The organism is Levilactobacillus yonginensis (genome assembly GCF_964065165.1).
In the GTDB taxonomy this organism is placed as follows: domain Bacteria; phylum Bacillota; class Bacilli; order Lactobacillales; family Lactobacillaceae; genus Levilactobacillus; species Levilactobacillus yonginensis_A.
Genome location: NZ_OZ061549.1, coordinates 1,671,664 through 1,729,334 on the forward strand (window position 1 = coordinate 1,671,664; position 57,671 = coordinate 1,729,334).

General features: G+C 47.2%; 51 protein-coding genes, 1 tRNA gene, 1 pseudogene and 1 other annotated feature (2 of these 54 only partly in view). Of the genes and pseudogenes, 14 read left to right on the top strand and 39 right to left on the bottom strand.

Annotated features, from left to right (window positions below):
* Positions 1-451: the end of a YhgE/Pip family protein gene (locus AB3Y94_RS07985; RefSeq protein WP_367295760.1), read on the top strand. Its footprint begins 2,306 nt before the window's first position; the window shows 451 of its 2,757 coding nt (coding positions 2,307-2,757); its start codon lies beyond the left edge, outside the window; it ends in the stop codon at positions 449-451.
* A 513-nt stretch (positions 452-964) separates the two neighbouring features.
* Here the strand turns inward: AB3Y94_RS07985 and pepI are convergent.
* The 7 genes from pepI to AB3Y94_RS08020 form a co-directional block, all read right to left on the bottom strand.
* Complete coding sequence (gene pepI / locus AB3Y94_RS07990; protein WP_367295761.1) at positions 965-1,849, bottom strand: proline iminopeptidase; 885 nt, start codon at positions 1,847-1,849, stop codon at positions 965-967.
* Positions 1,850-2,048: 199 nt separating this feature from the next.
* Positions 2,049-2,750, bottom strand: a complete 702-nt coding sequence (locus tag AB3Y94_RS07995; RefSeq protein WP_367295762.1) for a DUF1835 domain-containing protein — start codon at positions 2,748-2,750, stop codon at positions 2,049-2,051.
* Positions 2,747-4,717: a GTP-binding protein gene (locus tag AB3Y94_RS08000; RefSeq protein ID WP_367295763.1), complete on the bottom strand. Its 1,971-nt coding sequence runs from the start codon at positions 4,715-4,717 to the stop codon at positions 2,747-2,749. Before AB3Y94_RS08000 ends, AB3Y94_RS07995 begins: the two co-directional genes overlap by 4 nt.
* Positions 4,718-4,887: 170 nt before the next feature.
* On the bottom strand, positions 4,888-6,030 hold the full coding sequence (locus tag AB3Y94_RS08005) for an MFS transporter (RefSeq protein WP_367295764.1): 1,143 nt from the start codon (positions 6,028-6,030) through the stop codon (positions 4,888-4,890).
* Between the two features lie 234 nt (positions 6,031-6,264).
* Complete coding sequence (locus AB3Y94_RS08010; RefSeq protein ID WP_367295765.1) at positions 6,265-6,882, bottom strand: sugar O-acetyltransferase; 618 nt, start codon at positions 6,880-6,882, stop codon at positions 6,265-6,267.
* Between the two features lie 236 nt (positions 6,883-7,118).
* The gene (locus AB3Y94_RS08015; protein ID WP_367295766.1) at positions 7,119-7,613 is read right to left on the bottom strand and encodes a hypothetical protein; all 495 of its coding nucleotides are present in this window, start codon (positions 7,611-7,613) and stop codon (positions 7,119-7,121) included.
* A gap of 11 nt (positions 7,614-7,624) precedes the next feature.
* Positions 7,625-8,833, bottom strand: coding sequence for a hypothetical protein (locus AB3Y94_RS08020; RefSeq protein ID WP_367295767.1), 1,209 nt, complete (start codon positions 8,831-8,833; stop codon positions 7,625-7,627).
* A gap of 412 nt (positions 8,834-9,245) precedes the next feature.
* On the opposite strand from AB3Y94_RS08020, the gene AB3Y94_RS08025 reads away from it, so the two are divergent.
* Positions 9,246-10,649: a tyrosine-protein phosphatase gene (locus AB3Y94_RS08025; RefSeq protein ID WP_367295768.1), complete on the top strand. Its 1,404-nt coding sequence runs from the start codon at positions 9,246-9,248 to the stop codon at positions 10,647-10,649.
* A 109-nt stretch (positions 10,650-10,758) separates the two neighbouring features.
* Here the strand turns inward: AB3Y94_RS08025 and AB3Y94_RS08030 are convergent, their stop codons facing one another.
* Positions 10,759-11,985, bottom strand: coding sequence for a DUF5776 domain-containing protein (locus tag AB3Y94_RS08030; protein ID WP_367295769.1), 1,227 nt, complete (start codon positions 11,983-11,985; stop codon positions 10,759-10,761).
* Between the two features lie 48 nt (positions 11,986-12,033).
* Between AB3Y94_RS08030 and AB3Y94_RS08035 the strand changes: the two genes are divergently transcribed.
* Positions 12,034-12,833 (top strand): IS5 family transposase gene (locus AB3Y94_RS08035; RefSeq protein ID WP_097558290.1). Its coding sequence is split into 2 segments (ribosomal slippage): positions 12,034-12,304 and positions 12,304-12,833, totalling 801 coding nucleotides; the frame shifts between segments, so codons are not numbered across the junction.
* On the opposite strand, the gene AB3Y94_RS08040 is transcribed toward AB3Y94_RS08035, so the two are convergent.
* Positions 12,830-13,474, bottom strand: a complete 645-nt coding sequence (locus tag AB3Y94_RS08040; RefSeq protein ID WP_367295770.1) for a hypothetical protein — start codon at positions 13,472-13,474, stop codon at positions 12,830-12,832. The genes AB3Y94_RS08035 and AB3Y94_RS08040 overlap by 4 nt on opposite strands.
* Before the next feature lie 547 nt (positions 13,475-14,021).
* Between AB3Y94_RS08040 and AB3Y94_RS08045 the strand changes: the two genes are divergently transcribed.
* Positions 14,022-14,501 carry a hypothetical protein gene (locus tag AB3Y94_RS08045; protein ID WP_367295771.1) on the top strand — a complete coding sequence of 160 codons (480 nt, stop codon included), beginning with the start codon at positions 14,022-14,024 and terminating at the stop codon, positions 14,499-14,501.
* Positions 14,502-15,571: 1,070 nt separating this feature from the next.
* On the opposite strand, the gene tnpA is transcribed toward AB3Y94_RS08045, so the two are convergent.
* Together tnpA and AB3Y94_RS08055 are read right to left on the bottom strand one after the other, a co-directional pair.
* Positions 15,572-16,036 (bottom strand): IS200/IS605 family transposase, encoded by a 465-nt coding sequence (gene tnpA, locus AB3Y94_RS08050; protein ID WP_367295194.1) that lies wholly within the window; start codon positions 16,034-16,036, stop codon positions 15,572-15,574.
* A 267-nt stretch (positions 16,037-16,303) separates the two neighbouring features.
* Positions 16,304-16,738, bottom strand: a complete 435-nt coding sequence (locus AB3Y94_RS08055; RefSeq protein WP_367295772.1) for a hypothetical protein — start codon at positions 16,736-16,738, stop codon at positions 16,304-16,306.
* Between the two features lie 620 nt (positions 16,739-17,358).
* On the opposite strand from AB3Y94_RS08055, the gene AB3Y94_RS08060 reads away from it, so the two are divergent.
* Together AB3Y94_RS08060 and AB3Y94_RS08065 are read left to right on the top strand one after the other, a co-directional pair.
* Positions 17,359-18,528 (top strand): DUF2075 domain-containing protein, encoded by a 1,170-nt coding sequence (locus tag AB3Y94_RS08060; RefSeq protein WP_367295773.1) that lies wholly within the window; start codon positions 17,359-17,361, stop codon positions 18,526-18,528.
* Positions 18,529-18,802: 274 nt separating this feature from the next.
* Entirely contained in the window at positions 18,803-19,231 is a 429-nt protein-coding gene (locus AB3Y94_RS08065; RefSeq protein WP_367295774.1) for a nuclear transport factor 2 family protein, read from the top strand.
* Positions 19,232-19,322: 91 nt separating this feature from the next.
* On the opposite strand, the gene AB3Y94_RS08070 is transcribed toward AB3Y94_RS08065, so the two are convergent.
* The 7 genes from AB3Y94_RS08070 to AB3Y94_RS08100 form a co-directional block, all read right to left on the bottom strand.
* Positions 19,323-20,642, bottom strand: a complete 1,320-nt coding sequence (locus tag AB3Y94_RS08070) for a replication-associated recombination protein A (protein ID WP_367295775.1) — start codon at positions 20,640-20,642, stop codon at positions 19,323-19,325.
* A gap of 180 nt (positions 20,643-20,822) precedes the next feature.
* Positions 20,823-21,530 carry a class A sortase gene (locus AB3Y94_RS08075; RefSeq protein WP_367295776.1) on the bottom strand — a complete coding sequence of 236 codons (708 nt, stop codon included), beginning with the start codon at positions 21,528-21,530 and terminating at the stop codon, positions 20,823-20,825.
* On the bottom strand, positions 21,531-22,313 hold the full coding sequence (locus tag AB3Y94_RS08080; protein WP_367295777.1) for a class C sortase: 783 nt from the start codon (positions 22,311-22,313) through the stop codon (positions 21,531-21,533).
* A gap of 42 nt (positions 22,314-22,355) precedes the next feature.
* Positions 22,356-23,807, bottom strand: a complete 1,452-nt coding sequence (locus AB3Y94_RS08085) for a SpaA isopeptide-forming pilin-related protein (protein ID WP_367295778.1) — start codon at positions 23,805-23,807, stop codon at positions 22,356-22,358.
* A gap of 3 nt (positions 23,808-23,810) precedes the next feature.
* Entirely contained in the window at positions 23,811-26,516 is a 2,706-nt protein-coding gene (locus AB3Y94_RS08090) for a SpaA isopeptide-forming pilin-related protein (RefSeq protein WP_367295779.1), read from the bottom strand.
* 463 nt (positions 26,517-26,979) lie between these two features.
* On the bottom strand, positions 26,980-27,459 hold the full coding sequence (locus AB3Y94_RS08095) for a hypothetical protein (RefSeq protein WP_125693298.1): 480 nt from the start codon (positions 27,457-27,459) through the stop codon (positions 26,980-26,982).
* A 505-nt stretch (positions 27,460-27,964) separates the two neighbouring features.
* Complete coding sequence (locus AB3Y94_RS08100) at positions 27,965-28,675, bottom strand: SDR family NAD(P)-dependent oxidoreductase (RefSeq protein WP_367295780.1); 711 nt, start codon at positions 28,673-28,675, stop codon at positions 27,965-27,967.
* A gap of 70 nt (positions 28,676-28,745) precedes the next feature.
* Between AB3Y94_RS08100 and AB3Y94_RS08105 the strand changes: the two genes are divergently transcribed.
* Entirely contained in the window at positions 28,746-29,126 is a 381-nt protein-coding gene (locus AB3Y94_RS08105) for a MerR family transcriptional regulator (protein ID WP_367295781.1), read from the top strand.
* Positions 29,127-29,516: 390 nt separating this feature from the next.
* On the opposite strand, the gene AB3Y94_RS08110 is transcribed toward AB3Y94_RS08105, so the two are convergent.
* The 14 genes from AB3Y94_RS08110 to yycF form a co-directional block, all read right to left on the bottom strand.
* Positions 29,517-30,983 carry a hypothetical protein gene (locus AB3Y94_RS08110; RefSeq protein ID WP_367295782.1) on the bottom strand — a complete coding sequence of 489 codons (1,467 nt, stop codon included), beginning with the start codon at positions 30,981-30,983 and terminating at the stop codon, positions 29,517-29,519.
* Positions 30,973-31,335 carry a hypothetical protein gene (locus tag AB3Y94_RS08115; RefSeq protein ID WP_367295783.1) on the bottom strand — a complete coding sequence of 121 codons (363 nt, stop codon included), beginning with the start codon at positions 31,333-31,335 and terminating at the stop codon, positions 30,973-30,975. The genes AB3Y94_RS08110 and AB3Y94_RS08115 overlap by 11 nt, the downstream gene beginning before the upstream one ends.
* 54 nt (positions 31,336-31,389) lie before the next feature.
* Positions 31,390-32,271: an IS3 family transposase gene (locus AB3Y94_RS08120; RefSeq protein ID WP_367295784.1), complete on the bottom strand. Its 882-nt coding sequence runs from the start codon at positions 32,269-32,271 to the stop codon at positions 31,390-31,392.
* Positions 32,271-32,801: a helix-turn-helix domain-containing protein gene (locus AB3Y94_RS08125; RefSeq protein ID WP_367294732.1), complete on the bottom strand. Its 531-nt coding sequence runs from the start codon at positions 32,799-32,801 to the stop codon at positions 32,271-32,273. The genes AB3Y94_RS08120 and AB3Y94_RS08125 overlap by 1 nt, the downstream gene beginning before the upstream one ends.
* A gap of 43 nt (positions 32,802-32,844) precedes the next feature.
* Complete coding sequence (locus tag AB3Y94_RS08130) at positions 32,845-33,495, bottom strand: hypothetical protein (protein ID WP_367295785.1); 651 nt, start codon at positions 33,493-33,495, stop codon at positions 32,845-32,847.
* A 192-nt stretch (positions 33,496-33,687) separates the two neighbouring features.
* Complete coding sequence (locus AB3Y94_RS08135) at positions 33,688-34,449, bottom strand: hypothetical protein (protein ID WP_367295786.1); 762 nt, start codon at positions 34,447-34,449, stop codon at positions 33,688-33,690.
* 103 nt (positions 34,450-34,552) lie between these two features.
* A complete protein-coding gene (locus tag AB3Y94_RS08140) occupies positions 34,553-35,029 on the bottom strand; it encodes a GNAT family N-acetyltransferase (protein WP_367295787.1) in 477 nt (158 codons plus the stop codon).
* Positions 35,030-35,259: 230 nt separating this feature from the next.
* Positions 35,260-35,739 carry a 23S rRNA (pseudouridine(1915)-N(3))-methyltransferase RlmH gene (gene rlmH / locus AB3Y94_RS08145; RefSeq protein WP_367295788.1) on the bottom strand — a complete coding sequence of 160 codons (480 nt, stop codon included), beginning with the start codon at positions 35,737-35,739 and terminating at the stop codon, positions 35,260-35,262.
* A gap of 548 nt (positions 35,740-36,287) precedes the next feature.
* On the bottom strand, positions 36,288-37,538 hold the full coding sequence (locus AB3Y94_RS08150) for a S1C family serine protease (RefSeq protein ID WP_367296498.1): 1,251 nt from the start codon (positions 37,536-37,538) through the stop codon (positions 36,288-36,290).
* Between the two features lie 249 nt (positions 37,539-37,787).
* The gene (locus AB3Y94_RS08155) at positions 37,788-38,612 is read right to left on the bottom strand and encodes an MBL fold metallo-hydrolase (protein WP_367295789.1); all 825 of its coding nucleotides are present in this window, start codon (positions 38,610-38,612) and stop codon (positions 37,788-37,790) included.
* A gap of 122 nt (positions 38,613-38,734) precedes the next feature.
* Positions 38,735-39,592, bottom strand: a complete 858-nt coding sequence (locus AB3Y94_RS08160; protein ID WP_367295790.1) for a two-component system regulatory protein YycI — start codon at positions 39,590-39,592, stop codon at positions 38,735-38,737.
* A gap of 26 nt (positions 39,593-39,618) precedes the next feature.
* Positions 39,619-40,914 carry a YycH family regulatory protein gene (locus tag AB3Y94_RS08165; protein WP_367295791.1) on the bottom strand — a complete coding sequence of 432 codons (1,296 nt, stop codon included), beginning with the start codon at positions 40,912-40,914 and terminating at the stop codon, positions 39,619-39,621.
* Positions 40,901-42,757, bottom strand: a complete 1,857-nt coding sequence (gene walK / locus AB3Y94_RS08170) for a cell wall metabolism sensor histidine kinase WalK (RefSeq protein ID WP_367295792.1) — start codon at positions 42,755-42,757, stop codon at positions 40,901-40,903. The genes AB3Y94_RS08165 and walK overlap by 14 nt, the downstream gene beginning before the upstream one ends.
* 44 nt (positions 42,758-42,801) lie before the next feature.
* Positions 42,802-43,518, bottom strand: a complete 717-nt coding sequence (yycF, locus tag AB3Y94_RS08175; protein WP_125680637.1) for a response regulator YycF — start codon at positions 43,516-43,518, stop codon at positions 42,802-42,804.
* A gap of 893 nt (positions 43,519-44,411) precedes the next feature.
* Between yycF and AB3Y94_RS08180 the strand changes: the two genes are divergently transcribed.
* Both AB3Y94_RS08180 and AB3Y94_RS08185 read left to right on the top strand, forming a co-directional pair.
* Positions 44,412-44,484 (top strand) — tRNA-Lys (locus AB3Y94_RS08180).
* A 270-nt stretch (positions 44,485-44,754) separates the two neighbouring features.
* Entirely contained in the window at positions 44,755-45,399 is a 645-nt protein-coding gene (locus AB3Y94_RS08185) for a hypothetical protein (protein WP_367295793.1), read from the top strand.
* A 249-nt stretch (positions 45,400-45,648) separates the two neighbouring features.
* On the opposite strand, the pseudogene AB3Y94_RS08190 reads toward AB3Y94_RS08185, so the two are convergent.
* Positions 45,649-46,077: pseudogene (locus tag AB3Y94_RS08190) on the bottom strand (RNA-guided endonuclease InsQ/TnpB family protein); the annotation flags it as partial.
* A 171-nt stretch (positions 46,078-46,248) separates the two neighbouring features.
* Here AB3Y94_RS08190 and AB3Y94_RS08195 point away from each other — a divergent pair.
* The gene (locus AB3Y94_RS08195; RefSeq protein WP_367295794.1) at positions 46,249-46,476 is read left to right on the top strand and encodes a hypothetical protein; all 228 of its coding nucleotides are present in this window, start codon (positions 46,249-46,251) and stop codon (positions 46,474-46,476) included.
* A gap of 123 nt (positions 46,477-46,599) precedes the next feature.
* Entirely contained in the window at positions 46,600-47,604 is a 1,005-nt protein-coding gene (locus tag AB3Y94_RS08200) for a matrixin family metalloprotease (protein WP_367295795.1), read from the top strand.
* A gap of 548 nt (positions 47,605-48,152) precedes the next feature.
* On the opposite strand, the gene AB3Y94_RS08205 is transcribed toward AB3Y94_RS08200, so the two are convergent.
* The 4 genes from AB3Y94_RS08205 to AB3Y94_RS08220 all read right to left on the bottom strand — a co-directional run bounded on the left by AB3Y94_RS08205 (position 48,153) and on the right by AB3Y94_RS08220 (position 52,735).
* Positions 48,153-48,347 (bottom strand): hypothetical protein, encoded by a 195-nt coding sequence (locus AB3Y94_RS08205; protein ID WP_367295796.1) that lies wholly within the window; start codon positions 48,345-48,347, stop codon positions 48,153-48,155.
* Between the two features lie 805 nt (positions 48,348-49,152).
* A complete protein-coding gene (locus tag AB3Y94_RS08210) occupies positions 49,153-50,763 on the bottom strand; it encodes a peptide ABC transporter substrate-binding protein (RefSeq protein WP_367295797.1) in 1,611 nt (536 codons plus the stop codon).
* 66 nt (positions 50,764-50,829) lie between these two features.
* Positions 50,830-51,044, bottom strand: a binding site (T-box leader).
* Positions 51,045-51,215: 171 nt separating this feature from the next.
* Entirely contained in the window at positions 51,216-51,488 is a 273-nt protein-coding gene (locus AB3Y94_RS08215; RefSeq protein WP_367295798.1) for a hypothetical protein, read from the bottom strand.
* Positions 51,489-51,559: 71 nt separating this feature from the next.
* Entirely contained in the window at positions 51,560-52,735 is a 1,176-nt protein-coding gene (locus tag AB3Y94_RS08220; protein ID WP_367295799.1) for an MDR family MFS transporter, read from the bottom strand.
* Positions 52,736-52,823: 88 nt separating this feature from the next.
* Here AB3Y94_RS08220 and AB3Y94_RS08225 point away from each other — a divergent pair, with 88 nt between their 5' ends.
* The gene (locus AB3Y94_RS08225; protein WP_367295800.1) at positions 52,824-53,540 is read left to right on the top strand and encodes an IclR family transcriptional regulator; all 717 of its coding nucleotides are present in this window, start codon (positions 52,824-52,826) and stop codon (positions 53,538-53,540) included.
* An 81-nt stretch (positions 53,541-53,621) separates the two neighbouring features.
* On the opposite strand, the gene AB3Y94_RS08230 is transcribed toward AB3Y94_RS08225, so the two are convergent.
* The gene (locus AB3Y94_RS08230) at positions 53,622-54,374 is read right to left on the bottom strand and encodes an SDR family NAD(P)-dependent oxidoreductase (protein WP_367295801.1); all 753 of its coding nucleotides are present in this window, start codon (positions 54,372-54,374) and stop codon (positions 53,622-53,624) included.
* A gap of 159 nt (positions 54,375-54,533) precedes the next feature.
* Between AB3Y94_RS08230 and AB3Y94_RS08235 the strand changes: the two genes are divergently transcribed.
* Positions 54,534-55,067 carry a flavodoxin family protein gene (locus AB3Y94_RS08235; protein WP_367295802.1) on the top strand — a complete coding sequence of 178 codons (534 nt, stop codon included), beginning with the start codon at positions 54,534-54,536 and terminating at the stop codon, positions 55,065-55,067.
* 155 nt (positions 55,068-55,222) lie between these two features.
* Entirely contained in the window at positions 55,223-55,705 is a 483-nt protein-coding gene (locus AB3Y94_RS08240; RefSeq protein ID WP_367295803.1) for a GNAT family N-acetyltransferase, read from the top strand.
* Between the two features lie 977 nt (positions 55,706-56,682).
* Here AB3Y94_RS08240 and dnaB read toward each other — a convergent pair.
* On the bottom strand, positions 56,683-57,671 hold the 3' portion of the coding sequence (gene dnaB, locus AB3Y94_RS08245; RefSeq protein WP_367295804.1) for a replicative DNA helicase. The gene runs 409 nt beyond the window's last position; only the last 989 of its 1,398 coding nucleotides appear in the window; its start codon lies off the right edge, out of view; its stop codon occupies positions 56,683-56,685.

Here is a 57,671-nt window from a genome sequence, read left to right on the forward strand (position 1 = left end):
CTCCATCATGGGTGCCTTCGTTCTAGGTGAAGCTCTATTCATGACGGGACTCATGGCAGCTATTGATGGTCTGGCCCCCATCCACCCGTGGTCTACGTTCCTGATGTTAGTCATCACCGGTGCGGCGTTCATGAGTATCGTCTACTGGCTGAATCTTGTTTTTGGTAAACCAGGGGCCTTCTTTAGCATGGTCCTCCTGGTCCTCCAGTTAGGCGGAGCGGCTGGCACCTACCCAATCCAGCTGACCAACGGCTTCTTCAAGACTATCCATCCTTGGTTGCCAATGAGCTACTCAGTCGCGGGGCTACGTGAAACACTGATGATTGGGGACTCCGCTCTGACAGAAATGAGCGTGCTCCTGCTGATTGCTTTAGTATTCTCGGGTATGGCCGTCTTGTTCTACGCGCGCCGCCACGGCCGGATCAACGCCATGGATATTCCGGAAATTTAGCTCCTACTCTTACTAACGAAATTCAGCTGAGATTTGTCACCCCTTTTTGAGGAAATAGTGATCGATTTTCACTACAAAAACGCACGGATACCGCTAATACTAGCTGGAATTCGTGCGTTTTAACGTAATTAACTAAAGGCTGAAAGTTCGAAAACTGTTATCGAGTCAAAAATCGGCTAACACCGTCGACACGGCCGGCTTCACCTCTGACCGCCTCCGGTTAAACGGATTCTTGAAACCAAAGCTAGTTTAACTACCTGGATAACAGCACTTACGCAATATTATTGACGCGCCACTAGGTAACCGAGAGTGAGTCAAATTTGGACTAAGCCGTGGGATTTTTAAGTGATTTTCTTAAAAATGGCGACTTGAAGACGTGCTTTGCGGCTTCAAGCGAGGGGCAAGACCGCCCTTTGGCTTGTCCCGTCCTTCCCACCGCGTTCCAGTCCAAATTTGGCGAACGGTAAGGCGGTAATTTCCCACTATATCTGACTAAGCCTTCATCTTCCAAATCTAATTTTGATCAGCTAACCAACGCGTCAACCGTGCAAGATAAGCCGGTGTTTCGTCAATAAACGCCATGTGGCGGCTGTGAGCAAAGAGTGTCCACTCCGCGTGTTGTAAGTGATCGACCATGGTTTTGGCTACCAGTGGCGTACACAAATCATTGGTTCCACTCGTCACCAAGGTTGGCGTCGTCAACTGCGTCAATTTCTCTGTGTAGTCGTAGCTCTTTAGGGTGCCAGTCGGGAAATACTCATTAGGCCCCCAGGCCGTCTCATAGGCGACGGTGCCACTCTGTTTCGGTCGTCGAAGGAACTCGGGAGAATCCGCCGTCACAGGTCCCGCGGCATGGGCTACCAGGTAACGGTTGTTAGCCGCCAGGTAGGCGGCACTGGTGAAATCACCCGTGGCTTCGGCTAGCTTGATGGCTTCCTGATCAGCAGGCGCCATAAACCGAATCATGCGGTGCTGTTCCTGAGCCCACAACTTAGCCGAGGACAGTGTGCTTGCCAAAATTAAGCTCTGGATACCAGCCGGCTGATAGTCGCACAGGTAAATAATGGCCAGCATCCCACCCCAGGATTGTCCCAGCAAATGAACGCGATCGAGGTGCAGATAGTCGCGGAGAGCCTGCAACTCGGCCACCCAGGTTTCTGCTTGCCACAGACTGGTATCCGCTGGGTGCGACGATTTCCCACATCCTAATTGATCGTACATGACCACGGGCCGCCCCGTCTGTTCTGCTAATTCATCGAATGCCTCGAAATAATTGTGCGTCGACCCAGGGCCGCCGTGCAGCAGCAACAAGGGCGTTAATCCACTCTTCAGATCACCCACCACGCGATAGTACGTTTGATACGACCTGAAGGGCACGTAACCCTCTTGAATTTTCATTTTACCGACCTCACTTTTAGGTTCATTATACCCACTTACCTGATCGTTCTAAAGACCTTCATTGTTCCACATGAAACAAAACGGACCTGGACTTCCGTCTAGCTCCGCTTCGTATTTCCAAATTTAAGTCGCTGCCGTGTTTCCCAAGAACCCGTCAACTGCTGGCGTTTAACAATGTCGATCATAGCATTCAATCCAACTAAGCCTGGTGCAACGCCACTAATCGGCCACGTACCCACCAGTCTGGTAGACCCACCGGGAGCTCACCCAACACCCGACCAATCGTCCAAATAATCGACTTGTTCGGGCGAATTTCCGCGGCAATCAATTTGTCCCAGAAATCGGCTGGCACGCCCAGTGTGTGACCATTGACCATCACGCGCAATGGTGCATTTTCCGCTACCTGCTGCGCCCACTCGTCACTCAACGCCAGACGTTCACTGGCAGGCACATCAGTCGCCCCATCAAGGAACGCCAAAGCTGCGTCGCCGTCCCATTCAGCCAGGCTCACCAACTGCTGAATTGCAGTCGGTGACCCACTCGTAACCCGTTCCAGGGGAACCTTGACCTGTGTCAGTTGGTTGGGCACATCTTTCATCAGCGAACATACCCACATGAAACCTAGCCGGTCATCGGGATGGTCACTCCACCACACGCGAATCGCATCGCCCCGGTCAATGGCCGCTTGCAGCTGCCCGATTCTTCGTTGCACCGTTTGGGCCAGTTCGGTGGCCGTTTCTGTTCCCTCTAACTGAGCTTTCATTTGCCAGAAATCGGTTGATTCTTCCGTCAGCCGCCCTAAGTCGCCGACCTGCAAGTCTAATTGCAGGCCAACTACGGATCGTTGTAGGGCACCCGCCAAGGCGTTGCCAAAGCTTTCATTAAAGACGACGTCCATCATCCTACTCCCCCATCAGTTTTTAGTTGCGCTAAATCCGCCGCCGAATAGGCATAATCCACGTGCGCCATCCCCGGCACCTCGTCCCACGGAACCGGGTAACCGGCCCCGTGCGCACAGAATACAGAGTCCGGTGTATTGGGGAGGTCGGCCACTGGTGCATAATCCTGAGCCGCGACCACTTCGTCAGCGTTATGGCAAGGCCGGTAACCATCAATCAAACATTCCAATTGACCCTGCCCGTGCGTATAGGCATTGACTGCCTGCGCGTAGTCCTGCATTTCTGAAACGGGGGCGACCCCCGTCAACGTTGCCAAGCCGCTATCTCCGGCCGTGTCTGGCGTATCAAAACTGCCAGTCATCTTTTGAATGTCCGTCATCGCCCGACCGACTTGGTCTTGCCCAACCTCAAGTCGGAAGCGATACCACGGCTCGAGGAGCTGGTCGCCGCCCTGATTTCTAAGCATCATCAACCCCTGCCGAACGGCGCGCCAAGTGGCCTCACGAAAGTCGCCGCCGACCGAGTGAACGATACTGGCCCGACCAGTTACCAAGGTGAGTTTCACGTCGGTAAGCGGTGCACCGACCAAGACTCCCAAGTGTTCCTTGGCCCGCAAGTTACTGAGCACCTGGTGCTGCCAATTCTTACCTAAGACTTCTAGTGAACAGTCGGCCGCAATTGTCACACCGCTACCACGTGGTGCTGGTTCCATCAAGAGATGAACTTCGGAATAGTGCCGCAGCGGTTCAAAATGACCGACCCCTTCGACCGGTCGCGTGATTGTTTCCTTGTAAAGAATGCTACCTTCACCGAAACCTATGTCCAAATTGAACCGATCCCGTAAAATTTGTTGCAGGATTTCCAGCTGAACGGCCCCCATAATCTGCACGCGAATCTCTTGGAGTTGGCTCGACCACGCTACGTGCAGTTGTGGATCCTCGTCTTCCAACTGGCGTAGAATCGTCAAGCAGTCGTGAATGTCGTGGTCCTTAGGGTCTAACGTGTAGGTCAAGACTGGTTGAATCTCCGGCGTCCGACCATCAGGTTGCGTGCCCAATCCCTGTCCCGGATGGGTGTCCGTTAAATTTGGAATAGCGCAGACGTCGCCTGCCGTCACCGTTTGTTTGACCACGTATTTCGTGCCATCGTAAACGCGCAGTTGGTTGACCTTCTGCTCACCCAACAATACTGCCTTAGTCGCTAATTGACCACCAGTCAGGCGTAACCAAGTTAATCGTTCGCCCTTATCATGGGAGATTTTAAAGACCTGCGCTCCAAATTCAGCCGGGTAAGTTGGTACTTGCGTCCACTTGTCCAATCCCGCCATCAAAGTGTCTATGCCATTTAATTTCAGTGCTGCTCCAAAGTAACACGGGAAGACCTGCCGCTGTTGGATCATGCCGCGAATCGTTTCATCACTCAGTTCACCCGTGTCCAAATACTGTTCCAACACGGTATCATCCTGCATGGCGATATCTTCGGCCGCAGCGGTCGCATCATCACCAAACGCAATACAGCCCGCCGAAAAGACAGTCTGTAACTCAGCCAATACCCGATTGCGGTTGGCCGTGTCTGCATCCATTTTATTCACAAAAATAAACGTGGGCACTTGATAGTGCTCCAATAATCGCCAGAGAGTCCGCGTGTACCCCTGAATACCATCCGTGGCGGAAACCACTAGAATAGCGTAGTCCAGGACGCTCAAAACTTGTTCAGTCTGTGAAGCAAAGTCCACGTGACCGGGAGTATCCAGCAGGGTCACGTTCAGGTCGCCGTGCGTAAAGCTGGCCTGGTGAGAAAAAATGGTAATTCCGCGCTGTTTTTCGAGGTCGTCGGGGTCGAGAAAGGCGTCCCCGTTATCGACCCGTCCCAGTTGACGCAACGCACCAGACTGATACAACAGGCCCTCGGATAGCGTGGTCTTGCCTGCATCAACGTGGGCAACGATTCCCGCTACAATGTGTTTCATGGTTAGTTGGCTCCTTTAGAGGTTAAGTAGTTTTTGAATAAATTAATAAATCCAATTAGTCTTAATTATCATACCATCCCTACTCTTACTAACGAAATCCAACGCCCATTTGTCACCCCTAACTACCAAAAAACTGCGGAAACCGTTGTCCGTTCCCGCAGTTCGTTAACTCAAGCTAATTTAAACCGGCGACTGCACCCCAGCGCCAACGCAATGTACAGGAGTGAAATCACCGTAAGCACCCAGAACATCCCCTGGTAGGCCACCGCTTCGACGACCCAACCAAGGACCACAGCGCCCAATCCCATCCCCAAATCGTAGGAATTAAGAAACATTCCAGTCGCCGTGTCCCGATTTTCCAGCGTGGTTTGCTTGAAGAGCCAGGCCTGCAGCGTCGGGTAAATGGCCCCATCGGCCACACCATAGAACACACCCGCCAGTAACAGTAGCCAATTACGATCAATCAAGGCAATCAACACCATCGCAATCGTCAGCAATACCGTGCTCACTAACAGAATCAACCGTGGCCCCTGCCGGTCAAACGTGTGCCCGACGATGGGCCGAATCACGACCCCCGCAATCGCCGCAATGAAGAAGAACCCGGAGATACCGGTCAGATGCTGCAGTTGGGCGTAAATTGGCGTGAAGGTCATGACGCCGCTCATCAACACTCCCAGGATGAAAACCAGCCCACATTGGGGCAAAAACCGCCGGTCAAAGACCGGACCAGTCGCTGTAGCCTTGACCGGCGCCTGTTCGGCCGTCGCCGTTCCCAGAATCGTAACCATCGCCGCAAATAAAATGACAATGCAGGCCAGGAAAAACGCCGAAAATCCGAACCGGTGAACCAGGGCCAAAGCCAGTAATGGCGCCAGTGAGGCCGTCACCATAGTGCCGATTCCGAAGTATCCCATCCCCTCACCGATCTTCTGATTGGGTAGTTCATCGGCAGCGGAGGTGGCAAAGTACGTGGTCGTGATGCCATGTCCCAGGCCGTTGAATAGCCGCAAGAGTACTAATAATCCAAAACTGCTCAACAGAGGGTACCCGACCGCCGCCAGTAGATAAAGCAAAATCCCCACGACGAGCAACACCTTTTTACTAAAACGTTCGGAAAACCACGGCACGAACAGCCGCGTTACCAGCGCAGCGAACATGATGGCGCCCACGAAGACCCCAATTTGAGCGGGAGAAAGGCCCAATTGCTTCCCGTACAACGGGAGGACGGGCACCTGCATGTTGTAAACCATGAACAACAGGGCGTTCCCAATTAAAATTAAGATGAAATTACGACTCCAATACGATTCCTTCACGCGTTGCGCTCCTCCCCGAAAGACAAAAAAGGCCAAATAAGATTAAATGAATAATCTTATCTGGCCGTAACCCTCCGATGCTCAGCGAGCACCTTATCTAACTAAAAAGTCTTCCGATGTGTTATTAAGTTATCTAAAAGTGTAGCGCAAAATAGCCGGTAAACGCAAGTAGAATCGCGTTACAGTGCTAGTGATTCTGCTTTACAACTAATACCCCAGCAACCTAGCTCGCCCCTAGTCGTTAAATAGTTGCGGATCAATTCGCCGGTCTTTAAAATAAACCTCTCGATCGTGTTCACCAACTGGACGGGCCACCCGACATGGATCTCCGAACGCGACAACATTGCTCGGCAAGTCCTTGGTAACCACGCTACCGGCGCCTACAACCACGTTATCACCAATCGTGACACCAGGTAAAACAATGACACCGGCGCCCAACCAGCAATTCTGGCCAATGTGAATGGCCTGGTTGTACTGATAATTTTTAGCGCGCAACTCAGGATCGATGGGATGACCAGCCGTGGCCAACGTGACGTTGGGCCCAATCATAGTGTGGTCGCCCACGTAGATGTGCGTATCATCGACTAATGTCAGGTTAAAATTGGCGTAGATATTCGCACCAAAGTGAACGTGATGACCGCCAAAGTTAGCGTGCAGCGGTGGTTCAACGTAACAGTTGGGGCCCAGATCTGCAAAGAGTTCGTGGAGAATTTTCTGTTGCCGTTCGGGCTCACTGGGGCGCGTTTGATTGAAGTCGTAGAGCCGGTCAAGGTACCGCTTTTGCTCAACTTCAATGGCGGGGTCGTCCGGTAAATAGAGATCCCCGGTATGTAATTTATCACGGTTAGACATGGAATCATCCTTTCTTAATCTAGGGTCAAGCCAAACCTTGCGCACTCGCGCCGCCCAGCGTTGACTATGTTGCTGGCCAGCTACTCCCATCATAATCCGCTTTCAAAAATTAATAAATAACCCATTTATCAATACAACACGTGCCTACCATCAAATACCGTCGTATCTCAAAGAAAACTAGCCATCTGCTGATTTCTCATTGGGAGATCACTAGATGGCTAGTTTTGAATTGAGGATTATTTATTAAAATGTGCCGCTAGTTTTTTCGTAGTGTAGTACGAACTGTTTACCTGCCCGCCCGAAACATTTTGCAGGACTTTAATCTTACGATGCTTATACGTCTTCGTTTTCACTCGATAATTTCCCTCTAGTGGCAGATTCACTGTGTGATCCCACAGCGCGATATGGATTGTCCCGTGGTGCTTCTTGGCATAAATCCACGTCCACTTGTACTTAGTCTTAATTTTACGAAGCGGTAGTTTGCGCGCGTGTAACTGAAAATGCCCGAAGTCGCTGTTGTTATCGTAGCGCATGGCCGCCTTTTTAGCCGTTATTTTCATGGCATTCCCACGCTTTCCGGCTGATTCGTACCAGTTGTGCCGAAATGACTTAGGAAATGTCTTTAACGTTGACTTAGCTTCTGCTTGGGTGGTGTTCGGACCTGCAAACACGCCCGCCAGACCGAGGCCGGTGGCGAGAACGGTCACGCTTAAAATTTTTGCTATTTTCATTGGTTTACTCCTTAGTAATACTTTTGCTTGCGACCGTAGAACTCATTGATGCGGTCATTACTGTCTTGCATGATTCCCGTTTGGTAGTACATAATTTCCGTCTGTTCCTGATTCCATTCATCCATTCTTCTAGTTTGATCCTCTAAAGAACTCTGGACGTCAGAAATTGATTTGGTTGCCGCTTGCACGCTCTGGGTAATTTTTTCACTGGCCTGGGTAATTGAATTGATAATATCGCCCTTGGCGGCGTGAATTTCATCGACCAACGTCTGCTTTAATTGATGAATCCGTTCATCCTCATCAACCAAGACGGCCGCCTCTTTCCAGTTCATCGCGCGGCCATTTATCAGTAGCTTATAGATTCGAAAAACGTGCCGCACATCCTGCATATCATCCATGGGGAAGTAGGCTACATGCTCCTTCAGCGTCTTGACATAACCGTTTAAATTCTCCCGTGTTTGGATCTCTTCCGCATTCATTTTTTCAAAGTAAACACCGCGGCTGGCAGTTACACTCTCATGGAACTTAAACCGTTTCCTCAAAGTCGCCTCGTCACATTTATTTTCCTGACAATACCGCTCATCGGCGCGATGGATTCGATTCACCAAAGATTTAATACGATGGTTATGGTACATGGTCCAAGGTTGAGAGAACGGCAAATTTAGTTTTGCTGCGAAGTACAAGAGCCCAAAACCCACGAAACAAAGTGGCATTAACAATATTAAGGGTAACCCCGTGTAAATTGGATTCAAGAGGAAATTACCCCAACTGGAAAGAACATAACTCATCACGATAAGGGTCGTGAAAAAACCAATCTTAGCCACCTTCGTACTCCGATTATCAATGTGTTTAGCCGTTGGGAGATGTTTCACGTGATGCTCCCGACGATAGGCGATTTCAACCGGATGCTGATTCAAATATGTATAGTGTTTAAACCGTTTCTGTAACTCATCGAGCTCGTCGTTAAAAGCTTGCACATAGTTAACTGTCTTCTGCCGATTGGTATCCTTTAAGTTGTCCAAAGTAACCTTCGTGGCTACGGTGATTCGTAAATGCTCAATCAATTCAGGTAACGCCATCACCTGAAGTTTCTGCAATTTCTCAACGTTCCAATCGTGCTGCGGCATTTGCCAATCACGGGACTGCTGTAACGTTTTGGCTTGCTGATAGACTCGTTGCACGTCTTCATTGGTTCGCACCAGTTGTTTTTCATCATCCATAGCTAAATACCTTCAATCACTAATAATTTGGCTAACATCGACGCATAGCCTGACTTACGATAGGTCTATCGTACAACATGGGGCTGACACATTATGTCGTTCAACCGGTCTGAAGGCTTAAAATTTAATTTTATTGGCCTGCAGTTGGTAGTTTAGTGGAAATGTTCTGTCTGCCACGTAGAAACCGCTTATTAGCTAAGCCTAGTTGGTCAAATTCAGAGCGCGATTCCAACCAACGTGCCCGTGATTTTAACCGAACGCCACTCATTTATCTAATCCGCTTTCAAATATTAATAAATAAAACATTTACCAAGACAATACGTACCAATCATCAAATCCTTACGTCCGTTCGTTATTCTAGAGAAACAACTTGCTGTACATAGTACCTAGACGAACAAATTGGAGGAATTTGATGACTCATCGACTGCAACGAACCTTTAGTATCAGTATGCTGACTTTAACTTTGATGGGGCTGGGAACCCCCGTCGTCACTAGTCTAGCCGCCACGACACCAACCACCCAAGCCCCTGGTAAGACAGCGGATAAGGCCGACCCCGACCGCGTACCCATGCTAAACGGCGAACAAATGCCCGAAACCACGGCTACGCCTAAGGTGCCAGCGGCTGGGAAACCTGGAAGCCGGATTGCGTTGTCCAAGGACAAGAAAGGTTTTAATGCCAACACCCGTGACCTCGGTAGTTACTTGACTAAAGATAAGACCCAGGCTATTAAACCCGGTTTCCTATTCCGTTCAGCCCAATTAACAAAAGTCACAAATCCTGATATTACCAAATTGACCGGGTACAACATTGGTCTGATTATCGATTTAAGAACCCCGCTTAATCACATGAAGAAAAAAGACGCACTGCTTGGTAAAGCTACCTCAAAAGTTGCCGCCATTTATTCACAATCTGACGATGATGACTTATCAGGCGTCGAGCACTACAACCGCGCCAATGGTGGTTCAATTGCCTTCTCCCCGACTGCACTGAGTGGCTACCACGATTTCCTGACGGATCTGGTCAATGCAAAAGGTCCCGTCCTCTATCACTGTAAGCATGGGAACGATCGAACGGGTATTGCTACGGTGTTGTTGATGTCAATTCTGGGGATGCGTAATCAGGACATCATCGACGACTATTTAATGTCGAATAACTACGTCGACAAACAGGTTAACTACGCTTGGCTCAAAACCTATATCGGTCAAATTGATGAAAAATTTGGGGGTCTGAATGACTACATCACTAGTCCCAAAGGGTTAAACTTCAGTGCTGACCAACAAGCTGCCTTACGGGCCAAATACTTAGTACCATCAGGGCTGTCCGTGCCACACCCGAGCGAAAAGCCTACGCCGGCTCCCACTCCTAAACCGATTGAGAAACCAACTCCAGCACCCGTTCCTAGCCCCATTGAAAAGCCTACACCAGCACCAACTGCCGCAACATCGACTAAACCAGTAACCAATCCCACACCAATTCACGCCGGTCAACCAGACCTCGTCGTTACTAAGCCACATCAGGCCGGGAAGACTAAAGTGAAGGTCCTATCGGTGAAGAAATTGAAGCACGCCAAAGCCGTTCATTTAAAGGCTCACCGCGCCTATTTCTTCGACTTACATCTCAAACACAAAGTCGGAAATTCTGGCAAGACTGGTCGCCATCCCCGCGCTAAATGGCAGCTTATCAAGCAGGCCAAGCTACGGATTAATGGGAAAACCAAGACCTACGTTGAGGTTCAAAGTCCCCGGGGTAAGAAACGATGGATTCAGCTGAAAGATGTTTCACTGATTAAAAATACCGTTAAACACTCTCACTAACTAAAATGAGGTCGTTAAGATTGGAATGAGCCAATCCTAACGACCTCGTTTTATTTGCTAATAATTATTAAAAAGAACCCAACTTACACTGAATCCGCCATCCTAATTTCTATTTAATAGTCCGTACAAAGTAGGGGTTGGCGGTGACGTAACCCCCACTTACCCGGTAACGGAGTGTATCGTTCTTGCCAAAGTTATGCGCATTAGAATACGTCCAGCCTTTGACCTTCAACACCTCACCAGCATGATAATGCCGGTTACGCTGGGTCAAGTTAGCAGTGCCGTAACGGTTAATGGCGTGCTTGATCAGGATCTTTTTGGGCATTGTTTGCTTGCCCGCTTTAACCAACTGTTTATTGGCAGTCACATAACGCCCATTACTGAGAACAAAACGCGTCGTTAAATTATGCGTGACGATCTTTTTGACTTTGAGTACTTGTCCCTGACGATAATGCGTCCGTTTGCCGGTCAACGTCTTCTTACTGTAAGCATTGATCCCCTGAGGATTGATTACCGTAATCTGAGAATGCTTGGTTGCATAGTATACGGGTACTGTATATTTCGCGTTAGCCGTTACGTAACCGGTCTTACCCGCCGTCCGACTATGATGGTTGACGTCTCTGACCTGGTAGCGTTTCACGCCGTTCTTCGATTTGGCGTAACCCGTAACCACAAACATCGGCCGATTCATCCGTGACTTCTTATGGTACCACTGCTTGCGAGCTTTCTTCGTAAAGGTAGCTTGCTTGTACAAACCAATCTTCTGAGTGGCATAAATCACAGTTCCCTTGGGCGCAATCGTTGCGCCAGCTGAACCAGATTGTACCACGGCATCGTAAGTGTACGTGACCGACTGCTTGGAACCGGTGAACTTGCCAGTGGCATTCACTGGCGTCTGGTTCAACTGATAACCCGTAATGTCGAGTGCTGCCGTTTGATACGTCGCGCCCAACTTACCAGTTAATGTCTTGTCCTTAGCAATCTGATTGCCCTGCGCGTCAACATAATGCACCGTCACCGGTTGACTCGTTTCAGGTGTCGGCGCTGGTTTAGTGGTATGTGTCTCCGGTGCCTCGGCAAAAACGCTCACACCAGAGAGACCTGACATGGCTGGATCTAGTACGTAAGTACCATCGGCTTGCTTCTGTACAAAGTGACTAAGTGGCTGCCTGTAGGCGGCAATGGTCGCATCGTAAGAGGCCTGACCATCCAGGTTAGCTAATTGATCACTCGGATAGTCCTTACCAAATAACACGACAACCATCTGGTCGACCATCTGACTAAACTGTGGCTCAAAACTCTCTGAGTCTAAGAACGTGTTTGGATACTTTGACATTCGATTTGATTTTAGTTAAATTAGATCAAAAACAGGAGTTTTTAATCCATGAAAAGCTTTGCACACCATTATAGTAGCGACATCTCTCGTGAACAATTTGAACTAATCCGGACAGATCTAGAAGGCATACGTAAGCGGACTAAGCCAAGAAAGGTTGATTTATATGATATCTTTTGTGCCCTGCTTTATACCTTGAAAAATGGGTGCGTTTGGCGCGATTTACCCAGCGATTTTCCTAAATGGGAAACCGTCTATTATTACTGGTTACTTTGGACTAAAACGCCATCTCCTGCTGGTATCACTCCTCTGGATAAGGTTTTAAAAAAATTGTCAGCCAACATCGGTTGGCTCAGAAGCGTTCAGTTTATACATCGTTCGTCATTCTAGATGCTCAAAGTGTCAAGAATACCGATCCTGCTGAAAGTAGCGGCTACGATGGTGGTAAAAAGGTGAGTGGGATTAAGCGCCATCTTGCTGTAGATATCAATGGGCTGCCGATGGCAGTCCATGTGACAACCGCCAATGTTTCTGAGCGTGATGGCGCCAATGCGCTACTGGCGTTAAACAAATCACAGTTTGACCTGGTTCAACGAGTAATGGCCGATGGTGGTTATACTGGTAACAACTTTGCTCAATCAGTTCAGGCAATGATTAACGCTGAAGTCATTATTGCTAAACAGAGTGACCTTAGGCACGGTCAAGTGACCCCGCAACGCTGGGTTATCGAACGCAGTTTTAGCTGGCTAGGAAAATATCGGCGCCTCTGGCGCAATTGTGAGCGAAAGCTGAACACCAGTAAGATGATGATTAGCTTAGCCTTCCTGCGAATACTCTTGAAAAGATTCTAAACACGTTCTAAGTTAAGGGCTCGTTGATACTGGGCCAACATCCCCGCCAATTCAGGACTCTTCTCGAGAATTGGTTGAACGTTCTTTTCAAAATCAGCCTTACCGTCAGCTTGGGTTAACTCGTGTTGATTAAATCTAATCCCATCACTGATTAACCAGGCGTACGCGGCCATCTGACCACCGCCCTGTGCTTCAATACTTTGAACCGTCAGAGAACCACCCGCGGATTTTACCAAATAATCAATGAACGGCATACTCAGATCCCGTTTACCGGAAAATCCCTTCATAGCGGTGACACCGTTAGTCGCCAAGTCTTTCAACGTTTCGTTAGACGGATACTGGTCCTTGAACCACGTGACATAATCTGTATCCGCCAATTGCGTAGCAGTTACAACACTTGGTAATTTGGGATAATTGTAAATTTTAGTCTGTTTCCCGGTCTTATCCTGAAGGGCCGTATAAGGCATCTCTAACCCGCTAACCTGTACATCAGTGTCCCCAGTCGCTTTCGCAGCAGTAGCGGTCTTAGCCATAGCAGGCAAATCAGTTGTATCTGCACGAGCAGCGCTCGGACTAACGATGCCGCCTAGTAGTAACAAGGTTAATCCTGACACTGTGATTTGCTTCAAAACTCGGTTCACTTAGCTCACCCCATATACTTTTTCTTTAATTATTTACTGTTACTATAGCATATTCGCAGGTGGAATAGTGGGCTAAAATGGCAATGTACCGGGATTTCTTCATTAAAATTAGAATTTGGCGAAACCGTTTTCATCTTTCCTTTGGTATTACACAACTATCCCAATGTGGACACCTCAAGAAGGTTTGAGCGTCGTCTGGTTCATGGCGGTTACATTTTCATCAGAAATCATTGTCAAAACGCTGATAAATCGCGTTTTTTAACACGACGACCATGTAGCGGATAACCCAGCCCGCGTAATTGCCTCCCTGTTTCCGGGGGGACACAGCATTGATTAAGACTAAATGAAAATTCTCACCTACAAATCATGACTGTGGCATCTGTTTTAACGACAAACATTGATTCGATTAAGCATCAATACGACCAACGGCTAGGTCATTGTTGGCATAAACACGGAACAAACGCGTGCTGTCCAGCTTGAAATGTGCGTTGCCAGTGGTTGAACGACCTATACTGAACTCAAATCTCGATGAAAGAAGACGATGGGGATGAAAAGCTTATACCACGTATCCAATCAGCCGTTAAGAGAACTGCTGACTGTCCGAACAGCCCGTTATTTAGCACTGTACGTCAAGGCGTTGCCAATCTTACTCATTTTAGTTTTGTTGAATTGTCAGTTCACGGTGGGACGGTTCGTCTTCACCTGGAACGCAGAGTCATGGTATCTGGTAATCTGCTACTTGGTCTTTCCTTGGGTTCACGTGTTGTTCAATCACCTCTTGGTTCGTCGTACCACTGCAACCTATCACCCGGTGGATCAGCCTAAATCAGTAGCACCTAAGGCTAAAACTTATGCCGCCGGATTACCAATGACCCCCATTCAAGATTTCTCTGGAAGCGAGGATCATCTGTTGCCCAGGCTGTTGCGAGCGTTGGTAGAATTCACCTTTGCACCAATTATTTTGTTGCTTCTACCCGTTATATTGGGGTTACGGCACGGGCATAGGCGACATCAGCTGAATGGGTAACTCTATTTGTACATTAGTAAAGAGTAGCTAGGCGGTGGTACTTGCCTGGCTACTCTTTTTGGTGACTTGGATTTTCTGCCCTACTGCTGTGGGGAATACGATGAGGAGGTACTGGTCTGGCTTGTTTAGATAGCTCCATTACCCAACCTCCCTCGTATCAAGTTTGCAAAAAAACTTTCAACAGTTTCAAAATGTCACAACGTGGTTACTTTCTTTTTATCAAAAGACAAATTGAGTACCGCTACGTCAATGCAGTAAATCAATGAAATAATTCATAACAATTATTTATTACTTTTTCTTTTGAAACACAGCTACTAGTAGATACTTGATACGTCGCTATATACATGCACAGGTAATTTATGTAATAGTTCCAGTACTAGTCAAAGATTAGGTCGCAATGCTTTTGAAAAATATGTCAAAAATCAAAATGAAAGCATGTTCATAAACCATATTTTCATTTTTACCGCTTTATTTTGCCCCTACATTCATGGAGAATGCTATAGCAATGACAGTAGGCATTTAAGTAGGAACCATAATACTAAACCCGAAATAATAATGCTGGTACAACCACATCCATCGCCTTCATAACCATCAAATTTCATATCAGAATCGCCTCCATATCTCTGAGAAACACTGTGAAAACACAATCTAAATCCTTGACCAGCTGGGATCACCCCCACATCCGTTGGGAATACACTAAACAGACGTTGATTTAACAGCATTCAAAATTTCCCAGGCACCTAAATTCCTTTAGTTTGCTTCTCAAGCATACCTGAGGAGCATCTAGTTAACAATGTATTTAATGTCTACCCATAAACTAAATTTCACACTGAATTTATGACCCCAAACTACATTACAGCCGCCTTCTAATTAACCTCCTCACAGTATTTTTCAACCGTTTCTGTTTAACAACTCCGCTTAACCTATAAATAAAAACCACCCGTTGAACGGGTGGTTTTCTCGAGGGCTATAAGCCCTGGATACTGGCCAGCGTCTCAAGGCGCTGGCTTTTGTGTGTCAAAGCCAAATTGCGTTTGCCACTTTTGCTGCCGCTTTAAGCGGCGTTTGTATTACTTACCCTGACCCTTGAAAGGGTCTTCATACTCCCGAACGCTGAGTCTATCCACCGCCTGATCACTTTTTTCTTGATCACGAATATATTTTTTGATGGTGGCTTCGTTCAAGCCCACCGTGCTCACGTAGTATCCGATTGACCAGAAATGTCGATTTCCAAATTTATATTTCAAATTTGCATGCTGGTCAAACATCATCAACGCACTTTTTCCCTTTAAATATCCCATAAAGCTCGACACACTGAGCTTGGGTGGGATACTTACCAGGAGATGAACATGATCTGGCATCATATGACCTTCCAAAATCTTGACCCCTTTATACTGGCATAAAAGTCGAATATCCTCCTGTAAGTCACGTCGATATTGATTATAAATCATCTTTCTCCTATACTTTGGAGTGAATACGATATGGTACTTGCATAACCACTTTGTGTGCGCAAGACTGTTGAGTTTATTCGCCATTTAAAAAGTCCCCTTTCGATTTAGCAATGTTGGCTTCGACACCTACATTCTAATTCTTATGGAGGGCTTTTTGGTACAACCGATCTATTATCCGCCCGCATAGCGGGTGGGTTTTTGTTTCGCACGCTTTAGCGTGCTCAACTGGGCCTAAAGGCACTACAAAAAAAGGAACCGGCCCTCGACCGATTCCCTGAAGTGAACCCCCAAATCGGTGACAGGTTCTTTTGGTTGTGCAACTCAATTAACTGACTATATCGCTAATGGCGCTTAATGAACCCGCGGCCAGGTCTTACCAGAATACTTGTACGGAGCATAGCCTTTGAACCCGCCATTGTCGAGGTCCTGGACTATCAGCTTATTTTTGTTGGTAACCTTGAGCTTTAGCCGTTCCTTGTCGCCTGAAACGCTCCCCTTAATTGAATAAGTCTGCTTACCAACCTTTTTATACTTTAGATGCCTGACGAAATGACCGCCATCCATGGTATGGCCAGCGAACAACGACTTGTTAGTGAACGTGTAGCCCACGTAAGCCATTAGATTTTTATCCGTCACATGACTGATCATATAAGTCCGATTACGAACAACCTTGGGCACACCTTTGTGCCATTTACCCGCGTCAGCCGTGGTTCCCGTGGCAAAGTAAATCCCGCCAATCAGCAAAACTATCAGGCCAACCACTGCGATACGAATTGATTTACGCATTCCTATTCCTCCTCAACTGGCTACTCCTGCTTGTTCCACATGAAACAGTGGCTAAAATTTTTGAAACTCAGACCTTGAATTCAACGCACATCGAAACAAACTAGTCCCTTGCTCTTATCCAGGTCAATCCTATCCAAAACACCGGATGCATTTACCTAATCGGTCAACACACCAATGAATAATTGAAATAGGACATAGACGATTACCAATGATACTATCACGTGAACACAACCCAATCCATCGCCATCGAACTCCGGCTTTCGATCCATTCTTCCATCCCCAATGTGCTAACAGCCTTAAAACTCGACGTCAACTTATTAGTAACCTTTATATATCGAAAGATCAGCAATGACCATCTGGTTTACCAGTTATCAAATCCCTTGATCACTGCCACAACATGCTTTGATAGTTGCCATGCCTGTACTTTTTGTTTCGTCCTTTAAGCATACATCAGCGGTTCTCTATCCACAATCAAGTATGATAGCTCTTCCCCACTCCCACCTTTTCAAAATTCTACAGTCTCCCGCCCCATAACTGCTATACTAGTAATAGCAATTTTCACAGAGAAATCTAGCCTCATTTACGTACGCAAATTAACTAAGGCATAAGGGAGCTTCAGAATGAATAAAATTTTAAAGGCACAGTTCTTCGTCGATGACCTGTCAGACGACCAGAAGACTGTCATCACCAATATCAACGACTACATCAAGCAAGGGCTGAACGGCAACCAATCCTCCGTCGCTATCATTGAAGGCGCTGCTGGAACTGGAAAGTCCGTTGTCCTCATGGAACTCGTTCGTCAGTATATGACTGATAGTCGCTACCAAACTTCACTGGTGGTCAACCATCCCGAGTTGTACAAAGCCTATCAAGACCTCGCTGAATCCATTCCGAACATGAAAGTGAAGTCCATTCGGCGGCCCACTGCTCTAATCAACTACGCACAAAAGAACCACAAAAAATACGACATTATTTTCGTTGATGAAGCCCATTTGCTCTACTCCAAGTCAGAACCCTACGCCCATTACCGTGGCCAAAACCAACTAACCGACCTCATGAACTTGGCTAAGGTTGTGGTCGTCGTGTATGACTTTGAACAAGTCTTCCAGTCCAAGATGTACTGGGACAAAGACCTGCTCTACAAGACCATCGGCACCCACCCACATAAGCTGTTCAACATGAACTTTCAATACCGGATGGTTGCCAGCGACGAACAGGTTGCTTGGATGGATGACTTATCCGCTGAAAAGCCCTTGAAACCTTTCCCCGACAACAGCGACTTCGAATTCAAAATGTTTGATACTGCTGGTGAATTGTTCGAGAATATTAAGAAGCGCAACAAGGAATTTGGCATGAGTCGGGTCGTAGCCACCTCTGGGTTCCCTCGCATTGATGGCCGCCACAACGTCGAGATGGATACGTTCAACCTACCTTGGGACGAATGGGACCCACAACGGACCCACTGGGCCAAGCGTGAAGGCTCCATCACCCAGGTCGGTACCATCTACACCCTACAAGGTTTTGACCTCAACTACGTGGGTATGATCATTGGGCCGTCATTTGGCTACGACCCTAAGACGGATACGATGACCATCATTCCCGAAAAGTACTCCCACAAGGAAATCTTTAAGAAACGGAAGGACATTCAATTCAGCCGCGACGAATACAAAACGTTTATCGCCAACGTCCTAAACGTCTTGATGAAACGGGGAAAATACGGCCTGTACCTGACAGCCTACGACGATGCTTTACGGCAACGGCTACTTGAATTGTCTGAAACTGGCAAATAGTTGCATCTAACCTAAACAAAGACGACTCACCTAATACCCCTTTTCAGGGCAGCTAGATGAGTCGTCTTTTTAGTACGCTACTAACCTTAATGTTTCATGTGAAACAACGGTGGCTACTTTACCAATATCACTAATTTCAGAGAATCACGCTTGACTGTAACGTTACGGCATAGTTTAAGCTCATGGTTAATACACGAGCTTGGCTCCTCCATTCTCTGCGACATGCCTATGGAAAGCCGGCCCTGCTACTTAACTTAGAGATAGGAGAAAAACTATGACTAATGAAAATACCGACTTAACCACAAAAATTATTGGGCTTGAAAAGAGCGCTCTGGACAAATGGTTCAAGGGCGACACTTCCGGCTACTTAACCATCTGGTCTCAAAAGAACTTTTCCTACTTTGACAGCTCTAAACCGCACCGGGTCGACACCTACGCCGAAATCAAAGAATTTGTCCTCGCTAACGTGGAGGGCAAACTATTCGCAGACACCTACGACTTTGAAGACCCCCGCGTTCAAATCAAAGGTGACATGGCAGTTCTAACTTACCAACTCTTTGCCAAGACTTCACTGAACGAAATGCGCTACAACTGCATTGAGGTTTACGAACGTGAAGACACTGATTGGAAGGTCATTCACTCAACCTGGTCCTTCATCCGGCCAATGGACATGGATTTCGGCCAAAAGAAAACGCTGGTTTAGACTGAAACTCAAGCATCAGTACGCCGTGACATCTTAATCATCCTGAAACCTAACAAAAACGGGTGTCCCCATTGAGGATATCCGTTTTTTGTTACCCATTCTGTTCATGCCAAGCCTTGATCTGCGCCAATCGCTCCTTGAACCGCCGCTCATGGCCCTCAGTTGTTGGCAAATAATATTCATGCCCCTCTAAGGAAGGTGGCATGGTTTTCATCGTCGTCAGCTTATCTTTGGCATAGTGGGCTAATTCATAGTCCTTGCCATACCCTAAATCTTTCATCAACTTAGTCGGTGCGTTCCGAATCTGTAGCGGTACCGGATCATTCACCGTCTGCTTCACGTCCTTAGCCGCCGCGAGTCTGGCCTTATAAATGGCATTGGACTTGGGGGCCAGGGACAGGTAGGTCACAGCCTCAACCAGGTGAATGTCACACTCCGGCATCCCCAGAAACTGGCAGGCCTGAAAGACGTTGATTGCCACGTTGAGGGCATTCGTATCGGCTAAGCCAACGTCTTCACTGGCAAACCGAACGAGTCGCCGAGCAATGTACAACGGGTCCTCGCCACCCTCTAGCATTCGCGACAGCCAATAAATAGCGGCATCGGTGTCACTATTACGCATGGATTTATGCAGCGCGGAAATGATGTTGTAGTGTTCCTCACCATTTTTGTCGTACAACACAAACTTTTTAGTAATTAACTGACTGAGATTTTCCATGGTCACCGTCGTGGCCCCATCAACCTTCTCGCCATTGAGAATCGCCATTTCTAGCGTATTCAATGCCATTCTGGCATCCCCGTCGGCAAAGTTGGCAATCGCTTGGATTTCATCGCCACCAATCTTAATGCTCTGTTTCCCGTAACCATTGGGATTTTTCAGGGCATTCTCGACCAACGTGATAATGTCAGCCTGTTGCAAGGCTTTCAGCACAAACACCTTACAGCGTGACAACAAGGCTGAGTTGATTTCAAACGAAGGATTTTCCGTCGTTGCCCCAATTAAAATGATGCTCCCCCGCTCAACATAGGGCAGAAACGCATCCTGCTGGGCCTTGTTAAACCGGTGGATTTCGTCCACAAAGACGATTGTTCGTTGCCCAATTTCCCGGTCCAATTCAGCTTGCTTCATAATTTTTTTGATTTTACTGATACTGCTATCCACGGCACTAAAGCTCAAAAAACTAGATTGCGTTTTACGGGCAATAATTTCAGCCAGCGTGGTCTTCCCAACACCCGGCGGCCCCCAGAAAACCATGGACGAGACTTGGTCATTTTCAATAATTTCTCGCAAAATCTTGCCAGGACCCAGTAGATGTTGCTGGCCAACGAATTGGTCCAGGTCTTGGGGCCGAACCCGACTGGCCAACGGCGTGTTCTCCGGTTGATTTGAGAAAAGTGATTCCTGTTTCATGTACGACGCCACCCTACCTTCAGACTTCAGTAATCGAACTGTTGTAGGTAATCATAAACTATGACGTTGCGGGACAGTCAACTGGTGACGCTTATTGATTTAATCAGTGTCATGCTATCTGCAACAAAAAAACGAGCACAGTATCTGCTCGTTTCGTTTACCTTCACCTATTCAAATCCCTCAAGCCCGAACTCGCTGGACCGACACCAGTTCTCCCTGCACCACCAATCGTTTAGGTTCGCCGCGCTTGGCGGAAGCACAGGTTACCAGTGTCACCAATTTCTTGCCGGGTACATCGTCAATGACATTGACCTGGTGACGATCCACCACCCGGACCCGTGAGACTTGGTAATGGTACACCTGTTGCTTGTCCGTCAGATAGACGTTATCTCCTCGTCGAACGCCCTTTAGTGGAGAAAACAGGAGCCGCTTCGCTGCCATGTAGTGCCCAGCCAGCGCGTAATTCCCCTGGCCCATCTGTTGGTCCGCCTTCAGCGTTCCCGCCCCCCGCACCAGCACGCTATTACTGACACCAATGCCGATCGGCAAGTCTAGTCCCACCGCGGGGACCTTCAGCTGACCCACCGCACCATCGTAGCCGCTATTCCCGGTCAACTCACGGAGGCGATACCCACCGACCGTGAGCGGTGTCAGCTGCGAGGTCTTGGCGTAATCAAACGGGGCCGTCTTACCTTGCTCCGTTTTTTTCTGGGCCGATTGCTTGACCCGCCGAACACTCTCAACCGTCATCTCCCGCTTGGCTGCATCACCCATCCGGGTTACCGAGGAATTTTGTGTCAACCCGAGTAGGACCAGCCCACTCCCGACAAGAAACATCACCAGCAACCAGAGGGAACCTTTTTTAAAGCGTCGTTTACGTTTCGTCATTTAGTTACCCTCCCTTGCTTGTCTGAATCGCCGGTAACCGGCCCACGTGCCACCAATCAGTAGAAGTGCCCCGATAACCAACAGGATAATCTTGTACCAGTCCCACACCATCTTCCCTTGCGGAATCGTCTTAGTTTCGTTCGGAATTCGCTGTCCCGTCACCAAGAGCCGGTGGGTATTGATCATATACGGCGTACAGGTCATCAGCGTCACCTGATTTTTGGCCGTGTCCCGCAGGATTGGCTGACGCGTGGCCGCTTTCACGGTCCGAATGTTCGTCACCCGATAGGTCATCAACCCGTAGGCATTCTTCAGGTAGAAATGATCGCCCCGCTGTAACCGCGGTAGGTCCGTGAACAGGGTCGCGTTGGGTGACCCCCGGTGAGCCGTAATCAGACTGTGCTGGTTACGTTTGCCCTGCGGCACGTCCGTCCCGTGAACCAATCCTGCGTATTTCTGTAAAACGGGGTCGCTGGTCCCAGCAAACACCGGTAATTCCACGTTAATGGTAGGAATCGCCACTAACGCTAGGGGAGGCGTCCCCATGAACCGGTCATTTTCCTGTTTGAACGGGTTATAGAGGGTGGTCCGAGTATCCCTTGCCTGCCGCTGTAAGGACCGTTGGAGCGCTTTTCGCTGCCTAGTACTTGCCGACCGTAACTGGTTCTTATACGCCACCAGGACCCCCTGCTGACGCCAACCAATCACTAGGTTGCTGGCAGCTGGGTAGGCAATCAGGCCTAAGCCGAAACAACATAGCAGAATCACTAGCCATTTACGCATGCGGGGGTCCTCCCTTCTCTAATTGTCTAAGTGGCTAACCAGTTAGGCCGCCTTCCGTTGCCGGTAGTACAGGTAACCGGCGCCACCCATCAGGAGACTCCCGATGAGAAGAAATAGCCAGATACCCATCCCCCCAGTGGTTGGCAGGGCGTAGCTTTCGTTTTTGATCGTCTTGAGATTCGTTTTTTCATTAATTTTAAATGGTGTCGCTTCCTTCAACAACGCGTAACCCGCGGGGGCTTGCGTTTCAACCAGGTTGTAGGTGACCTTGCCTTGCCGCTGGTCATACACGTAAGGGACGCCGGTGAAGTCGAACGTGCCATCTTCTGCTGACGTTAATTCAGTTGCAGCAGCCTTGCTCGTCACCCATTTCACGAAAGTCTGGCCTTGGAAGACCGCCCAGTAAGTTCTACCCTTAGGACTAATCTTTTGGACCTTAAACTTCGCTCCAGCCAAGCCTTTTTCGGTCTGTGCGTCCACCTTCTTGAATTCAGCACCCCCAAGAATCAGGTCGTTTTTGATACCGATGCGCGTGCCCTGAATGTTAAAGTGTTTCGCATCCGGCAGCGTCTCGAGTGCTTTGATGTTACCCTCCTTATCGACCGTAAAGGTCAATGAAAGCTTGTGCTTCTTGGTATCCGTTTGTTGATACCACGGGTAGCGCTGGTTGGCTGACTCCGTTAACACGTACTCGGTCCCGACTTCCAGGCCACCAAATTCGATGTCCCCATTTTTATCGGTCACCAGGGTCCGCACTTCACCTTCGCCGTCCTTCTGTGCCAGGGTGAATTCCACCTTTCCCAATGGTAGGTACGTTTCACTGGTTGGGTCTTGGGGATTACGTCCCACCTTGTGGATTTCAGGGTCAACGTCCCGAGCAATCAGATTCTTGGGGTATAGGTGAATGGTCGCCTTATCACTCAACGGTAAACCAATGATCAGGGGCGCCGACAACTTCGTCAAATGATGCGTTGGGGCGCCTGTTTCCATGATCAGGTAGAAGCCACTGTTCCTAATACCGGGAAAAGTTAGGGAACTAGACTGGTCTTTCAACGTCTTGTCGGCAATGCTCGTTAACCCGTTGGCCTTCACGAAGGCCGCCTGGGCCGCTAGTAAGGCCTTGGGATCAGTCTGGTTAGCCGTAATATCCGTCAGTAGCTGGTTACGAGCGGTTTCAAAAGCTTCGCTGGTCGCTTCACCATTGGTGATACCCCGCTTTTTCATCACGTCGGTCAGGTCATAAACACTATAGGTGACCTCGCCGTACTTACCAGCGTTGTAAGGCGTCACGCCAGTTGGTAGGGAAACTTCATCCCCCGTGTTCTTAATCGTTTCTGTCGTTTGATTATCCGAGTTGTTGTCTAGCTTATGCAGCTCCATCGTGACCGTGCTTGGCGCTGGCGTGCTGGCGTGGGCAACTGCCCGACCGCCTAGCGCCAAGCCACAAACGGCGAAGGTCGCAAGCACCAGCTGTCTAATTTTAGTGAATTTCATGGGTTATCCTCCTCTAGGGTAAGTGCGCCAAATGGCGAGAGACGATAGGGTGAGTATGAGCCCTACGACAATGAACCAGAAGATCCCTTGTCCCCCGGTTACGGGAAGACTGTAGGGGTCATTTTCAATTTGCGTTGGTGTGGTCTGAGCCTTACCAGAAATGGTGAACTCAGTTGGCTTCCCAATTACGTAGCCATCGGGCGCCTTGGTTTCAATCAACTTGTACGTACCCTTCGCGAGGCCAGCAACTTTAAAGTTGCCGTCGCTGTCACCTTGCAGTCGGGTTGCCCGTGATTTCAATGCGACCAGTCCGGTCTGGTGATTGTTACCGTCAAAGGTCAGGTACTGACCATCTGCGTTTTGAATGATAAACGTGGAACCGGCCAGGGACTTGCCAGTGGTACCATCGACCTTCTGGAACTCGTAACTGCCCCGGATAAAATGGGTCACCACTTTGTTTGTGCGTTTCCGCCATCTGTGGTCGTCACCAGAGTTAAATTCGATGCTGGCTCGATTCTTAAGGGTCCCGACAAAGTCATCACCAATCTTCGTTTCTATCTGAATCGCAAAGTGTCCGCCGTCAAATTTTAATTCTTCAATTTCTTTTTCAGAGAACTTGTACGTGATTTTGCCTTCGGGGGTAATTTCGAGTTCACCCGTCAGCGGCGTCATTTCTACGCCGTCCGTGTTGAATAGTCGAAAGCCACCATTTTCAACAGTTACTCCAGCTGGCAATTTGTCCCGAAAGATAATCTCATTCGGTTTCGCAATCGATTCGTTGGGAATGCTGTAGGTCTTTTGGTAAATCGTGTAGAACAACTTGTTCTGGTCGTCATTGTCCCGGTCAATCGTCACACCGTCTAAGTTATTCTTGTCCAATCCCAATTCTTTGTCTCGGTGAACGTTTTTTTGTGGCGCTGGTTGCTCTAGTGGCATGATGTACCCGCTAGAGAAGGACTGCCAAGTAAAGCCTGATTCACTTCTTAACTTAAATAGTTGGTCACGTCCAACCAGTGGGAAGGAAACGGCGCCCCGTTCGTAGTCACTGGAACCGAGGTAGTCTCCCCAGTCGGCTGGTCGCTCGCCTTCTTTTCTGTCCGCTTCATACTTCTCTTTATCAACGACCCCCATACCAGTACCTTCGTACCAACCATTTGGATGCTCGGCTATGGTCGCGTTAGGCGCTAACTTTCCTGGTAAGTTCAATCGACTACCAGCCCATTCGTGGGCGCCCTTTTCATTCCCGTTCAGTGACCCAAACGTGAAGTAGCTGCGAGCATCCCCGTTACCATCAAGCGGTGGGAAAACCAGCGCTTGCTTCCAGTCAGAAGTGGTAAACGTCACGTCGATATCGAGCGTTTCAATCCCGTTGTAGACCATTCCAGAGTAGAAGTTGTTGGAAAAGTCAATGAAGGCCTTGCCAGCTTTGGGTTCGCCGGTAATCTTTTTATGGTACTGAATGTTGGAAATTTTAACGATGGCCCCCATTGGTTCCGTTGGATTATCGGCCGTCGTTGAATCAGTGTAGGCCCCGACGTTTTGGTAATAAACGAGAATGTCATCTGCTTTATTACTAGTCGGCTGGCCGTCAACCGCTACAGCATAGGCCTTTTCGCCATCTCCAGTCCCCGTGCCATCGCCCTTTCGCATGTAGGATGAGTGGTAGTGTTTTTCGAAGTTATCAAAGTTGGTTCCACCGTAGTACCCACCTGAGATGATACCGTTGACGCCCAATTCTTTTTCTAACACATTCACGTTATCTTTAGCAGGTAGTGAGCCAGCCACAATTAGGCTGTCTGACCAGCTGCCCACCTGGATTTGCGCCCGGTGAACGTCAATATTTGTGCCAGATAGCGCATCTGTTGGCGCCGCGGCCATCTTGGATTTAGTGGTGGTAGCCGTCTTAGCCACCTTGTCGTCAGTGTCATCCTTGGTAGTTGTCAGTTGATCACTGGTGGTCGTTGTTTGTGGTAATTGTTGGCGCCCCTCTTTTGGCGAATCTGATTGTTGCTTATCAATCGTCTTGGTGTCGTTAGTCGTGTCTGACGCTGGTGTGACTTCTTTGGTCGTTTCTTTAGTTGTTTCTTTAGTAGTTTCTTCGGTCGTTTTCTTAGTCGTCTTCTTCGCAGATTTCTCAGGTGCTTTCGTGCCTGATTCGTTGGTCGGGTCTTCCGCTGGTTCTTTAACTAAATCTTCCGTCGATTCCTCGGCCTTTTCTTCGGCAACTTCCTTAGTATCTTCAGCCGTGACCGTGATTTCGGGAAGCGTGTAAGTTTCTTTTGAGTCGGCAACGTGTAAGTCCAGTTGTAACTTGGCTACCAGTAGTGGGTTCGTCACTTCGACTGGCACGACCAGCTTCACTTTCTTTACGCGGCCTCGGTCGTTTTGGATAACAAGTTGGTTTTGTTGGTCAACTCGTGCCGTGATGTCTTCGTTGGGCTGCAGGTCAACGATTTCCCCGGTCTTAAGCTTGACGTTGTCCTGGTCGGCTAACGTCATCATCGTTTCCCCGGTGGGTAGCTTGATGGTCAACGCCATCTGTAGCTCCTGGGGGTCGTGACTGCTAACCTTTTCAACAACTTTACCCGCCTGGTCTTGGAGGGCCGCCGTTTTAATAATGTCTTCTCGCTTTTGCGCCTGAATCCGTAGCAGTGATGCCAAGCCAAGGAAACATCCCAGTATCGCAATAATCCGTAATAGTTTTTTCATGCGGTAATCCTCCATATCCCCTGTGGGTTTCGCTCTGTCTTTTTTTGAGTGATTTCAGAATACCAACGAAATGTGAATAACTTATGAACACCATATGTATTTTATAATAATATTAATAAGGTTGTTGTGTTATATATTAAAGTAATTACGTCAACCGCTAAATATATTGAACAGTTGTGGGTGGCGTTGTTTCTATAGAGTAAGGGTGTTTGGTTGCAGGGAGGGGTAGGAATCGATTGTTCTGAGCTTGGAGGGGCTGGCAGGTGATTTCGCTGACTATTTATTTTGTTTCGCGATTCGTTTGTACGGGATAGTTGCGTGGATAACTTGGGTGAAAGCCTGTGTAGAAACACTGGATAATGCGTAGAGACAGCAAAGAGGTCGCCCAACGTTGTTGGACGACCTCCTGTGAGTATTTAGATTATTCTAGACTTACTGCTGTAGCTAGCCTAGCTGAGATTGGTTACTTACGGTAGAAATACGTAATCTTATCGTCGGCAATGCCATGCAGTCCCAAAGCCTTTTTACCATTGTGGCGACCAGCAGTAAACGTCATGTAACCGGCATAGGGCAGCTTGCTCTTAGGAATTGATGACCCGCCAGGAAAGACGTTATACACTTTGTAGTGATGGTCATAGTTCATGCCACCAATTTCCTTCTTAGAAAAACGGATGGTCTTAGACTTCTTATGGCCACCCTTAAAATCCATTCTCATGGAATAAGAGTGTTTCTTGAAAGTGTAACTCCATCTAACCTTGATACCCTTCTTGTACTTAGAGTAGCTCTTCTCCTGCCAGGTCCCTCGCAGAGCCTTGGGCATCGTCTTATAGGTCGTAATCCGCTTTGACTTCGCCGCGGCATTGACCGGTTGATCAAAGGTCGTCACAGCTCCGGCAAGGCCCAAGCTTAATGCTGCCGCTGCAACCAAATATTTAACTTTCATTATGTATTCCTCCAATTGACCATAGTTTAATTCATCAATTACATCATAATTATAGCACTGGGTTAACAGTCGGAATACACAAATAATTTTTGGGTGTGATATTGTTGGAACATGCCCAGGTGAGTACCGTTGGTTCACTTGTTATTTTCTAACAACGCGGATAAACGTTGGTATTTGAATGCACGGATAATTCACTTTCATTGGCGAATTCTATTAAAGCAGAGTTCAGATCAACTTTACAAACCAGAATACTGGGCAGCGAATTAACTAGCGCTACATATGAAAACATTTTCCAAGGATTAAAACTACATAAATAGTCGGATAACCAACTTCTAGGTTTCGGGTATCATCCGACGTTAAAAAAAGGTGATCTCCCCGTAAACAATCACGATGAGATCACTTTAATTTTGGCTTGAAGTTATTAAGCTGCATTGTCTAAAATATTGATTTTTCTCTTCTAAAAATGGCTTTGCCTTCTTAGTTTGTCGTACCCAATTTGAGCAGGTTACCAAGGGACGATACCATCAATATCTGAAAACGTGCCAGAATCAGTTAACGTATCAGAAGTGGCCAGTTCCACAGTCCGCGCCACCCCCACTTGCACGGTCCGATTACCGCCGCCACCACCAAAACTAGTATCTACCCAACCAGGATTGACGGCGTTTACCGTGACAGGCGTTCCCTCCAGTTCGGCAGCGAGTTTGACGGTGAACATATTGACCGCTGACTTAGAAGCCTGATAGCCAGATGCTTGTAGTTTGTGAATACTGGTACTGGCATCGCTAGCTAGAGTCAATGACCCCACTGCACTAGAGATATTGATAATCCGGCCAGCCGGTGCTGCCTTCAAAAGCGGTAAGAAGACCTGCGTGACGTCAATCAAGCCGAAATAATTCACGTTAAAATCTTGCCGAATTGCGTCTAGTGACAGTTCTGACGGCTTAGTCTCATGATCAACGGCAATCCCAGCATTATTGATTAGAATATCTAAATTAGGAATACTCGTTTTCGCGTCAACGATCGACTCATGGTCGGTCACGTCCAACTGTACCGTCTGAGCTTGAACACCCGCAGCCTCGAGCCGGGCAACAGCGGCCTGTCCATGAGCTAAATTCCTAGAACCAACATAGATATGCTGGCCTTTCAAACCAAGTTCTAAGGCTAACTCGTAACCCATCCCGCGATCAGCACCAGTAATTAATGTCTTGATAGTCATATCCATAGCTTCCTTTTCTGTTATGATGGATTTACTATATCAGCCTAACGTAACGGGAGGTCAAGCCAAAATGGAAAATAATAAATTGATGCGGATCGGTGAGTTTGCGAAAGCTGCCAATGTTACTATTCGAACAGTCAGGTATTACTTAGAGTGTGGCTTATTACCACCAGAAAAGCGCAATAAAAATAATCAACGGGTCTTTAATGATGAAGACCTACATTGGATAACCAACTTACATTATTTGCGGGAAGCTGGCATGTCAATCGTTGAATTGCAATACTACACCACTTTAGTGCGTGAAGGCGATAGCAGCTTACCGCAACGAATTGAATTAATGCGCAAGCAGCGTAAGCACGTCATCACTGCGATTGCTGCTAAGCAGGAACAGCTGAAAGTGATTGATCATAAGCTTGAGCGGTATTTAGCTGGAGACAGTGCGGTGATGTGAGCGACCTAAACAGACTAGCCTACGATTACTTCTATACACAAAATAGACTTGGCGTCAGATACACTAAGCCTTCATGGTAACAATATATGTTTAAAAACGTGGATAGCTCATTTTCATTGGCGAATTTTATTAAAGTAGCGTCCAGATTAATTTTACAATTCAGGATACCCGGCATCAAGTTAGCTAACACTACGCATAAAAAATTTAGTCGAAAAATAAAGTGCCCTACGATTGTTAGACAGATAAGTCTAACAATCGTAGGGCACTTCAAAATCCGGATAACGCTTTTATGACACCATAGGGGTAAGAACTTCTACCAATCATAACTACTCGCTAGTCATACTTAGCCGCTTTCAAAAATATGACAATTAATCACTATTATTTCATATTCTAGTCAGGATTCGTTGTTGTATTGTTTTCACTCAATCCTTCATTTAAATTAGACACACCATCCATTAATCCCTCATTCAAAACTATCTTAGTATCCCACTTTCGATTATATTCATAAATACTTGCAAATATCTTTTGGTTGTTAGGAAATTCTTGATCCAGCAGTTTAAACATTCTCTGAATATTTTCTGCATCTACCTCTCCTGCCATCGGTGAATCAACGATAATAGGAAATATTTTATCATCCTGATTCTGTACAACTTTTAAAACGGCCATTCTGTATGCAAAAACTAATAAATGTAATTTTGCACCACTATATCTCTTTAAGTCCCTAGTAAAAATAAAATCTTCATCTTTGTCAATAGTGTCCTGCACTCCCAATATTTTTGAAAATTTCACAATAGTATTATATATCTTTCTCACTTGCTGTATCGATCCTAGACTATCCCTCTGCAAGGATTTTAATTTATTAATTTCTTTTGTATTTTCCTTAAGTGTACTTTCCATAGAATCCTGAGTAATATTTATTTTTTCTACAGCATTATTAAATCTCCGAATTTGATCTTGATCCGAAAAAAGGCTCAATTGCTTGTTTAAATCCTTGGACATTTTGTTTTTTTGAACTATATATTCAGAAAGCTCTCTATTCTCTCTAGCTATTTGAGCCGTAATGACTGTCTGATTAAAATCAAAACCTAAAATATTCTTTTTAGATACCGGTATGGCCTTGTTATCCACTTTAATTAATATATTCATATCATCTATTAGTTTATAAAAGCTATCATTGCTTTTAATTATTCTATCTAGTTTACTAATTTTAAGTTTCTTTTTATTTATATCCATATCAATGGAACGTATCTGATCTTGTAGCTCATCAATACTCGACCAGTTTATGTCATCTTTATTCTTTTCACTTTCCATATTTAAAGTAAGCAGAGTCTTTATTTGCAATAAAACCTTTCGTTCCTCTTTTTTACTATCCATTTCAATCTGTATTTTTTCTGCATCAGTATTCGATATACCATCTAAAAGTTCTTCAATTTTAAACCGTATTTTCCCAATAACTATTCCTCTATTTAGAAGAGTCCAGCCTTTATCTTGATCAAAATATATAAGTCCCAATAAGTTATCTGCCAATTTAGGATTTTCAGTTTCAAAAACACTTGCTAATACTTCTGTAAAATCTTCCGGCAATTTATAAGTCCTTACACTCTGACCCATCTCAATATTAATTATTTTATCATGACGTTTTAATACCATTTCTTGATTTCTTTGTATAATTCCAATTTCCAAACTTAGCTTAGAAAAATCAATTCCTTTGGTTGAAGGAATTGGATATCCCAACGCATACAGAACCAACCGGATTAGGGAGGTTTTTCCGTGACTATTCTTTCGACTGTATATCAGGGTTGTCCCCACATCAAACTGAAATTTTTTATCGTTAATTAATAAATAATCAATTTCCATAGTTTAACGCCTCCTTAATATTCTTGAAATCAGAATTATTAGTAACAATTAACCAAAGAATAAATTTTGCAACATCTTTATTTCTGCTATCAGCCTCAACGTCTATTCCTAAATATGTACATATATCTCCATAATTTTTATTAACAAAGTCTCTAGCCCTATCATCTCTACTGAGACCATGGTTATGTTTTCCATAATTAAATAACAACATATTTACTTTAGAAACCACTGAAAAATCAAACGCCATCGGTTTCAAGAATTCTGAATACTGTCCTCTTATATAGTCTTCGTCATCAAAGCCAATATCAAAGAGTCTTAAAAAGTGCTCAATCTGAGATGTGCCAATCAACAATGTAGCTGCTGTATAACCTGCGATGAAGTGAACCCTTAAAGTTGGACACAGAATTTACGCTGCCTTCTGGATGGCGAGTTCCCGGTATTTTTCCGGGGACTTGCCATCCAGTTTTGTTTTGATCCGACGTTTATTGTAAAAGTTAATCCAGTCAGTCATAGCTTGAGTCAAGTCTTCCTTGTTCTCAAAATGCTCATCCATAACTTCGACCTTCATGATGTGGAAGAATGATTCAACTGCCGCATTATCTAGACAAGTTGCTTTGCGTGACATGCTTTGAAATACGCGATGTTCTTTGAGTGTTTCTCGCCAGAATTTATGTTGATACTGGAATCCCTGATCCGTGTGGACTGTTGTTCGATAACCTAACTTTGGCAGTCCTTCCAATGCTTCTCTAAGCGGCTTTAGGGCAAATTCTACTGTTGGATGGTCACTGATGTTGAAGGCTAAGACTTCGCCTGAGAAGAGGTCAATCACTGGTTCTAAATAGACCCGTTCACTTTGGCTCATACCACCGTATCGAAATTCACTGACATCTGTAACGAGTTTTTGATAGGGTCGGTCCGTTTTGAATCGTCGGTTCAACTGATTAGGCGCAATTTTACCAACGGATCCTTTGTATGAATTATATTTACGTTTTTGCCGATTGTACGCTAAACAAAGCCAATCATGCTCATGCATTAGACGCAAGACTCGTTTATGATTCACCGTGAATCCATGCTCCTGTAAAGCTTTAGTTAGTCGCCGGTAACCATACTTCTTGGTGTACTTAGAATCTTCCTGCCGGATCTCATCGATTGCCTGAATGATTGGAGAATCATCCAGCTTTTCACGCTGACGATGTGAGCGTGCGTAATAATACGTACTTCTTGGTACTTTGACGACCTTGAGTAGGAGCTTGATGGGCACTTGAAAGACCTGCCTTAACTCGGTCACTATTTGCGAGATTTCTTGTCTGCTGACTTCTTCTGAGCTAAGGCATCGAGTTTTTTTAGGTATTCATTCTCAATCTTTAACATCAAGTTTTCTTGTTTTAATTGCTTCAATTCATCGGCGGTACTGGAGTTATTGCGACTCTTTGAAGGCTTCGTTTGCTTATGTTTAGCCATGATTTTAGGCTTTCCTCGCTTCCGTTCAAGGCCAGCGATTCCTTGCTCCTCAAAGCGCTTCTCCCATTGCCAGATGGTGCTTGGCGAAGATAGATTGAAGTGCAGAGCCGTTACCGGAAGCGAGGCCTGATGTTGTTTTCTCCAGTTTAATACATCAACCTTGAACTGACTAGAATATTCTGGCTTCTGATCCTTCAGCTTCAATCCAGCTATACCGTATTTCTGGAAGCGACTAACCCAAAGAAGGATAGTTTCTTCCTTGCTGATACCATGTTTTCTGGCCAATGAGGTTGATCCAACTCCACTCAAATATTCAGTGACGACCTTAATTCTAAAATCTAAATCAAACTTAACCATAGTAAAACCCCCAAGGTTGGACTTTCTGTCCAACCTTGGGGGTTCACTTCACGAAATCCTTTTTGGATATAACCTTTTTACTATCTTCTGCACTCCGATACACTAAAAACAACATAGATTTAAGCAAAGAATCATACTTACTTAAATTAATATGTGCAGCATCCATGAATTTACGAACTTTTTTCTCAAGCTCAGATAGTTTCGTTTCATCATCATCACCTGCGTACTCAATCTTCATTACCTTTAGTTTCGAGAAATCAATTTCACTATGCTCTAAAGTTTCATTAAATTCCTTCAATCTTTTTAACATCTTAGGCGGTAAGGAACTACTACTGTATTTTCTATGTGGTGCATTAGCTAATTCCTGACCAGCACGCTTTCCAAACAAATAATTTGAATTAGTTAATAAAACTTCACTTTTGATACTTTCCAATCCGTAATCAACCACATCTTGTGACAACACTCTCAAAGCATCCACAATATACTCTTTATTGAACGTATCGTATGGGTTCTGTGTTTCTTTCGCTTGAATAAACGACATTGTTCCGTCATTCCATGTCAAAACAATGTCTTCTTTTCCTTCAACCTCAAAAGATTGAACTTTATCGACATTATCTAAAAAGAGATAGAGGGCCGCCATGTCTTGAAAATTAAATCCGGCAACACCACCTGAATTGTTCGTATTCTTTGCCAATTTATAGCTCTCCTTAACTTATGTGTCAAATGGCATCATATCACTATAGATGCCGGTAGCCACATATATCGTCTCATTACTTATGATATGGACTCCCGTAACTACCCACGCAGCGATTAATCGCAAGAAAACCGCATCACTTATGATATGGTAACCTGTATCAGACTAGCCTACGATCAGTCCAATTAGCCATCAATCTTTTTGAAAATGTATTCGCTTTTTCATAAAGATATCATGCCACTTGGTTCTATACGGAGTGGCAAAATACGATAATCGAAACCCTTGTTGATATGCTTCCTTGTAAGCCAGTAGCAAATATAAATTAATTTCATCGTCTGGGCTGACCATCTGACTGAGCTTGCTAAATGATATATTAGGCGTATTCAACTCTAGATTATTTGCTAACAATCTCAGCTCCACTTCCACCAAGTTGATGTCTCGCGCGAACAAAACCATTGCATGAAGTAATTTATCGAAAATACTTACCAACTCAGAATCTGGAATATACCTATCTCGCTTAGTTAAATCAAAATCAACTATAACTAACTTTGGAACACTCGATAAATCTATTAAAAGATTACCAGAAAAGCTAACTCTGCGTTTCATCTCGTACTTCGTATAAACATTCACCTTACACTTACTTGAATAAACTTGATACGTAAAACTCAAACCAGAAGACTCTACATATTTCTCCAAAATTCTAAGATTAACTTCGGAAAAATTCCTTTCAAAAAATCGAGGATTCCGCCTAACCTTAAAAATTCTGTCGAAGGGCTCATTCAAAGTTTGCGAAATAACATAAGCTTTGGTCAACATAACATTGTAACTAATATCATCTCTAATATTAATAATTGTCTGCCGCTTAATACTAGAGCGCCTGCTAACTTCTGAAATACTCAGACCTGACTCGCTTAGCACAGTTGCTAAGTCATTCTCCACAATAAACTTTTCCATTTCATTCACCACCCATCTAAATCATATACGATGAGTTAGATTTTGCATATCCAAGTAAAAATATTTACAGGGGGTTACAAGCTAAGATTCCTAAAATTGGCCACTACTGCCTAAACTTCTCCAAACGATACAATTGTTCTTCGTCAACAGCGTCACGACCATCTTTGAAGTCATAACCCATATGCTGATAGAATTCGAGTCCCGTTATCGATGCCGGTATTTCAACCCGTTTTGCTCGCTGGAAATATGTATCTTTTTCGAGTGTCTCAATAATCAGCCGACCAATCCCTTGTCCTTGATAAGCTGGTAAGACAAAGATATCAAAGAGACTAAATTCAGTTGTACTCCCCCAATATGAACCGATAGCACCAGTACCAATGATTTTCTGGTGCTCACAGAAAACATAGAAATGGGTTTGCTTTGCCTTAGAAACAAAAAAATCAGCTGGCATTGAGCGAATTTCATTCTCAATGTATTCCTGAGAGTAATCCTTGCTGTTTGACTCCCGGAGAGTTTTCGCCACGACACTGGCTACTGCTTCAGCATCGCTGGTTTTGAATTTTCTGACACTGATGTGCATTGAGTCACCTTCAACTTTTACTTAGTCATACCAATTGCGGAACAAATTTTCATAGCAAAACCAAACTAAAGAACTGCATCGTTACATGATGTAACTTTACTTGCCCCGATTAAAACAAATAATTTTCATCAGGAAAGGGCTTATAACTATTACCATAGTTGCTAAAGAAAAAATGACAAACAACCACAACTATCCCTTCCTCAAATACCACTACACTAAGTATCAAGCAATCACTTATGGTACGGAGACCCCTCATTAATCATAAACGCCCGATAAACTTGCTCCGTCAGCACCAACCGCATCAACTGATGAGGTAGTGTGAACCGGCCAAACGAAATCTGAGCGTCCGCACGCTTCAGAACGGCCGGCGTCAGTCCCAGTGAGCCCCCGATGACGAACGTGATGTCTGAGTGGCCGTACGTGGTCAAGTCCTTCAGTTCCTTGGCAAACTCCTCCGACGAGCGTTCCTTGCCTAAGATGGCCAATGCATAGACGTATTCGCGGTCCTTGATTTTACTCAGGATTCGTTCGCCTTCTGCCACCATGACCTGGTCCATCTCTGCCTGCGACAAATTCTCTGGTGCCTTTTCATCTGGAACTTCGACGATTGAAAATTTACAGAACCGCGACAATCTTTTGGCGTACTCCGCGATACCCTGTTTGAAGTATTTTTCCTTCAATTTACCCACAACCACAAACTTGATGTTCATAATTAGCCTCCTGTACACAGGTTGTCCACAAAGTTATCCACAGGTGGACAACCTGGTTTCCTAGATATTGGGGTGAGCAGTTGGACCACCCACCACATGTATTTTTTGTTAAAAAGTCAATCTCAAATTAGTTATCCACCGTTGTCCACCGAAACGGACGTTCGGGGTTCCCGCTTACAAACCGCACTACATAAGGATTCCTAGCGCCTAAAATAGCGAACAACTTTTTCTATCCACAGTTATCCACTATGCCTGTGGATAACTTTTGCACCGGTTTCATTGCCGGTATTACCCAAGTTTTGAGTTTTCCACCGGGTCAGCCCTCTGATTATCCCCCAAGTTATCCACAGATACAAATTCAATTATTTTCGGCCCTGAATTACCCAGGCCCCTCATAAATTTTTCGTTCGGCTACCGAACCGGCGGGGACGTTTTCATCCCCCTTAAGCCGACCTTAAACTTCGGCTTTTCACTAAACAGTTTATCATACACAAAAACGACAGTCGGAAAATCCGACTGCCGTTTTTCATTTTTCGGAGATTATTCGGTTAGCTTTCGGAATTCGTCGTTGTCCCGGACGTCGTCTTCAATTGTGACGAGGTCTCAGTCAACTTGACCTTGGTAGTCTGCTTCTTACCATTGTGGTAGTACGTCACCGAAACGGTATCGTTCAACTTGTACTTGTACAGAATATCCCGCAACGTGGATTGATTTGAAATTTCGTGACCACCCATGGCGGTAATGACGTCGTACTTGGTCAGACCGGCCTTCTTAGCTGGTGACCCTGCCGTGGCACTCATCACAACCACACCACTGTCTACGTTAGATGGCAACTTCAAGATCGACTTCTGTTGTGAGCTAGAGACGTTCGCCAGGTCCACGTAGGTGATCCCTAACGCTGGCCGAACGACCTTACCTCGCTTGACCAGCTGATTGATGATGTTGACCACTTCGTTAGATGGAATGGCAAAGCCCATCCCCTCAACGCTGGTCCCCTCAGCATCACTGGCAATCTTGGAAGACGTGATCCCGACGACTTGGCCGCCGACGTTGATCAGCGCCCCACCGGAGTTCCCTGGGTTAATCGCCGCATCGGTTTGAATAACCGTGGCGTTCCCCGTCTGAGCCCCGTTAGAGTTAGTGGTCTCAATCGTCCGCTTCTTGGCGGAGATGATTCCTTCCGTCAGAGACGTTGCGTACTGGCTACCCAGTGGCGACCCAATGGCCAGGGCCGTTTCGCCGACCTTCACCTTGTCAGAATCACCAAACGAAGCAATGGTCTTCAAGTCCGCACCGTTGACCTTTAAGACGGCCAGGTCGGTCACGGAATCCTTCCCCACTAATTTCGCTTGCAACTGCTTACCTGAGCTGGTAACGACCCGCAGCGCCGATGAACCGGACACCACGTGATTGTTGGTCACGATGTACGCCGAGTTGCCACTCTTCTTGTAAACGACCCCGGAACCTTCAGAAGCTTCCTGCAGAGCCGCCTTACTGGTCGATGAACCTGAAGCGTCCTCGCCAAATAACTGACCCAACGTGCTGTTACTACTACTTTGTTTTTGTAAATTAATAACAGAGACCATCGCTCCCTTGACCTGGTTAAAGGCCTTGGTGGACTGGCTAGACACGTTGACCGTCACGTTGGAGGTCGACGCGTTCCCACTCTTATTGCCACCGGCAGGTACCGCCGTATCGTTGAGACCACTATTGTTGATGTAGCTGATGCCACCGTAAGCAGCACCCCCACCGAGTAGCCCGGCCACCAGTGCGGTCACGGCGACCTTGGTCAAGGTCAATCCGCCCCGCTTCTTCCGTGGTTCTGGAGTAGGCGTTGGAGTTGTTTGGTTATTATCAGTTGTTTGGTTGTTATCATTATTTTGATTATTATTGTTATCCATCACATTGCGCTAACGCGCGAACCCTCCCTTATCCGTCAGTTGAAAGAGACCTTCAACCGCTTATTTTATAAACTTAATCATAGCGAGTGAGTGTGAATTTTTTTTGATAATTTCGTGCACAAGTCCTAAAATTTACGCTTTCTTAACCTATAAAGCGACTAGGGGCGTGGCTTCTTCGGGGTTGGTATCAATCAGCTGGAAGTCGTGACCCACGCCAAAGTCCCGGTTCTCCATCATGGAGGCGACCGTCAAGTGACACAGCGACTGCATGTTGTTGTGTAGGCTCCGGTGACCCAGATAAATCTTCTTGGTTCGGTTGCCCAGCACGTCCATCAGGGCGTCGGCGCCTTCCTCGTTAGAGAGGTGCCCCTTGTCACCCAGAATCCGTTGCTTCAGTGGCCACGAGTACTCACCCATCCGTAGCATTTCCACGTCATGGTTACATTCCAACAAGTAGGCGTCGGCGTCCTTGATGACGCCCTCCACGTGCTCGGAGACGTAGCCGGTATCAGTCAGGATGACGAAGGTCTTGCCATGATAGTGGATGGCGTAGAATTGAGGTTCGGCGGCATCATGGGATACGGAGAAGCTTTCCACGTCAATGTCCCCAAACGTCTGAACCGTATCCGGCGCAAACATATGCTTCTGAGCCAAGTCAACCTTTCCAATCTTGGAAGACATGGCATCCCAGGTCCCTTGGTTAGCGTACACGTTCAGCTGTTCATAGCGCCGTGCCAAAATACCCACCGCCTGGCGGTGATCAGAATGTTCATGCGTCACGAGGAGGGCGTTGACGTCGCTCATGTTGCGGTCAATGTCACCCATTAATTTTTCAATTTTCTTACCACTCAGTCCCGCGTCGATCATAATCTTTTCGTTAGGGCTCTCCACGTAGGCCACGTTACCCGTGCTCCCACTGGAAAGAATACTGATGCGTAAGTCATCTGCTGTTGTTTCTGTCCGCAAGTCCATTCGACCTCTCCTTAAATTCAATACCGTTATCATACCGCATCTGGCCGGCTTTGTAACTAACGCCGTCCGCTACCAAGTAAAAAGGGGGCAACCAGCTGGCCGCCCCCTGATTCATCATGCGTTTAATCACTCGTTGACGTGGTCCCACTGACCGTCTTCACGTTACTGTCGTTGGTCAAGATGGCCCCAGTGAACGCGTTGACGTGTTTCAGCTGTAAGACCCCGGCGTTATTCCCGCTGTTGGCCTTGACCGCAATGACCCAGGTCGGAATGTACACACTGCTATTCTTCAAGGTGAAGTACCGAGTGTACGCTAACTTGGTCCATACGATCTTAGTGTTATTCGAGATCTGATTGTATTGATACAACCAGATCAGCGCCTTCCGTTCGGAAATAGTTTCCGTCTTTTCACGCAAGGTCGACACGTCTGACAGGTACCCCTGCGTGTAGCCGGTGACCGTGCCATCGTTAGTCAGGCTAAAGCGAATCTCACCGTACCGCGAGTAAATCTGTCCGTCCGTCACGTGTTGCGTGTAAACCACGGTGTTCTGGCTGGACAACCGTTTATTGTAGAAGTAATTCGTCCCGTTTAGAATCATGGCCCCATTATTGACCACGGTATCCAGCGTTTTATCCGGATGCTTGGTATCAACCCCGGTAATGGGGGTCTTAAACGTCGACGCAATCGTGCCGTCGTCGTGGTACCGAACCGTTTGGTCACTCAGTGCGGTCAAAGAATTCTTAATGCTGTTATCGTTACTGGTTGAAATGTAGTAGCCTTCGCTACTGGCCTTCGACGGCGTCTTGAAGGTGATATCGTCGGACCGCATTTCTTTAACGATGGTGGCATCGCTATCCGCCGAACGCGTCGAGGCCGTCTCCGTTTGCCCGGACGTATCCCGTTGAAAGGCAACGAACAAGAAAATATCAATGACAATGAACGCGACTAGGAACAACCATTCGATGCGGCGGAAATCCATGCCAAACCACCCTCCTTTTTAGCGACTTACTGTTTCAACATCTGTGAATACGTCTTCCAACTACCATCGTAGAAAACGTACCAGGTTGGGGTCAGATTGACGACCTTATCCGATGAGGACGAAGCCAGCCACTGATACCCCAGTTGCACGGTCGTAATTTTCTTTTTACTATACCCAGCGGCCGTCAGCTGGTTAATCACGCTCTGCGTGCTAGGCAGCGAAACGGACTTCTTATCATTTGGTACGGGGACCTGCAGACTGTACAGCGAGAAATAGTACCGCCGCACACCCTGTGACAGCATCTGAATCCGTGCTGCCCCGTAATTACTTTGATTAAAGATCGGGAACCCTTCAACGAAACTCCGATACGTAACTGTCGAATTCGTGTGGTTGTACCCGTAGTACCGCAGATTTTCCATCGGAATCCCCACGGCCTTGACAGCACTATAACTGGCATTCAGCGCCTGACTGAAGCTCAGCGACGCTTGCAGCGCACTGTAATCTTCATATAATGCCGTGCCCTTCTTATTGTAGACGGTCAGCTGTTGCGACGCCCCATCGCTATAGATGGTATTGTCCTTGTTCTTCTTGGCCGAAACGTTGGTCGACTCCCCTTTGTTCAAGATGCGTGTAGTAAAGTAGTCCGTCGACTGTTGGTTGACCAAGTAACTGTAGGACTGAACGGTCACATTATTCCTAACGTACGGTACCGCTGAGCCATTGAGCCACTGCATCTTAATGTCAATTCGAAAGAGATTTTCCTTAAGAATCTTGTTCAGTTGCCGGTTGTTTCCCTTCTTCACGGTCACCTGGTAAACTTCTTGATCCTTATCGTCTAACAGGTAAATGTGCTTGGAATTATCCAATGGCACCATAATCCGTGAAAATTGGGTGGCGGAACGCCCCAAGTTGCTGCTAAACACCGTATTAAACAGTTTAATGTTGACTGGTGCCCCGTAAGACAGGAGAATGCTGCTCTTAGTCGTCAAAAATTTCATATAAACGGCTTGTGATTTGGCATCGACCCGGCGCACTCGGCCTAAGTCCCATTTGGACAGGGACTCGCGAATCTCCGTGGTCAAATTAACTTTCCGGTTATTCAACAGTTCCTGATTACCATTATCGTTGGTGTACACCACCTGTGTTGGCAAATAAACGTCCTTCTTTGGCCGCGCATTTAGCTCGGTCGTGGGCGTATTTGAACTACGCTGGCGGTTACGCTCGTACTGAGCCGGATTCGTCCAGATCATGGCGGACAACGCCACACTGATCACTACGGCGATGGTAAGCCCGAGTGGTAAGAATGCTTTAGTTATCTTCATCCCAGAGATCCTCCTCATCGTACGGCTTGTAAGGCAAGGAAATGTAGAACGTGGAGCCGCGGCCCTCACGACTATCAACCCAGATTCGTCCGCCCAACATCTGGACAACTTCACGGGAAATCGCAAGTCCTAACCCACTCCCACCTTGGGCCCGTGAACGGGCCTTATCAACCCGGTAGAACCGGTCAAAAATGCGGGGAACATCTGCTCGTGGAATCCCTAAACCTTGGTCAGAAACGCTTAAAATCACATTATTATGCGTCTCCAGTAAGCGGGCCGTCACGACACCACCATCTGGGGAATATTTAATCGCGTTATTCATCAAGTTATCCAACACTTGTGTGAACCGGTCCGTGTCGATTTCGACCCAGAGGTCCCGCTTCGTGAAGTCCCGCTTGATGGTGTACGTCTTCTTGGGCTGGTCATCCTGCTTTAGCATCATATCAAAGCGGTCCAGCACGTAGTTAAACAATTCGTTCAGGTTAACCATTTCTAGTTCAAGTTTTTGGGTCCCAGAATCCATCCGTGACAGTGTTAAGAGGTCATTGATCATCCGAATCATCCGATCAGTTTCCTCTTGGGTGACCTTCAAGAACTGTGGCGCCACCTCGGGATCCTTCCAGGCCCCCTCGGACAACGATTCGATGTACGCCCGCACACTGGTCAGTGGCGTCCGTAATTCATGGGACACGTTAGAAACGAATTCCTTCCGGTCCTGATCGATCTTCTGTTGTTCGGTGACATCGTGCAGAACACAGACTAACCCGGAAATAAAGCCAGATTCCCGTTGAATCAGGGAGAAGTAAGCTTGCAAAATCAGGTCATGTTCCTTCGTTGAGAAGTCCAAGACCAGATCGTCTGGGTCCTCTAACAGTTCACGCAACGTGTAGTCATCACGAATGTCGAGCAGGTCCAGAATCGACTTGCCCACGGCATCGTCCGGCTCTTGGTCGAGTAGACTACCGGCAGTTTCGTTAATAATTGTGACGTTCCCCCGACGATCGGTGGCAATAACCCCATCGGTCATGTGAGACATCACAGAATCCAGCCGACGCCGTTCAGACTCAGTGGATTCCTGAGCCTCTTCAACCCGCACGGATAAGTTATTGACGGCACTGGCTAATTGCCCCAGTTCGTCATTTCCGTACACGTGGACGTGGCCAGAGTAGTCCCCACGGGCGATGCGTAGCGTCTGTTTCTTCATCTCATCGATTGGCCGGGTAATGGCTCGCGAAATAATAATTGCCATAACCAGTCCCAAAATAATCGCAACAAACGTAGCTGAGAAGTAAATCAGCGTGATTTGATTGATATTTTGATAAACCGAGTCTAGACTTGAGCGCATTGAAATAACCCCGACTAATTCGCTGTTATTTCCCTGGGTCCGAATCAGCCGCGTAATGGTCGTGTAGTACCGACTATTGTTCTGTGAATTGTACGTCGTCCGCACCACATCACGGTTATTGTAGATGGCATTTTTAATGTTGTTATCAGTCGTCTTTTGGCCAACGATTCCCTGATTGTCGACTTCATTGGTCCCTCGAATGGTTCCTTTGTTATCGATAACCCGAATCTGGGCGTTATTGGTGTTATTGATTTCCGACAACGTTGATTTAATTTGTTTATTTCCCTTGACGGTGTTCGTCATCGTCAGCTCGTCTGAGAGGCGATTCCCAATATAGGTTTGCACGACCTGTTGCGCTTTAAACGTATTTAGGTTCTGCCGCTCCAACTGGCGTACAAACACGGCACCAACGATCTCCAGCGTTAAAAGTAGGAGTAGCGCGAAGACCAGTGCGATTTTAAAGTGAATCGACTGGAAAAATTTAATTTTACTATTCACGAAGTCACATACTCCTCAATGCGAGATTTAGCGTTGCCGCTAGCTTAAGCTTGGTCTGAATCTGGGTTGCGTAAGTAGTATCCCACACCCCGTCGGGTTACCAGCCAAGTTGGGTGGCTCGGTGCATCTTCAATTTTTTCTCTGAGCCGACGAACCGTGACGTCCACGGTCCGGACATCACCAAAGTAATCATAACCCCAGACCGTTTGCAGCAAATGTTCCCGCGTCATAACTTGACCAATATGTTGGGCTAAGTAATGGAGTAATTCAAACTCCCGGTGGGTCAAATCAATGTTGGCGCCACGCTTAGAAACGGAATAAGCTTCAGGATGAATGGTTAAATCACCAATCTCAATATCTTGGTTTTCTGGTTCTTCTGGCTGGGCGTGAGCGACCGTATCCTGCCGACGCAGGTTAGCTTTCACCCGAGCAACCAATTCTCGGTTAGAGAATGGCTTGGTTACGTAGTCATCGGCCCCGACTTCCAGACCGACAACCTTATCTAATTCAGAGTCCTTAGCCGTTACCATGATGATTGGCATATCATGCTTCCGGCGAATCTCACGAGCGACACCCAGGCCATCAACCTTAGGTAACATTAAATCCAAGATAACCAAATCAGGGCTATCCTCTTCAACCTGCTGAATAGCAGCTTCACCATCATAGGCGACCGCCACTTCGTAACCCTCTTTTTCAAGGTTAAACTTCATAATATCAGTAATCGGCTTTTCATCATCAACAACGAGAATTTTCTTAGGCATAATAAAAATTTCCTCCTTAAAGGGAAATACAAATGAATCCGGCAATTGCAGGATTACCGGCAGGCCGGCCGCTGGGTGTCACACTACCACCGTCAACGGGGCCACTACGTTTAATAGATAGCTTGGTTCATCGTTTAAAGTCAAGAATAGAACGGGCCACCGTACAACTGATGGCCCAAAATGTTTTCAAAAGTAACGTTGAACGGTCCGAGATATTTCCGGTACCGAGTGAACAACGCTAACTGAATTATAACACATCATGAAGCTTCTTTCAGTCCAGGCACATCAAGGACTTAAGCTTCCTTTAACCTGTTATTTCCCGGGAAATGCACTTTTCTAATGAACATATCTGTCAATTAAGTCTATTAGACGGCCCGTTGTTAGTAAGATAGCGGTTTCAATCTCACCAGTCCCGGACTTCCTTACAATTTCACGACAATCTCTTTACGAAAATTAATTTCTATATTTAGTCAGGTTTGGACGGGTAGCCAACCACAGCTGACCAATCGACTGGTTAAGCAAATAAACCAGGAAATAATTTTAGAGCGTTTATTTTTAGCGAACCGCTTGCTAAATCCATCAACAGCTGCCCATTATTCACAAAATTAGGTGGATTTAAAAAAATTTTGCCAAAAAATGCTACCTACTTCGCGACCGTTGCTCGAAATACGATGTTTATTTTGCCTAATTTCAAAAAAATCTCAGAATTCCAAAAACTTTTTAAGATTCAGAAGTAACCACGGTAAACCGGGATTTTTCGTCCCTTCGTCATTATGAAATTTACAATCTTTTTGAATAAAAATAAATTTTTTTTGAAAAAGGGGTTGCGCCCCCCTAATCCTCATGATATGATAGTTCTCGTTGATATGGAAGACATACGACATAACCGATATGGGCAGTTAGCTCAGCTGGCAGAGCAACGGACTCTTAATCCGTGGGTCCAGGGTTCGATCCCCTGACTGCCCATCACTTACTAATCAGCTTTCACGAAGCTAACTTCGTGGTTGCTGATTTTTTTGTACCCTGAGGTAATAAATATCCGCTGACCTCATGTTTATTCATAGTGAGTTCACACGTTGCTTTTTCACTGAACAGTAGCGATTTATCACCGTGAACTCCCTCAGAAGCCGCCACAGTAAGCCTGCTTCACCGACACTTCCTACATATATGGATGACACCCGCAACGGAAACTTGCAGAGGTGATGCGTTATCCAACAGCAACATCAAAAGAATCGCATGTCTTATCGGGTCGTCGCCCTCTTGATTGGCCTGGTCTTAAACGCCTTCGGCAACGCCCTCAGTGTTTCAGCCAACGCCGGGAGTGGGATTTGGACCGCGGCGGCCGTTAACATCGCTTACTGGATTCACGGCAACGTGGGGGTCATTCTCCTCATCGTCGGGGTTCTGAGCGCGCTTTTGAATCAGATTTTGATTCACCAGATCGACATCCCCCGGTTCGTAGGTGAGGTGGCCTTCATTTCCTGTTTCAGTTACTTCATTGACGTGTTCGTTTCCATGTTTGGCAAATGGGGAGTTCCCGACCTTTCCTTGGGTTGGCGCATGCTCCTCAGCATCGTAGGAGTCACCATCTTTGCTAGCTCCATTTCCATCTATCAGCGGGCTAACCTCATCATGCACCCCAACGATGACACGTCGAACATTCTGCGGTTCATGTACCTAGGTGGGCGCGCCACGGCTTCACAGCTGGTCGACTTCATTCCGCCGATTATCATGATTGCCGTTTGTTACATCGCCACCCGGCAGATTTACTCCGTCAACGTGGGGACGTTATACTCCATTATCTTTAACGGCGTCATCATCGCCGCCGCTGATAAGCACATCATGCCACACCTGTACCACAACTTTAGAGTTTCTCATTAAATTAACCTTATCCGTTGACCACGAGGTGGCCAGCGGATTTTTTTCGTCTCCCCAAATTTGTTTTCAACCGTTCATACTGTCTATACTGGTCTTGTCAACCACGCCCGTTTAAAAACGGACGCTTGTGAGAACCACACCCTTTGGCATGGTGACCACAATTTGCTTAGATACAGCGCTAGCCTACGAATAGGACTTATCCGCTAATTACCAAAGCCTTTTAGGTCCGCAGGTTGCCAGACGGACTAATTTTTACAGGGTTGCTAAACCCTTAACTAGAATATTTTTAGCTGCATTATGATCACGGACATGAAATATCCCACAATTAGGACACGTCCACTTGCAATCAGCTAACGTCAACTTGTGCTCACCGGTCATGATGTGCCCACAATGACTACAGGTCTGCGTTGTATTCCGGGGATTAATCGTCAAAAATTTCCGACCATACAAATCGGCTTTGTAAGCCAACATGCTCAGTAAAGTTCGCCAACCAACGTACGAGATGCTCATTGCCAAGGCGTGGTTCCGCAACATATTTTTACTCCGCAGTTCTTCAGCTACGACTAAATCGTGGTTTTTGATCAAGGTCGTAGAGAAGTGATGTAAAAAGTTCTTACGTTGATTGGCAACTTTAAGTTGTAATTTGGCCACTAATAATCGTTGTCTTTGATAATTCTTTGCTTGATAACAAGCGTACCATATGAGTATACCGTATCCATAGCAAAGTGTCTTACAATAATATTTATGGAGATAACATATAAGCTTCGCTGATCAACGAAAGGCATAGTGGCATTCATCCCTTGATTGAGAGCAAGGGAATTCTGCCTAATATATATTAAAGGAGGCACCATCATGCGCTTTACCTCAAAATTTCTTGATTCCTATTCACGCTGGGTCAAAACCCTAGATTTCCTCGAGTTACCCGTTGGCATTCTCTGGCTACTTAACTTTCTCTGGCCGCACTACGTCGTGCAGACCAGTATCATCTTTGGCCTCTATAACGTTATCTTCTTTCTCTCCTGGTTGGTCGAAACCATTTGGCGCCATCATCAGAAGAAAAATGGGCGTCTAAAGCGTTGATTTGGACTGGACAAGCTCCCACCTCAGGGACTACGCTTAATAAAAATAAGTGGAGTGGACTATTTCTCGGATAATCATTTTATCGACTAGTCTATCCCCACAGCTTAGAGGGGAACCGTCACTATGAGAAAATCCGTCGTCCTGTTCGCCAGTTGTCTGGCCCTGCTGACTAGTCTGCCAGCCGCCGCTGCCACTAAGAATCCAACACCCATCAGCAAATACCGTTACGCTAGTAAGAAAGCCGCCTACTATAACAAATCGACCAGTGCTTACTACCGGTCTATTTGGACGGCCGCTCGTCAGGCTTGGAATAAATCCAAAGCTTTTAAGTGGTCTCCGACCAAGAATAAAAAGTCACGGACGTTTACCACGACCATCAGTAAGGCCTCTGGCATCTGGATCAACGCAACCGGGATGGCTTACAATGGCATGTCCTTTGACAAGGCTGGCCATCAGACTGGTTCAGCCATGTACCTGAATCGGTCCGTTCTGAAAAAATACAAATACAATAAGAAACAGCGGACCAACGTTGCCATTCATGAAATGGGCCACGCTCTGGGCCTCAGCCATAACGCCAAGGGCTCCGTTAGTGTGATGAATCCAGCTAACCGGGTTCAACCGCTACGTAACGTTGATATCCGCGGCGTTAAGAAGGCCTACAGTACGCCCGTCACTCCACGTAAAGCTTTGGCTTCCGCTGCCAAGCCATCCCTCTCCGTCGATCACATTAAGGACTATTCCAACAACATTTATGGCGTTGAGGGACTGGTCCACGACGCCGGAACCATTGTAGAAGGGACCATCACCAAAAGTGTTGGCCACCACCAGGCCCCTAAGAATTACTATACGACCCAAACGTTAAAGGTGTCAGACAAGTTTAAGGGCGCCGCCGCTGGGACCACCCTCACCTTCACCCAGGGGGGAACTACGCAGATGGCCGTTACCGACAGCGAGGTCTTGCATCCCGGTGAAGACGTGCTGGTCATGTTGGGGAAGAGTGCCGCTGGTAAATACTACGTTATCAATGACGGCCAAGGCATGTTTCTCGATACCCACACCAGTAACGGGCACGAGCTCTTTGAACACGTGTCTGATCACACCATCTACACGGAAGACATGCTCCACTAAGTCTATCTTCTCGCCTTACCGGCCGCCAGCTATGGGCTGGAACGGTGCGGGCACAACTTGAAGCCTCGAAAGTGCCGAGTCTTCAAGCTTGGCCTTCTGCTAAGCCAGCAGGAAAAACACCTCCTGACTAAGCAGAACGACGCGCCTGAGCCCATATCTGGCGACCTCTCGGCTTACATAGTAGTTCTTACTGCCAGGTCAGCTAGCTGTTATCAGCAAGGTCGTCATAAGTGACTCAACTCCCGCCTATCAGCGATAATCATGTTGCAACACCATCAGAGCCGGAGGCGGCCAGGGACGCAGCCAGCTTACACCACGGGCGACTTTGGAGACACGGTTCCTTCGTGGCTTCAAATCGAGCGAGAAGCCCGCTCTTTGGCTGAAGCGTCCCCACAGCAGGCTACATCCCTGGCCGCCGGAGTGCGTTCAATTTAGCGTACTAATACTGGATTGAAGCAACTAATTCATTTTTCAACTTTTAGTTCTGATTCAAAATGAAAAGCGGTCGTGACGGTTTAACCCGTGACGACCGCTTTTCTATGTATGGCTTAGTGCAGGTACCAATGATGCAGCGCAGTTACTAGGTCAATCAACGCAAATAACGCGATGAATCCGCCCACACTAGCAATAAATAGGAGTCCATAACTTCGCCAGAACAACTGGCCTTGCGTGATGAAATCAACGGCTCCCTTAAACAGAAATACCGGTAATAAAAAGAACAGATAAATCTCTAACCAAGTCAACCGATTGGGTTACTTGCTCCCTTAGAATCTTCCGAAAACCCATCACACAACCTCCTCCGATGATCCATCATCGCCGAAGCCTGATCTGATGCCGGTTAGCCACCGCCATCACCCCGTAATCAGTCCCGGTTACTACTCATCCCCGAGTCCCCATGCAGTCATCATACCATGGCCACCCCACAATAACTATGCACCTGAACTAAGTTGTACGAAAAAACTAAAGCTTGTCGACAACTTGCTTATATAACTGTTTTTGCTAGTGAGAATGACTAGTTCGTCGCCGCCTAGCTTGGTGACGAACTCATGTCGCTAGTTATTACTTTGATAATTAGAATGTCAGCTTTCGTAGCATTTACTGATTGTTCTTGAGCAAAAAAGCGCTTATCTGTGAAAGGCGTTGACGTCGTCCTGATTGCCAGCTATGCTTAGGTCCTCATTCTGATACCCGAAAAAGCTGTCCCGAGTTCTGGGGCAGCTTTTTTGGTTGCTATTGGGGCTTGTCAGTTGGCTGAAAGAATTCGGTGAGCGTGTATTGTCTTAGGCAGCTTGTCCCCAGAACCATCTTCCCAACCTGCGTGTCAAAAGGGACAGGTCCCTGCGCTTAGCGTAAAACCGGTCCATGACTTTGTCTCTGCTGGCTTAGAGCTTTCGTCTCCGGAGATTTATCCTGTGCCTGGCAGCTTCTGAAACGTGTGGAAATAGGCAGTTTCCTGCGCTTAGCACAAAACAAGCTCCAAACTGGATAAATCCAGTCTGGAGCTTGTTTTACGCTAATGCTCAGAATCTAAGCGCCTATTTCCACACTCTATTTCCAATACGCATACTTATACTGTGCATCACTCATCATGGTGTACTTCAACCCACCGACCGACTTAGATACTAAGTGCGCCTTGGCTTGTTGGTACAGTGGGACTAAGCCCGCCTGTTCCGTGACGTACGTATCCGCCTTCTTTAACATGTCCCACCGTTGTTGCGTGGTGTACTTCGCCGTGTTGTCAATTTCCTTCATCATATTACTGAAGTGGGCGTTGTTCCACTTCGTGAAGTTAACTGAGCTGGTTCCATCTGCCATTTGTAAGAAGTCTGATGGGTCCCGCCAGTCCGTGGTCCAACCGTCCAAATCAATATCGAAGTTCCCGGCCGCCCCCTTGGCAATCTGCTGGGCCAATGGCATCGACTTAATGGTGATTGTCAGGCCTGGCATGTACTTCTGCGCCTGTTGTTGTAAGTATTGAGCCACGTGCTTCTGTTCGTCCGTATCAGCCGTCAGGAGCTCTAAATTAGCCTTCTTGATGCCCAACTCCTTCTTTGCTTGGTTCCAGAGCTGCGTCGCCTTCTTCGGATTGTAGCTCAACAGGTTACCCACGTCTTGTGAGAAGTCCTTACCAGTGGTTGGATCATTACCGTCACCATAAGGAATCAGACTCTTAGCCGCCGATGAGCCATCTTGTAGCACACTCTTCGTCACAGCCTTCCGGTTCACAACGTAGGAGAACGCTTGCCGAACCTTCGTGCTGTGCGTCACGGTCTTCTTGTCGTTAAATTCCAGGAACCGCATGGAGCTGTTCAACGTCGTCTTCAATTCTGGATTGTTGGCGTTTTGCTTGATGTATTGACCTGACAGTACCGTTTCTTGAACCTTGCCCGACTTGAATAAACTAGCCGAAGTCCCCGGGTCCTTCACAACCTGAACGCCCACCTTCTTGATTTTCACGTTCTTAGCGTTCCAGTAGTTATCATTCTTTACGTAAGTCCATGAGTCCGCACTTCCACTCCAACCGACTAACTTGTAGGCGCCTTCGGACATGGTCTTAGCTGCGGAAGTCCCATACTTGTTACCATATTTATTAAATAAATTTGTCTTGATTGGATAAACCGCCGTTGCCAAGATATCTGGCAACCAAGGCTGTGGTTTGGACAGCGTCAATTGTAACGTCTGCTTATCCAAAGCCTTAGCACCGATGGCCGAAGGCTTCTTTTTCCCATTTTGCACATCATCGTAGTTCTTCAAGAATTTCAGTTTGTTGGCCACTTGTGACTTGGACTTGGGGTTAACCTGCCAGTCAATGGCGGTAACGAAGTCCTGAGCCGTGACGGGATCCCCGTTAGCCCATTTAGCATTCTTTTTGATCTTAAACGTATAAACGGTACCATTCTTCGTGGGCTTAACCACTTTTTCAGCAACCCCGGCAACGACCTTCCCGTTGCCATTCAGCGTGTACAGCCCTTCTTCAGTTTGGGCAATCATGCTGGAACTGTTACTGTCACCCGAAATAGCTGGGTTAGCGGTGGCAGGATTTCCCACCATCGTCACGCTTAATTCTTTATTCGCATCACTCTTGGCTTGCGTGGACCCACAACCGGCCAACGCTGCAACTGCTAACAAACCAAATCCTAATCCCATTAATTTTTTCATTTTAATTACCCCTCGTCATCGTTTATCACTAAAAAAGTCGTTCGCCTTTGTCAGCCATCTCTGGCTAACAAGGGCGAACGACTCGCGGTACCACCTTGTTTTATCTCTCATAGAGTTCCTTAGAACTCTCCGTGTGGTAATGGACACGAACCAGTAACAGCTACTTCATTCACTATTACGACTTCCAGATGCGCTTCACTCGTATGGTTTGATCCGGCTTTCATCACCCCGGACTCGCTCAGCAAACCATCACGAGCTACTCTTCTGTTTGACGTCTTCTTGATTGATATTAAATTTATCATCATTCATTTTATCTGTCAATCCTTTTATAAACATTCATTTTTATGTATATTTTGGGGCTATTTGGGTAAAAAAATGGCCAACCCACGTCGCCGTAGGCTGGTCGAAATGAATAATCGTGAAAATTTCCTAAATAATCGCGACAAAATTTTTTATTTATGCGTCCAACGTTGATGATTTTGTGTGGTGGTCGTTGTTTGCCGACTCACGGTCTTCCCCGCCTGACTGGTCGTGGTCTGCGTCTTAACTGCGACGTGACCTTTGCCTTTGCCACCATTTGATAGCTGGACGGCCGTTTGACCAGATGTCGGTTGAACCACTGAGTCCGTCACGGTTGATTGGCTCTTTGGCGCCTGAATGAACAGAAAAGCGCCTAAAACCAGACCGATCAATAGACCGACGATTCCCCGAATACTTTTTTTCATGTGCTTTCCCCTGATTTCCCTATGTGCGTTTTAGTCCTCTAGCGACATTATACACCTAAGTTGTCCAAAACTTATCGATAAGTTTCCACACGCCGTTGGTTTCCCGTCACGACAACCCCAGTCAGGACCAAGACAATCAGGTTAGCCGCAGCTGCCACCACGAAGAGTACGGTGTAGGAAGCGTGGTCAATCACTAAGCCGCCGAAAAGGGGACCTAGGGCCTTCCCAACGGACGCCCAGGCGTTGGCCATCCCCTGATACTTTCCCTTGACTACGGTCGGCGTCAGGTCGTTAACGAGTGCTGGAATCGCAGGAAATGCCGTTGCTTCCCCCATCGTCAGGATCACCATGGCAATGACGAAGTGTAGGTAGTCCTTGGCAAAAATCAGCGTGATAAATGATAACGCCACGAAGAAAATCCCAGCATAGACCTGCACGTAGAGATTGCTAACATAGTTGGCTAACCAGTTCAGACCAGCCTGAAAAACCACAATCAGTGCGGCATTTAGCGTCCACAACAGACTGTATTCCTTCATGGGAATGCCCATCCCCGTCATATAAACGGACAGGTTCGACGCCCATTGCTCATACATCGTCCAAATGATGACCAGCGAGACGAAGAACGTCGCCATGATCCGCCGATTGGGCAGCGCAATGTGGACGGTCGTCTTGGCTCTGGTCACCACTTTGCGGTTCACCACGGCCGGAACCTTGTAGCACACGATAGCCACGATGAGAAAGCCCACGAACAGGCCAAAGGCGATGCCAAACAGCAGCGTGATGCTGGTCGTGTAGACGAACCCCACCATGGCAGTTCCGAGCACGATTCCCAAATTTTCCGCAAAGTACAACATGTTAAAGATGTACCGACCATCCCGACTATGAATGGTCGTGGCCAGCGAATTAACCATCGTTAACGTCCACCCTGAGGCGAATCCCAGGAAGACTAACGCGATTGGGTAGGCTGGCCAACCATGCGTGAAGACCAACGTACCGAACGTGACCAGGGACATGCACACCCCAGCGATGGTCAAATGGTAGGGATTGAGGCGGTCAAACAAGCGGCCACCCAATACGCTACCCACGACATTGGCGAGGGAATAAAACAGCAAGATAATACCCACCTCGGTCAACGACGTTCCCAGCCGATTATGTAAATAGATGGTGGTCAGCGGCCAAATAAAACTCATGCCGATACTACTGAACAATGCACCCAGTAGGAGCCACCGGATACGGATCTCTTGCATAAAACCCCTCCTTTTCTCAAAAGATGTTAAGCTTTATTCTAGCACTCGTGGGGCGAACGTGACCACCCCACATCTAGGAGGTCATCCCATGACAAAACTCATTCAATCCGTTCAACGCGCCGCAGCCATCTGTCGGTTACTGACCACGCAACCCGAAACGAGTCTCCACGAGCTTCAGGCAGCCCTTCAGCTCCCCAAAGCCACCACTTACGGCTTACTAGCTACTCTGGTTGCCGAACGCATCGTTTATAAGAATCCGCTGACCGCCGCCTATTCACTGGGACCGGCAGCCTTGGTTGGGGACCAACCGCTCACTGGCGACCAACTGGTCCGACTATTGCGCCCCAATCTACAACAACTGGCAAGTGACCGAAACCTTGCCGTTCACGTTGCAGTCCGCCAGGCCGACCGAGCGCACTACTTAGCCAAAATTGAGGCGCCCCACCCCCAACACGTATCCGCCCAGCCCGGACAAGATGATTCACTGGCTATCACCGCCACCGGCAAACTGCTGCTCAGTGCCAGCCCAGCTGACTTTCAAGCCAGCTATCTAGCGAGTCTGACCGCACCACTAGCACGGCAATTACAAGACGATCTCTCCACCATCAGTCGCCGAAACGTGGCTTACGACTACGGTGAACAGACGAGCCAAATTGCCTGCGTCGCTACCGGTCTGCGCGACCACCGGGGCCAGGTGATTGCCAGCGTCAGTCTCGTCCTACCAGCCACTGCCACTTCAATCGACCTGCGGACTGGCGAGCAGCAGCTACTTGCATTGACTGCAGCTTTGGCGCCCCGCATTTAAATTTAAAGAGGTGGACCAGCTCAATTCATCACTAAAAAAAGGCCAGGAATTTCGTCCCGAGCCCTTAAAGTAGCATTAAATTTATTGCACCGGCTGACCAGAATGCTGTTCCAAGCCACCCGATACCGGCAAGTTCTCTCCGTTGATTGGGTCAGACTCGTCGCTAGCCAGGAAATACATGACCCGTGCGATGTCTTCCGGTTGGGCGATCCGCTTCAATGGATTGGCCTGTTCGAACTGTGCCACGACCTCTGGTGGGTTGGCCATAAACATCGGCGTCTTGGTCGCACTTGGATCCACGTTGTTCACGCGAATATTGTACTGCCCGTAGTCCAAAGCCATAGCACGCACCAGGTTGACGACGGCACCCTTGGCAGCATTATAGGCCGCCATGTTATAGTCGCCCCGTAAACCAGAAATGGAGCCGGTGTTCACAATCGTCCCGTGCCCCTGTTCAATCATGCCAGGAACAAAGGCCGCACTCATCAGATAGATGGACTTGACATCGACCGCCATGATCCGGTCCCAATCGTCCTCCTTGACCTGGTGGAGCATCCCCGGAACAAAGATCCCAGCATTGTTCACCAGGCTGTCAACGGACCAACCTTGAGCCTGAACAGCTGCGGCTAAAGCTTGTACGGAAGCGGCCTGACTAACATCTGTCGCATGAAAGAATAGGTTGGCATACCCCGCTTGCTGCAAGTCTGCGACCACTTGGGACCCCTTTTCCACATTTAAATCGGCCAGGACAACGCGCCAGCCACGGTGACTAAATAGTTTGACAGCGCTGAGTCCCATCCCGGACGTAGCACCAGTAATAATTACAGTTTTCATGGTTCAAAACCTCCCAATTTTAAATAGGGGTTCGACAATGCCGAACGGGCTTTCCCTGAACCCCGCACACTATACGAGGCTCTACCTAATTTGTCAAACGCTTCAATTGCATTTTTACGCAGCTTTCCCTACACTTAGTCCCTAAGGAGGACCACCACGATGACAATTTTACTGATCAACGGCAGTCCCAGAAAGACTGGCAACACGGCAACTCTGGGCGACCGACTGCTCACTAATCTACCTTATCGCACCATTCATCTGACCGACCATCAACTCAACTTTGTTCAGGATTACCGAGACACGAACCATCCTCAACAGGACCTAACCGATGATTACGAAACATTGATGGCCCAATTTGCTCAAGCAACCGATATTGTGCTGGGAACGCCAGTCTACTGGTATGGCATGACCGGGCAACTCAAGGTCTTCATGGACCGCTGGTTTGACAGTTTCACCAACGACTTTCCCTTTGCTGGCAAGCGTCTCTACCTGCTAGTCGTGGGGGCCGATGAACCGGAAACCAAGGCCACTGGTATCACCCAGGCGATTCAGGAATCCTGTGACTGGTTACAGATGGACTTCCAAGGGACGGCGACCGTTACGGCAGATAGTCCCACGGACGTCGCCAAGATGGCAGAGCTTCCCGCTAGTGTGCGTCGTTTACGTGATATTCTGCAGCAACACCAAGCTTAAATGTTTCATGTGAAACACAACTAAACAACTTAACTTCTTTGACCAGTTGGCACGTTCAGCACTCAACCGGTCATTTTATTTTGCCTAAACACCCTATTCAGCTACGAACTATGCTAGAGTAAAAGTTGAATTCATTGAGAAAGTGAGGCTTCACCATGCAATTTCGACTTATCCAACCAACCGACAATCCTGCGTTAGCTAAAATCCTACGTGGCAACCTTAAAGCCAACGGATTAGACATCCCGGGGACCGCTTACTTCGACGACCTTGAACACCTCAGCGACTTCTACCAACAAGCTGGGCGTGACTACCTAGTCGCGCTCGACGATACTGGTGAAATTCTCGGCGGTGGCGGTTTTGCCGAATACCTCCCTGATCAAGGCATCGCGGAGCTTCAGAAGCTGTACCTGGCTGACACCGCTAAGGGGCAAGGTGTGGGTTACCGTTTGGTCCGGACGGTCGAAGTCATGGCCCGTGAGGCCGGCTACCAACAAATGTATCTAGAGACCCACCATGCATTGAAACCGGCCATGCACCTTTATGAGGAAATGCACTACCAATTGGTCCCTGAACCTTTAAAAACCGCGGTACATCAAACAATGGATCGTTTCTACGTTAAATCACTCATTAAAAGCTAATTTTTTCCAAAAGGAACGTGTGCCTACGACCTGGCACACATTTTAACCAGATATCTTCGGAGCGCAAAAGGCCTGAGACAAATGTCTCAGGCCTTTTTTTATTTATCAGTCGATAACTAATCGGCAAATAAAAAACCACCGCTCGGGGAAAGCGATGGTCATCGGAGTAGGGGTAACGTCACTATATAAGAATGACGTTAACTATTTTTTCATTATTCCAGGGGAGGAGGAGTACATGAAAAAAGATTGTTAATCTTTGGTAGAAGCAACCTACTGGTTAACTTCTATGCTTCATATAATAATTGGAAAATATGATGAAAGTGTGAACTTTCTGGCACACTCTTATGAATTTTGCGCATAGTCACTATTTAAGACGTTATTTCCTTACGGGGAGCAGGGTTTTGTGGCATCACTATTTTAGTCATATTTCGCCCAATTCATACGTTTGATTTTAATTTATACAGCATATAACACTTTATACAGCAATCTATGCACCAGATCAATTTCATCTCGGTCTAGTTCCTTTTGATGGCTGAAACGTGCGCCGTCAGCCAGACTCCTCCGCTTAGCAAAAATAAGGTCCCTGTCCGGCCATGCCAAACAGGGACCTTATTTCCCATACACTCATTTTGTATTCCGTTCTTGGCGGCTTCCGAAACGTGCTCTGCAAGGCAGGTCCCTGCGCTTAACACCGCCAAGCACCAGACTTCGCCTCAATACCCCTGCCCTGGCGGCTTCCGAAACGTGCGCCGTCAGCCAGACCCCTCCGCTTAGCAAAAATAAGGTCTCTGTCCGGCCATGCCGAACAGGGACCTTATTTCCCATACACTCATTTTGTATTCCGTTCTTGGCGGCTTCTGAAACGTGCTCTGCAAGGCAGGTCCCTGCGCTTAACACCGCCAAGCACCAGACCGGTTCCACCGGTCCGGCACTTGGCGACGTTAATGCTCAGGACCTAAGCGCCTTGCTCCACACTCTTACCCTTCCGGCGTATAAGCCACCGAGGAGAACTTGTTGAACGATTTGACGAAAAGTAATTTGACCGTGCCTCGAGGACCCGACCGGTTCTTTTCAATAATGACTTCAACCTCACCGACGTCTTGGTCGCCCTCTTCACGTGGGTCACTGTTGTTGTCACTGCCACCGCCGTCTTCGTCGCCTTCCCGTTCGTAATAATCATCACGGTACAGGAACGAAACGATATCGGCATCTTGTTCGATCGATCCGGATTCACGAATATCAGATAGAACTGGGCGCTTGTCTTGCCGCTGTTCCACTCCCCGTGAGAGCTGGGACAACGCAATAACTGGCACGTGCAGTTCCTTAGCTAACTTCTTCAATTGCCGCGAAATATCGGAAACTTCTTGTTGCCGACTCTCGTGGTTGGTTCCTTCAATCAGCTGCAGGTAATCGATTACGATTAACCCCAGGTTACCCTTTTCTTTTGCTAACCGCCGACACTTAGCCCGAATTTCAGTAATCTTATTCCCGGCCGTATCGTCGATATAAATGTTGGCCTTGGCCAGACTGCCCATAGCCACAATCAGGTTTTGCCATTCATCCTCGGACAACTGACCAGTCCGTAAATGGTTGGCATCGATGGAACCTTCCGCACACAACATTCGGTTGACCAACGATTCCGCACTCATTTCCAGACTAAAAATTGCCACAGTTTTATCGGTCTTAGTCCCCACGTTTTGCGCAATGTTCAAGGCAAACGCAGTCTTCCCAACGGCTGGCCGCGCGGCGAGAATCATTAATTCGTCGTCGTGCAACCCCGTCGTCATCTTATCCAGTTCGGCGTAACCGGTAGATAACCCGGTAATCACGTCACCCTGTTCGGAAAGCTTATTGATCTCTTCAAATGAGTTATTTAAAACATCACGAATAGGCTTGAACCCCGATTGGTTCCGCGTTTCCGCCACACTCATGATATCTCGTTCAGCATTATCTAACAGGTCCGAAA

Excerpts from the sequence above, each read along its gene's own strand:
- yycF (WP_125680637.1), bottom strand. The coding sequence starts at position 43,518 with ATGCCTAAGAAAATTCTCGTTGTTGATGATGAAAAGCCGATTACTGAT.
- AB3Y94_RS08000 (WP_367295763.1), bottom strand. The coding sequence starts at position 4,717 with ATGAAACACATTGTAGCGGGAATCGTTGCCCACGTTGATGCAGGCAAG.
- AB3Y94_RS08165 (WP_367295791.1), bottom strand. The coding sequence starts at position 40,914 with ATGAAGATAACTAAAGCATTCTTACCACTCGGGCTTACCATCGCCGTA.
- AB3Y94_RS08140 (WP_367295787.1), bottom strand. The coding sequence starts at position 35,029 with ATGCACATCAGTGTCAGAAAATTCAAAACCAGCGATGCTGAAGCAGTA.
- AB3Y94_RS08160 (WP_367295790.1), bottom strand. The coding sequence starts at position 39,592 with ATGGATTTCCGCCGCATCGAATGGTTGTTCCTAGTCGCGTTCATTGTC.
- AB3Y94_RS08085 (WP_367295778.1), bottom strand. The coding sequence starts at position 23,807 with ATGAAATTCACTAAAATTAGACAGCTGGTGCTTGCGACCTTCGCCGTT.
- AB3Y94_RS07995 (WP_367295762.1), bottom strand. The coding sequence starts at position 2,750 with ATGATGGACGTCGTCTTTAATGAAAGCTTTGGCAACGCCTTGGCGGGT.
- AB3Y94_RS08075 (WP_367295776.1), bottom strand. The coding sequence starts at position 21,530 with ATGACGAAACGTAAACGACGCTTTAAAAAAGGTTCCCTCTGGTTGCTG.
- AB3Y94_RS08100 (WP_367295780.1), bottom strand. The coding sequence starts at position 28,675 with ATGACTATCAAGACATTAATTACTGGTGCTGATCGCGGGATGGGTTAC.
- AB3Y94_RS08070 (WP_367295775.1), bottom strand. The coding sequence starts at position 20,642 with ATGAAACAGGAATCACTTTTCTCAAATCAACCGGAGAACACGCCGTTG.
- AB3Y94_RS08155 (WP_367295789.1), bottom strand. The coding sequence starts at position 38,612 with ATGGACTTGCGGACAGAAACAACAGCAGATGACTTACGCATCAGTATT.
- AB3Y94_RS08020 (WP_367295767.1), bottom strand. The coding sequence starts at position 8,833 with ATGGATGATGAAAAACAACTGGTGCGAACCAATGAAGACGTGCAACGA.
- AB3Y94_RS08055 (WP_367295772.1), bottom strand. The coding sequence starts at position 16,738 with ATGCGTAAATCAATTCGTATCGCAGTGGTTGGCCTGATAGTTTTGCTG.
- AB3Y94_RS08185 (WP_367295793.1), top strand. The coding sequence starts at position 44,755 with ATGTCTTATCGGGTCGTCGCCCTCTTGATTGGCCTGGTCTTAAACGCC.
- rlmH (WP_367295788.1), bottom strand. The coding sequence starts at position 35,739 with ATGAACATCAAGTTTGTGGTTGTGGGTAAATTGAAGGAAAAATACTTC.
- AB3Y94_RS08060 (WP_367295773.1), top strand. The coding sequence starts at position 17,359 with ATGAATAAAATTTTAAAGGCACAGTTCTTCGTCGATGACCTGTCAGAC.
- AB3Y94_RS08215 (WP_367295798.1), bottom strand. The coding sequence starts at position 51,488 with ATGAAAAAAAGTATTCGGGGAATCGTCGGTCTATTGATCGGTCTGGTT.
- AB3Y94_RS08080 (WP_367295777.1), bottom strand. The coding sequence starts at position 22,313 with ATGCGTAAATGGCTAGTGATTCTGCTATGTTGTTTCGGCTTAGGCCTG.
- tnpA (WP_367295194.1), bottom strand. The coding sequence starts at position 16,036 with ATGGCGAATAAACTCAACAGTCTTGCGCACACAAAGTGGTTATGCAAG.
- AB3Y94_RS08030 (WP_367295769.1), bottom strand. The coding sequence starts at position 11,985 with ATGTCAAAGTATCCAAACACGTTCTTAGACTCAGAGAGTTTTGAGCCA.
- AB3Y94_RS08015 (WP_367295766.1), bottom strand. The coding sequence starts at position 7,613 with ATGAAAATAGCAAAAATTTTAAGCGTGACCGTTCTCGCCACCGGCCTC.
- AB3Y94_RS08210 (WP_367295797.1), bottom strand. The coding sequence starts at position 50,763 with ATGAAAAAATTAATGGGATTAGGATTTGGTTTGTTAGCAGTTGCAGCG.
- AB3Y94_RS08045 (WP_367295771.1), top strand. The coding sequence starts at position 14,022 with ATGAAAAGCTTATACCACGTATCCAATCAGCCGTTAAGAGAACTGCTG.
- AB3Y94_RS08095 (WP_125693298.1), bottom strand. The coding sequence starts at position 27,459 with ATGAAAGTTAAATATTTGGTTGCAGCGGCAGCATTAAGCTTGGGCCTT.
- AB3Y94_RS08125 (WP_367294732.1), bottom strand. The coding sequence starts at position 32,801 with ATGGTTAAGTTTGATTTAGATTTTAGAATTAAGGTCGTCACTGAATAT.
- AB3Y94_RS08230 (WP_367295801.1), bottom strand. The coding sequence starts at position 54,374 with ATGAAAACTGTAATTATTACTGGTGCTACGTCCGGGATGGGACTCAGC.
- AB3Y94_RS08065 (WP_367295774.1), top strand. The coding sequence starts at position 18,803 with ATGACTAATGAAAATACCGACTTAACCACAAAAATTATTGGGCTTGAA.
- AB3Y94_RS08135 (WP_367295786.1), bottom strand. The coding sequence starts at position 34,449 with ATGGAAAAGTTTATTGTGGAGAATGACTTAGCAACTGTGCTAAGCGAG.
- AB3Y94_RS08195 (WP_367295794.1), top strand. The coding sequence starts at position 46,249 with ATGCGCTTTACCTCAAAATTTCTTGATTCCTATTCACGCTGGGTCAAA.
- AB3Y94_RS08090 (WP_367295779.1), bottom strand. The coding sequence starts at position 26,516 with ATGAAAAAACTATTACGGATTATTGCGATACTGGGATGTTTCCTTGGC.
- AB3Y94_RS08010 (WP_367295765.1), bottom strand. The coding sequence starts at position 6,882 with ATGTCTAACCGTGATAAATTACATACCGGGGATCTCTATTTACCGGAC.
- AB3Y94_RS08235 (WP_367295802.1), top strand. The coding sequence starts at position 54,534 with ATGACAATTTTACTGATCAACGGCAGTCCCAGAAAGACTGGCAACACG.
- AB3Y94_RS08105 (WP_367295781.1), top strand. The coding sequence starts at position 28,746 with ATGGAAAATAATAAATTGATGCGGATCGGTGAGTTTGCGAAAGCTGCC.
- AB3Y94_RS08025 (WP_367295768.1), top strand. The coding sequence starts at position 9,246 with ATGACTCATCGACTGCAACGAACCTTTAGTATCAGTATGCTGACTTTA.
- AB3Y94_RS08200 (WP_367295795.1), top strand. The coding sequence starts at position 46,600 with ATGAGAAAATCCGTCGTCCTGTTCGCCAGTTGTCTGGCCCTGCTGACT.
- pepI (WP_367295761.1), bottom strand. The coding sequence starts at position 1,849 with ATGAAAATTCAAGAGGGTTACGTGCCCTTCAGGTCGTATCAAACGTAC.
- AB3Y94_RS08110 (WP_367295782.1), bottom strand. The coding sequence starts at position 30,983 with ATGGAAATTGATTATTTATTAATTAACGATAAAAAATTTCAGTTTGAT.
- AB3Y94_RS08240 (WP_367295803.1), top strand. The coding sequence starts at position 55,223 with ATGCAATTTCGACTTATCCAACCAACCGACAATCCTGCGTTAGCTAAA.
- AB3Y94_RS08220 (WP_367295799.1), bottom strand. The coding sequence starts at position 52,735 with ATGCAAGAGATCCGTATCCGGTGGCTCCTACTGGGTGCATTGTTCAGT.
- AB3Y94_RS08225 (WP_367295800.1), top strand. The coding sequence starts at position 52,824 with ATGACAAAACTCATTCAATCCGTTCAACGCGCCGCAGCCATCTGTCGG.